This window comes from Clostridium sp. LXY-7, from assembly GCF_056172015.1.
On record NZ_JBLLJL010000001.1, the window covers coordinates 807400 to 865070 of the forward strand.

Annotated in this window: 53 protein-coding genes, 1 tRNA gene, 2 riboswitches and 2 other annotated features; of the genes, 38 read left to right on the forward strand and 16 right to left on the reverse strand. The window is 29.4% G+C overall.

Annotation, left to right across the window (positions count from 1 at the left end; genetic code table 11):
- Nucleotides 1-150: 150 nt before the first annotated feature.
- The 3 genes from ACI48Q_RS03845 (at nt 151) to ACI48Q_RS03855 (ending at nt 2063) form a co-directional block, all read left to right on the forward strand.
- Nucleotides 151-1287 carry an alanine/ornithine racemase family PLP-dependent enzyme gene (locus ACI48Q_RS03845; protein WP_474917722.1) on the forward strand — a complete coding sequence of 379 codons (1137 nt, stop codon included), beginning with the start codon at nt 151-153 and terminating at the stop codon, nt 1285-1287.
- Between the two features lie 85 nt (nt 1288-1372).
- A tRNA-Lys gene (locus ACI48Q_RS03850) sits at nt 1373-1448 on the forward strand.
- Between the two features lie 150 nt (nt 1449-1598).
- A complete protein-coding gene (locus ACI48Q_RS03855; RefSeq protein ID WP_474917723.1) occupies nt 1599-2063 on the forward strand; it encodes a pyridoxamine 5'-phosphate oxidase family protein in 465 nt (154 codons plus the stop codon).
- 99 nt (nt 2064-2162) lie between these two features.
- Here ACI48Q_RS03855 and ACI48Q_RS03860 read toward each other — a convergent pair whose 3' ends face one another.
- Entirely contained in the window at nt 2163-3929 is a 1767-nt protein-coding gene (locus ACI48Q_RS03860) for a M3 family oligoendopeptidase (protein ID WP_474917724.1), read from the reverse strand.
- Nucleotides 3930-4213: 284 nt separating this feature from the next.
- On the opposite strand from ACI48Q_RS03860, the gene ACI48Q_RS03865 reads away from it, so the two are divergent.
- The 3 genes from ACI48Q_RS03865 to ACI48Q_RS03875 all read left to right on the forward strand — a co-directional run bounded on the left by ACI48Q_RS03865 (nt 4214) and on the right by ACI48Q_RS03875 (nt 6722).
- Nucleotides 4214-4819 carry a histidine phosphatase family protein gene (locus tag ACI48Q_RS03865; protein ID WP_474917725.1) on the forward strand — a complete coding sequence of 202 codons (606 nt, stop codon included), beginning with the start codon at nt 4214-4216 and terminating at the stop codon, nt 4817-4819.
- 137 nt (nt 4820-4956) lie between these two features.
- A complete protein-coding gene (locus ACI48Q_RS03870; RefSeq protein WP_474917726.1) occupies nt 4957-5796 on the forward strand; it encodes a class I SAM-dependent methyltransferase in 840 nt (279 codons plus the stop codon).
- Between the two features lie 194 nt (nt 5797-5990).
- Entirely contained in the window at nt 5991-6722 is a 732-nt protein-coding gene (locus tag ACI48Q_RS03875; RefSeq protein ID WP_474917727.1) for a Bax inhibitor-1/YccA family protein, read from the forward strand.
- A gap of 179 nt (nt 6723-6901) precedes the next feature.
- On the opposite strand, the gene ACI48Q_RS03880 is transcribed toward ACI48Q_RS03875, so the two are convergent.
- Nucleotides 6902-8164 (reverse strand): methyl-accepting chemotaxis protein, encoded by a 1263-nt coding sequence (locus ACI48Q_RS03880; RefSeq protein ID WP_474917728.1) that lies wholly within the window; start codon nt 8162-8164, stop codon nt 6902-6904.
- 261 nt (nt 8165-8425) lie between these two features.
- On the opposite strand from ACI48Q_RS03880, the gene ACI48Q_RS03885 reads away from it, so the two are divergent.
- Nucleotides 8426-8770 carry a cupin domain-containing protein gene (locus ACI48Q_RS03885; RefSeq protein ID WP_474917729.1) on the forward strand — a complete coding sequence of 115 codons (345 nt, stop codon included), beginning with the start codon at nt 8426-8428 and terminating at the stop codon, nt 8768-8770.
- 149 nt (nt 8771-8919) lie between these two features.
- On the opposite strand, the gene ACI48Q_RS03890 is transcribed toward ACI48Q_RS03885, so the two are convergent.
- Nucleotides 8920-9819 (reverse strand): AraC family transcriptional regulator, encoded by a 900-nt coding sequence (locus tag ACI48Q_RS03890; protein WP_474917730.1) that lies wholly within the window; start codon nt 9817-9819, stop codon nt 8920-8922.
- 247 nt (nt 9820-10066) lie between these two features.
- A riboswitch (cobalamin riboswitch) is annotated at nt 10067-10230 on the forward strand.
- 179 nt (nt 10231-10409) lie between these two features.
- Here ACI48Q_RS03890 and cobT point away from each other — a divergent pair.
- The 7 genes from cobT (at nt 10410) to yjeM (ending at nt 18225) form a co-directional block, all read left to right on the forward strand.
- Nucleotides 10410-11486 (forward strand): nicotinate-nucleotide--dimethylbenzimidazole phosphoribosyltransferase, encoded by a 1077-nt coding sequence (gene cobT / locus ACI48Q_RS03895; RefSeq protein ID WP_474917731.1) that lies wholly within the window; start codon nt 10410-10412, stop codon nt 11484-11486.
- A gap of 3 nt (nt 11487-11489) precedes the next feature.
- The gene (gene cobC / locus ACI48Q_RS03900) at nt 11490-12083 is read left to right on the forward strand and encodes an alpha-ribazole phosphatase (RefSeq protein WP_474917732.1); all 594 of its coding nucleotides are present in this window, start codon (nt 11490-11492) and stop codon (nt 12081-12083) included.
- Between the two features lie 118 nt (nt 12084-12201).
- Nucleotides 12202-12753, forward strand: a complete 552-nt coding sequence (gene cobU, locus ACI48Q_RS03905) for a bifunctional adenosylcobinamide kinase/adenosylcobinamide-phosphate guanylyltransferase (protein WP_474917733.1) — start codon at nt 12202-12204, stop codon at nt 12751-12753.
- A gap of 7 nt (nt 12754-12760) precedes the next feature.
- Nucleotides 12761-13576 carry an adenosylcobinamide-GDP ribazoletransferase gene (cobS, locus tag ACI48Q_RS03910; protein ID WP_474917734.1) on the forward strand — a complete coding sequence of 272 codons (816 nt, stop codon included), beginning with the start codon at nt 12761-12763 and terminating at the stop codon, nt 13574-13576.
- A gap of 111 nt (nt 13577-13687) precedes the next feature.
- Nucleotides 13688-14551, forward strand: a complete 864-nt coding sequence (locus ACI48Q_RS03915) for a DegV family protein (protein ID WP_474917735.1) — start codon at nt 13688-13690, stop codon at nt 14549-14551.
- Nucleotides 14552-14785: 234 nt separating this feature from the next.
- A complete protein-coding gene (locus tag ACI48Q_RS03920; RefSeq protein WP_474917736.1) occupies nt 14786-16558 on the forward strand; it encodes an aminopeptidase P family protein in 1773 nt (590 codons plus the stop codon).
- A gap of 167 nt (nt 16559-16725) precedes the next feature.
- Nucleotides 16726-18225, forward strand: a complete 1500-nt coding sequence (gene yjeM / locus ACI48Q_RS03925; protein WP_474917737.1) for a glutamate/gamma-aminobutyrate family transporter YjeM — start codon at nt 16726-16728, stop codon at nt 18223-18225.
- A 75-nt stretch (nt 18226-18300) separates the two neighbouring features.
- On the opposite strand, the gene ACI48Q_RS03930 is transcribed toward yjeM, so the two are convergent.
- Nucleotides 18301-19242, reverse strand: coding sequence for a diacylglycerol/lipid kinase family protein (locus tag ACI48Q_RS03930; RefSeq protein ID WP_474917738.1), 942 nt, complete (start codon nt 19240-19242; stop codon nt 18301-18303).
- A 350-nt stretch (nt 19243-19592) separates the two neighbouring features.
- Here ACI48Q_RS03930 and ACI48Q_RS03935 point away from each other — a divergent pair, with 350 nt between their 5' ends.
- Together ACI48Q_RS03935 and proC are read left to right on the forward strand one after the other, a co-directional pair.
- On the forward strand, nt 19593-20165 hold the full coding sequence (locus ACI48Q_RS03935; RefSeq protein WP_474917739.1) for a helix-turn-helix domain-containing protein: 573 nt from the start codon (nt 19593-19595) through the stop codon (nt 20163-20165).
- Nucleotides 20166-20198: 33 nt separating this feature from the next.
- Nucleotides 20199-21005 carry a pyrroline-5-carboxylate reductase gene (gene proC / locus ACI48Q_RS03940; protein ID WP_474917740.1) on the forward strand — a complete coding sequence of 269 codons (807 nt, stop codon included), beginning with the start codon at nt 20199-20201 and terminating at the stop codon, nt 21003-21005.
- A 105-nt stretch (nt 21006-21110) separates the two neighbouring features.
- Here the strand turns inward: proC and epsC are convergent, their stop codons facing one another.
- Both epsC and cysK read right to left on the reverse strand, forming a co-directional pair.
- On the reverse strand, nt 21111-21659 hold the full coding sequence (gene epsC, locus ACI48Q_RS03945; protein ID WP_474917741.1) for a serine O-acetyltransferase EpsC: 549 nt from the start codon (nt 21657-21659) through the stop codon (nt 21111-21113).
- 2 nt (nt 21660-21661) lie between these two features.
- Nucleotides 21662-22585: a cysteine synthase A gene (gene cysK, locus ACI48Q_RS03950; RefSeq protein WP_474917742.1), complete on the reverse strand. Its 924-nt coding sequence runs from the start codon at nt 22583-22585 to the stop codon at nt 21662-21664.
- 57 nt (nt 22586-22642) lie between these two features.
- Nucleotides 22643-22888 (reverse strand) — a binding site (T-box leader).
- A 203-nt stretch (nt 22889-23091) separates the two neighbouring features.
- Here cysK and ACI48Q_RS03955 point away from each other — a divergent pair.
- On the forward strand, nt 23092-25986 hold the full coding sequence (locus ACI48Q_RS03955; RefSeq protein WP_474917743.1) for a hypothetical protein: 2895 nt from the start codon (nt 23092-23094) through the stop codon (nt 25984-25986).
- 36 nt (nt 25987-26022) lie between these two features.
- Here the strand turns inward: ACI48Q_RS03955 and ACI48Q_RS03960 are convergent, their stop codons facing one another.
- Complete coding sequence (locus tag ACI48Q_RS03960; protein ID WP_474917744.1) at nt 26023-27063, reverse strand: FAD:protein FMN transferase; 1041 nt, start codon at nt 27061-27063, stop codon at nt 26023-26025.
- Nucleotides 27064-27387: 324 nt separating this feature from the next.
- Between ACI48Q_RS03960 and ACI48Q_RS03965 the strand changes: the two genes are divergently transcribed.
- The 8 genes from ACI48Q_RS03965 to ACI48Q_RS04000 all read left to right on the forward strand — a co-directional run bounded on the left by ACI48Q_RS03965 (nt 27388) and on the right by ACI48Q_RS04000 (nt 35340).
- Complete coding sequence (locus ACI48Q_RS03965; protein ID WP_474917745.1) at nt 27388-27783, forward strand: NusG domain II-containing protein; 396 nt, start codon at nt 27388-27390, stop codon at nt 27781-27783.
- 8 nt (nt 27784-27791) lie between these two features.
- Nucleotides 27792-28319 (forward strand): Gx transporter family protein, encoded by a 528-nt coding sequence (locus tag ACI48Q_RS03970; RefSeq protein WP_474917746.1) that lies wholly within the window; start codon nt 27792-27794, stop codon nt 28317-28319.
- Between the two features lie 35 nt (nt 28320-28354).
- Entirely contained in the window at nt 28355-29713 is a 1359-nt protein-coding gene (locus tag ACI48Q_RS03975; protein WP_474917747.1) for a sigma-54 interaction domain-containing protein, read from the forward strand.
- Between the two features lie 378 nt (nt 29714-30091).
- Nucleotides 30092-31270, forward strand: coding sequence for an acetyl-CoA C-acetyltransferase (locus ACI48Q_RS03980; protein ID WP_474917748.1), 1179 nt, complete (start codon nt 30092-30094; stop codon nt 31268-31270).
- A gap of 243 nt (nt 31271-31513) precedes the next feature.
- Nucleotides 31514-31678 carry a hypothetical protein gene (locus ACI48Q_RS03985; RefSeq protein WP_474917749.1) on the forward strand — a complete coding sequence of 55 codons (165 nt, stop codon included), beginning with the start codon at nt 31514-31516 and terminating at the stop codon, nt 31676-31678.
- Nucleotides 31679-31955: 277 nt separating this feature from the next.
- Complete coding sequence (locus ACI48Q_RS03990; protein ID WP_474917750.1) at nt 31956-33476, forward strand: VanW family protein; 1521 nt, start codon at nt 31956-31958, stop codon at nt 33474-33476.
- A 238-nt stretch (nt 33477-33714) separates the two neighbouring features.
- Nucleotides 33715-34326: an HDIG domain-containing metalloprotein gene (locus tag ACI48Q_RS03995; RefSeq protein ID WP_474917751.1), complete on the forward strand. Its 612-nt coding sequence runs from the start codon at nt 33715-33717 to the stop codon at nt 34324-34326.
- 33 nt (nt 34327-34359) lie between these two features.
- Entirely contained in the window at nt 34360-35340 is a 981-nt protein-coding gene (locus ACI48Q_RS04000) for a biotin--[acetyl-CoA-carboxylase] ligase (RefSeq protein WP_474917752.1), read from the forward strand.
- Nucleotides 35341-35554: 214 nt separating this feature from the next.
- Here the strand turns inward: ACI48Q_RS04000 and ACI48Q_RS04005 are convergent, their stop codons facing one another.
- From ACI48Q_RS04005 to ACI48Q_RS04020, 4 genes are all read right to left on the reverse strand, one after another.
- Nucleotides 35555-36046, reverse strand: a complete 492-nt coding sequence (locus tag ACI48Q_RS04005) for a metallophosphoesterase family protein (protein WP_474917753.1) — start codon at nt 36044-36046, stop codon at nt 35555-35557.
- Nucleotides 36047-36097: 51 nt separating this feature from the next.
- Nucleotides 36098-36901 (reverse strand): ABC transporter ATP-binding protein, encoded by an 804-nt coding sequence (locus ACI48Q_RS04010; protein WP_474917754.1) that lies wholly within the window; start codon nt 36899-36901, stop codon nt 36098-36100.
- Nucleotides 36901-37929, reverse strand: a complete 1029-nt coding sequence (locus tag ACI48Q_RS04015; protein ID WP_474917755.1) for a FecCD family ABC transporter permease — start codon at nt 37927-37929, stop codon at nt 36901-36903. The genes ACI48Q_RS04010 and ACI48Q_RS04015 overlap by 1 nt, the downstream gene beginning before the upstream one ends.
- 83 nt (nt 37930-38012) lie before the next feature.
- On the reverse strand, nt 38013-38951 hold the full coding sequence (locus ACI48Q_RS04020) for an ABC transporter substrate-binding protein (RefSeq protein WP_474917756.1): 939 nt from the start codon (nt 38949-38951) through the stop codon (nt 38013-38015).
- A gap of 105 nt (nt 38952-39056) precedes the next feature.
- Nucleotides 39057-39226, reverse strand: a riboswitch (cobalamin riboswitch).
- A 277-nt stretch (nt 39227-39503) separates the two neighbouring features.
- Here ACI48Q_RS04020 and ACI48Q_RS04025 point away from each other — a divergent pair.
- Together ACI48Q_RS04025 and ACI48Q_RS04030 are read left to right on the forward strand one after the other, a co-directional pair.
- Nucleotides 39504-41003, forward strand: coding sequence for a YjjI family glycine radical enzyme (locus ACI48Q_RS04025; RefSeq protein ID WP_474917757.1), 1500 nt, complete (start codon nt 39504-39506; stop codon nt 41001-41003).
- The gene (locus ACI48Q_RS04030) at nt 40996-41835 is read left to right on the forward strand and encodes a YjjW family glycine radical enzyme activase (RefSeq protein ID WP_474917758.1); all 840 of its coding nucleotides are present in this window, start codon (nt 40996-40998) and stop codon (nt 41833-41835) included. Before ACI48Q_RS04025 ends, ACI48Q_RS04030 begins: the two co-directional genes overlap by 8 nt.
- Before the next feature lie 56 nt (nt 41836-41891).
- Here ACI48Q_RS04030 and ACI48Q_RS04035 read toward each other — a convergent pair whose 3' ends face one another.
- Complete coding sequence (locus ACI48Q_RS04035) at nt 41892-43517, reverse strand: Na/Pi cotransporter family protein (protein WP_474917759.1); 1626 nt, start codon at nt 43515-43517, stop codon at nt 41892-41894.
- A 530-nt stretch (nt 43518-44047) separates the two neighbouring features.
- On the opposite strand from ACI48Q_RS04035, the gene ACI48Q_RS04040 reads away from it, so the two are divergent.
- Both ACI48Q_RS04040 and asnS read left to right on the forward strand, forming a co-directional pair.
- Nucleotides 44048-44578 carry a QueT transporter family protein gene (locus ACI48Q_RS04040; protein WP_474917760.1) on the forward strand — a complete coding sequence of 177 codons (531 nt, stop codon included), beginning with the start codon at nt 44048-44050 and terminating at the stop codon, nt 44576-44578.
- Nucleotides 44579-44739: 161 nt separating this feature from the next.
- Nucleotides 44740-44984 (forward strand) — a binding site (T-box leader).
- Nucleotides 44985-45054: 70 nt separating this feature from the next.
- Nucleotides 45055-46446 carry an asparagine--tRNA ligase gene (asnS, locus tag ACI48Q_RS04045; protein WP_474917761.1) on the forward strand — a complete coding sequence of 464 codons (1392 nt, stop codon included), beginning with the start codon at nt 45055-45057 and terminating at the stop codon, nt 46444-46446.
- 140 nt (nt 46447-46586) lie between these two features.
- Here the strand turns inward: asnS and ACI48Q_RS04050 are convergent, their stop codons facing one another.
- Complete coding sequence (locus ACI48Q_RS04050) at nt 46587-46931, reverse strand: hypothetical protein (protein ID WP_474917762.1); 345 nt, start codon at nt 46929-46931, stop codon at nt 46587-46589.
- A 23-nt stretch (nt 46932-46954) separates the two neighbouring features.
- Nucleotides 46955-47947, reverse strand: coding sequence for a 3-oxoacyl-[acyl-carrier-protein] synthase III C-terminal domain-containing protein (locus ACI48Q_RS04055; protein ID WP_474917763.1), 993 nt, complete (start codon nt 47945-47947; stop codon nt 46955-46957).
- Between the two features lie 378 nt (nt 47948-48325).
- On the opposite strand from ACI48Q_RS04055, the gene ACI48Q_RS04060 reads away from it, so the two are divergent.
- Nucleotides 48326-49222: a potassium channel family protein gene (locus tag ACI48Q_RS04060; protein WP_474917764.1), complete on the forward strand. Its 897-nt coding sequence runs from the start codon at nt 48326-48328 to the stop codon at nt 49220-49222.
- 91 nt (nt 49223-49313) lie between these two features.
- Here ACI48Q_RS04060 and ACI48Q_RS04065 read toward each other — a convergent pair whose 3' ends face one another.
- Nucleotides 49314-50252, reverse strand: coding sequence for a hypothetical protein (locus tag ACI48Q_RS04065; protein ID WP_474917765.1), 939 nt, complete (start codon nt 50250-50252; stop codon nt 49314-49316).
- A gap of 392 nt (nt 50253-50644) precedes the next feature.
- Here ACI48Q_RS04065 and ACI48Q_RS04070 point away from each other — a divergent pair, with 392 nt between their 5' ends.
- The 3 genes from ACI48Q_RS04070 to ACI48Q_RS04080 all read left to right on the forward strand — a co-directional run bounded on the left by ACI48Q_RS04070 (nt 50645) and on the right by ACI48Q_RS04080 (nt 52397).
- Nucleotides 50645-50908 (forward strand): DUF1294 domain-containing protein, encoded by a 264-nt coding sequence (locus ACI48Q_RS04070; RefSeq protein ID WP_474917766.1) that lies wholly within the window; start codon nt 50645-50647, stop codon nt 50906-50908.
- Nucleotides 50909-51036: 128 nt separating this feature from the next.
- Nucleotides 51037-51345 carry a DUF1540 domain-containing protein gene (locus ACI48Q_RS04075; protein WP_474917767.1) on the forward strand — a complete coding sequence of 103 codons (309 nt, stop codon included), beginning with the start codon at nt 51037-51039 and terminating at the stop codon, nt 51343-51345.
- A gap of 203 nt (nt 51346-51548) precedes the next feature.
- Nucleotides 51549-52397, forward strand: coding sequence for a YitT family protein (locus ACI48Q_RS04080; RefSeq protein ID WP_474917768.1), 849 nt, complete (start codon nt 51549-51551; stop codon nt 52395-52397).
- 93 nt (nt 52398-52490) lie between these two features.
- Here the strand turns inward: ACI48Q_RS04080 and ACI48Q_RS04085 are convergent, their stop codons facing one another.
- Nucleotides 52491-52661, reverse strand: coding sequence for a DUF362 domain-containing protein (locus ACI48Q_RS04085; protein ID WP_474917769.1), 171 nt, complete (start codon nt 52659-52661; stop codon nt 52491-52493).
- Between the two features lie 254 nt (nt 52662-52915).
- On the opposite strand from ACI48Q_RS04085, the gene ymfI reads away from it, so the two are divergent.
- The 5 genes from ymfI to ACI48Q_RS04110 all read left to right on the forward strand — a co-directional run bounded on the left by ymfI (nt 52916) and on the right by ACI48Q_RS04110 (nt 57575).
- Nucleotides 52916-53656, forward strand: a complete 741-nt coding sequence (gene ymfI, locus ACI48Q_RS04090) for an elongation factor P 5-aminopentanone reductase (RefSeq protein WP_474917770.1) — start codon at nt 52916-52918, stop codon at nt 53654-53656.
- A gap of 22 nt (nt 53657-53678) precedes the next feature.
- Entirely contained in the window at nt 53679-54002 is a 324-nt protein-coding gene (locus tag ACI48Q_RS04095) for a hypothetical protein (protein ID WP_474917771.1), read from the forward strand.
- 72 nt (nt 54003-54074) lie between these two features.
- On the forward strand, nt 54075-54764 hold the full coding sequence (locus ACI48Q_RS04100) for a response regulator transcription factor (protein ID WP_474917772.1): 690 nt from the start codon (nt 54075-54077) through the stop codon (nt 54762-54764).
- Nucleotides 54764-56149 (forward strand): sensor histidine kinase, encoded by a 1386-nt coding sequence (locus tag ACI48Q_RS04105; protein ID WP_474917773.1) that lies wholly within the window; start codon nt 54764-54766, stop codon nt 56147-56149. Before ACI48Q_RS04100 ends, ACI48Q_RS04105 begins: the two co-directional genes overlap by 1 nt.
- Nucleotides 56150-56159: 10 nt before the next feature.
- Complete coding sequence (locus ACI48Q_RS04110) at nt 56160-57575, forward strand: hypothetical protein (RefSeq protein WP_474917774.1); 1416 nt, start codon at nt 56160-56162, stop codon at nt 57573-57575.
- The last annotated feature ends 96 nt before the right edge of the window (nt 57576-57671 follow it).

Below are 57671 nucleotides of genomic sequence, written 5' to 3' on the forward strand. Positions count from 1 at the left end.
TTTTATGGTTGCTTTATTTTATGGTTGGGTTCGTTTTATTTAATATGGATGATGAAATAGTGACTGAATTTTCTTATAATTTTATTCAACAAGGGAAATAAAATTACTTTTAAAAACTGTAAACCTTGTATTTAAAAGGGGGATTTTAAGATGCTGCAAGATACTAAATTAGATAATATTAGGAGTAAGGACATAGAAAAAGAAGCTAAATATCCACTGTTAGAAATAAATTTGAAAAAAATATATGAAAACACAAAATATATGGTTGAGTTATGTGATGGAGTGGGAATTAGTGTAGCAGGAGTAGTGAAGGGATTTAACGCATTACCAGAAGTAGTAGAACAAATGGTGAATGCAGGATGTAAATACATAGCAACATCAAGAATGAATCAAATTAAAGAATTAAGAGAACAAAAGGTAGATAAGCCTATTATGCTTGTACGTATACCTATGTGCAGCGAAATAGATGAGTTAGTAGAATATGTTGATATAAGTTTAAATTCAGAATTAGAAATTTTAGATAAAATTCAAAAACAATGTAGTATTGTAGATAAATCGCATAAGGTAATATTGATGATAGATCTGGGAGACTTAAGAGAAGGAGTTATGGATGAAAAAGAATTTATAAATTTAGCATTATACGTTGAGAATAATTTACCAAACGTCCAATTATATGGAATAGGAACAAATCTAGGATGTTATGGATCTATTAAGCCTAGTGAAGCAAATTTAGGTAGATTATGTGATATAGCAGAAAGAATTGAAGAACTTATAGGAAGAGATCTAGATGTGATTTCAGGAGGAGCAACTTCATCTATACCATTAATAATTGATGGAGTTATACCAAAGAAAATCAATAATTTAAGGTTAGGAGAAGGAATACTTTTAGCTAAAGATTTAGATGAGTTTTGGGGATATGATATGAGTCCGTTAAGTCAAGATGCTTTTCTTCTTAAAGCTGAAGTTGTAGAGATTAAAGATAAGCCTTCATATCCAATTGGAGAAATATTTATTGATGCCTTTGGAAATAAGCCAACTTATACAGATAGAGGAGTGCGTAAGAGGGCTATATTAGGAGTTGGAAAGCAAGATGTAGTATTTTATGATACCTTAATGCCTAGGGATAAAGATATAGAAATAATAGGAGCTAGTAGCGACCATTTAATTATAGATATAGAGGATTGTTCGAAAGATTATAATATTGGAGATGTTATAACATTTGAATTATATTATCCTCACATGCTTTACTTAAGTGGAGCAAGCTGGATTAATAAAGTATATCAATAAATATGAAGTTAACTATTGGGTTTTGTAATAACAATTTACAGATTGTCGAATTCGTACTATAATAATTTTTGTAGACAAAACCTATGTGTCATTAGCTCAGTTGGTAGAGCACCTGACTCTTAATCAGGGGGTCCAGGGTTCGAACCCCTGATGGCGCACCAAAAATCTTAATACTATTTAGAGTATTAAGATTTTTTTTGTGGAAATATGTAATAAAATAACTTATAATATAAATTAATACATGAATTATGCATAAAGATACATAATTCTATAGAAATATTTAAAATATTATTTTTAAAGGGAGTGATATAATGTTTAAGGAAATAAGACGACAGGATAGAAAAATAGATAGAAAAGAAGCTACAAAAATATTAGAGAAGGGTGAATATGGAGTATTATCCACAGTGAATCAGGATGGATATTCTTATGGAGTACCACTTAGTTATACATATTTAGAGAATTGTATCTATTTTCATTCTGCACTAGAAGGTCACAAGTTAAGTAATATAAAAAATAATAATAAAGTATCTTTTTGTGTAGTTGGTGATGTGAATACGCTACCTGATAAATTTAGCACAGATTATGAAAGTGTTATAGTGTTTGGAATAGCAGAAGAGATAGATGGAGAAGAAAAAACTAGAGCTTTAACAGCGATGGTTGATAAATATTCTAAGGATTATTTAAAAGAAGGAGAAGAGTATATAAATAGAGGCAGTAATAGGACAAAAGTAGTTAAAATATCTATTGAAAACATCACTGGAAAGAGTAGAAAATAGTAATATTATAAAAATATTCTATATAAAACCGTAGAGTTGCACATAAGGATGCTATTCTACGGTTTTTGGTATAAATAAATGATTAAATTAGATATTAAACTAGAGATTTAAAAAGACTTCAATATCATCTTCTATAGTTTTTAATGAATTTCTCCAGAAATCTATAGAAGTTATATCTATATTCATAATTTTAGTTACATCACTAATTTTATTTTTACCTGTAACTGAAAGAAGTTTTTTATAATCTTCTGCAAAACTATTTTCTCTTTTTAAATATTCAGCATATAATCCTTTAGCAAAGAGAAGTCCAAAGGCATATGGGAAATTATAAAAATTAGAATCAGCAGAGTAATAGTGAGGTTTACATGCCCACATATAGGGATGAAGATAATTAGGGTCTAATCCATCTCCATATGCATTTTTTTGAGCATTTACCATTATTTCTTTAAGTTCTTCTACACTTAAGGCACTTTCTTTTCTTTTCTCAAATAATTCACTTTCAAATAAAAATCTACTATATATATCCACAATAACTTGTGTGCTATCACTGATTTCACTTTCAAGTATAGAAAAAGCCTCTTCTTTCGTAGCATTTTTAATAGCAGCTTTCTTTACTATAGTTTCACAAAAAGTAGAAGCAGTTTCGGCAATAGGCATAGGATAGTCACTATTTAATATGCTCTCATGGTTAAGACAATATCCATGATATCCATGGCCTAATTCATGAGCTAAGGTCACTACATCACTAAAGGTTCCTCCATAGTTTAATAAAAATCTACTTTCTCCAATAAAGTGAAGATTAGCACAGAAGGCTCCTCCAACTTTCCCCTCTTTAGGCATTACATCTATCCAAGCTTTCTCCATGGCAGTCTTTGCGAAGGTAGCTAATTCACCACTAAAGGTTTTAAAGTTATCAATTACAAATTCACATCCATTTTCATAAGGAAAATTCATATCAGCATTTCCCATAGGAGCAAATAAATCATAAAAAGGTAATCCATCTTTATGACCTAAAAGTTCAGCTTTTTTTCTTAAGTATTTTCTGAAAGTAGGCATACTTTCTTTCATGGCCTCAAGCATAGCATTTAATGTCATATTATCCATTCTAGAATTTATAAGAGTTTCTTCTAGAGGAGAACTATAACCTCGTATTTCTGACACAGTAAGAACTTCACCTTTTATACCATTAAGACTTGCAGCTACACCATCTTCTATTTTCTTATAACTTTCAAGTTCAGCGTCGTAAGCAGCTTTTCTAAGTATACTATCCTTTTCATAAGCCATATTCCTAATCATAGAAAGAGGAAGCAATTTTTTCTCTCCATTAATCTCCATGTCCACCATTAGGCTGGAGGTCAATACATCTGTAAGCTTACTCCAAGCATTTGAACCAGTATTCTTCATTTTTGCCATTAATGCTTCTTCTTTGTCGCTTAACATATACTTAGCTTTTTCAGCTTTTTCTAAAAGAAAAAATTCATGGTGTTTTAAAGTTTCAGAGTCATTAATATAATTTGTCAAATTATCTAATTTGCCAATCCACTTAGTAGCTTTTGCATCACTTTCAGCTAGTTTACTGAATTTGATATCTAATATATCACTATATTTTAAAGCAACAGAGTTTTTAGTATCTACACTTAGTGTTAAATTGATCATGGCTCCTAGTTTGCTAAAATAGGTAAGTAAATCCTTCTGAAATTGGATGAATTTTTCTAATAACACCACAGAGTTTTCATGACTAAGCATTGTAGAGTTAGTCCAGTGAATATAATTTTCAATAGTGTCATCTAGAGCCTGCATATCACTTTTAAAAGCGCTGCATTGAAAGGATGGATACAACTCCTTAAGACTCCAATTAAGTTCCATAGTATCAACTCCATATCATATAAATTTTACTTTATAGTAGTAATTTGTTTTATTTAAATTATACCATATAATAGAATTATTTATTGTTGTAATCCAAATATTAGAATAACATTAAAGTATATGGTAGAATAAGTTATAAGTTTAATATCATGTAAAACAGCCTACTTTAATAGGGGAGATATTATGGATAAATTTATTTTAAAATAGGATATTTAGAGGTAAAGGAAAATAAATAATATAGAGAAAGCTTTAATTAATTATAAAGTACTAAGGAGAGAGAAATAATGAGACTATATATTGTAAGACATGGAGAGACACAATGGAATAAAGAAGGAAGAATGCAGGGATGGAAAAATTCAAACTTAAGTGAAAAGGGTATAGAAAATGCGAAAAAGTTAGGACTGAGACTTAAGGATGTTAACTTTGAACATGTGTATTGCAGCCCTTTAGGACGAGCAGTGGAAACAGTTAATTGCATTCTAGGAGAAAAAAACACTGAAATAATATTAAATGATAATTTAAGAGAAATGAGCTTTGGAATATGGGAAGGTATGAAGCATGACGAGGTAGAAGAATTATATCCAGAGCAGAAATATAATATTTGGAATAAACCAGAGTTATATAAACCTATGGAAGGAGAAGATTTTCATCAAGTTGTGGAGAGGGCTGAGAAATTTTTAAAGGATATTGTAAAAAATAAATCAGGAGAAAATATTCTAATAGTCTCTCACGCCATACTTATTAAAGCTATATATGCGGTGATTAAAAATTATGATATTAAGGAATTTTGGAATCCACCATTTATGCAAGATACATGTTTAAATGTAGTGGAGGTAGAAGGAGATAAATTCAACATTATTTTAGAGGGGGATACTTCGCATCTTAAATAAATTAATATGGAGTAAATAATAGTATATAGTGTTTATCAGGATTTATAGGTTTCATTAAGTTATTTGCAATAATGTCTTAATATGATTTTAAATTATCTTAGGAAGTAGCTAAATTAAAAATCAAGGGGTAGATTAATTTGAACAAAAATAATTCCAAACAAAAAGTTATAAATATATGGGACAAGGTAGCCCTTAATTTTGGGCAAGTAGGGCCTAAGTATTGGGAGTGCTTTGGAAATAAATTAGTTAAGTATTCAAATATTAAAGAGAAGGCTAGAGTATTAGATATTGGAATGGGAAGAGGAGCATCATTATTTCCAGCAGCCACTAAGTCTGGGGGATATGGACAAGTTATAGGCATTGATATATCAGAAAATATGGTTAGAGAAACTAAAAGGGAAATAACGAAAAAAAGTGTAACTAATGTTAAAGTTATGACCATGGATGCCGAAGAATTACAATTTGAAGATGAAGCTTTCGATAATATAATTTGTGGCTTTAGTATTGGATGTTTATTGTTTAGTGATAGTAAGTTAGGAGAAGTATCAAGAACACTTAAAGTGGGTGGCGAGTTCGGATGTAGCATATGGGGAGTGCAACCTGATCAAAAGTGGTTAGTAGAGCTCACAAATAAATATTTACCAACACCAGAAGTTAAAAAACCACAGCTTAAAAAATCGGAGGAGATTAAATTTAGCACAGGAGAAGATATAAAAAATATATTAAAGGGCTCGGGCTTTGTAAATATTAGAGTATATGAAGAGTCACCACAGGTTATATATAAGGATAAAAATGAATGGTGGGAAGAAATGTGGTGTAATGCAGTAAGAGGAACCTTTGAAGCAATAGAAAATTTAGGAGAAGATGTATTTAATAATTTTAAAGCAGAGGTTTTTAAGAGACTTGAAGATTATGCAGATTACAGAGGCATTTCTTTTACAATGCCAGTGATATACGCTTTTGGAGAAAAATATTAGAAAGAAGTTTTATTAATCAACTTAATAGTTAAATCGAAATCATAAAATAGATGTATATAATAATTAAATAGGTATATAATTACTAATAACTAATGAAAAATTATTAAATTTATATAAATAATTTAAGGACATGCTTAAAAACAATAGATAAAGTAATATAATTAATATAATTATTTTTAGAAAGGAGAAGACATATGGCTCAAAAAAACGGTTTTTTAAAAAAAGGATTTGAAAATATAGGAGACTATAGTAACAGTTCAGCTATGACGATAGTTGGAACATCAGTTAAAACAATATTCTTAGTAATTATAACAATTATATCTTCTGCATTGACTTGGAACCTATTACTAGTAGGAAATGATTATTGGGCTACAAAATTAGTTATTATAGGAGCTTTAGCTTCATTGGTTTTAGCTTTAGTTACAACTTTTGTACCTAGAATAGCTCTTATTACATCAATATTATATGCTATAACAGAAGGTTTAGTTGTTGGAAGCATATCCTATGTAGCAGACATGTGGTATCCAGGCGTGGTGCTACCTGCAATAATGCTTACTATGGCAACTGCAATTTCAGTGGCAATGATATATAGGTCTTTAGGTGGAGTAAGTATGAAGCTTAGAAGAATTATAATAGTAGCCACTGCAGCAGTAGGTATTGTTTATTTAATTACTTTTATACTTTCTTTATTTGGAGTGTTTGTACCATACATACATTCAGGTGGACCAATAGGTATTGGAGTATCACTTTTATTAGTATTTGTAGCATCCTCAAATCTGCTTTTAGATTTCGACTTTATAAAAAATGCTTCGAATTATGGTGCCCCAAAATATATGGAATGGTATGGAGCTTTTTCAACTTTAGTAACATTAATATGGATGTATCTTGAGATATTAAGATTACTGCAAAAGATTAGAGATAATTAATGTCTATAATGTAGATAAATGATTAAAAGATGTGACTATGTCTTAATACAGAGCTCATGATAAAACATATATTATTAATATAAAGTGGAAATGTAAATAAAAAAGATCTGATTTTAAATTTTGAATCAGATCTTTTTTATTATATAGAAAGAATATCTTAAATAGTATATTTTGCGTGTTTAAATTTTATACTTAGATAATAGGTTATCCAGCTTGTCTACTAATGAATTTAAAGTAGTAGTAGTATTTTTCATGTCTTCCATGGATGAGCGTTGAGTTTCAGTAGTGCTTGCTACTTCTTCAGTGCAAGCAGCAGTGGTTTCTGCTACTTCTGCTATATTTTGTATAACATTAAGTACAGCTTCTTTATCTTCATTAATTTTAACTATTGATTCATAGGCAAGATTAATTTTAACTAAGATAAAAGATATAGCAGAAGTAATGTCTTTAAAAGAACTATCAGTATTATCCACTGCATTAGTTTGTTCATCAGTAGCTTTATTCATGGCACTCATAGCAGATGATGCCTGTAATGATTCCGCTATTATAGTTTCCACTAATGTTTTTATTTCTTCTGTAGACTTTCTGCTTTCATCTGCTAATTTTCTAATTTCATCAGCAACTACGCCAAATCCTTTGCCAGCATCTCCAGCACGAGCAGCTTCTATAGCTGCATTAAGAGCAAGTAAATTAGTTTGATCAGCAATATTCTCTATAGAATCTACAAATACAGAAATATCTTTGATTTTATTTGTAAGATTATCTACAGCAATAGAAATTTGTTCAGTAGATTTAACTGTATCTTCAGTTTTATTACGAAGAAAATCTAAAGACGCACTTCCAGTTTTACTCAAATCATTTATTTTAGTAGTTTCAGCTACAATAACATTAGAGCTACTATGTAGAGTTTCTATTTCAGAAGATAGTGCTTCAATAAGCGACTCGCAAGCATTACTTTGAGAAGATTGGTCCATAGCACCTAAGGATATATCTTCAATAGTTTTAGAGATATGTTCCATCACTATTAAAGATTCATCAGCAGTTTTATGAACTTGTTTAGTTGAAGATATAATAGTTTTACCTATGGAAAAAGAATGTTCAATGAGTTCTTTAAAGTTAGAAAGTATTTCGCTGGTAGAGTCAATTAGCTTATCAAAGGTTTTATTAGATTTATGATCTTTTAATTTAATGAGTGATGTAAAATCTCCTTTTTTAATATCTTCAATTTCTGTAGTGAATTTTTGGGAAAGATTTTTTATAGGTAGCATAATTATTAGATTAGTAACTATTAGCAAGGCAGCAAAAATTAAAGTAATTATAAAACTAATACTCCAATTTTTAAGAACTAAATTCGTTAATAATAAAAATACTGCACATAATACAGAAAATAATAATATATAAGATTTCAACATCTTAATTAAAGTATGTTTAAAATTATCCATTTAATACAATCCTTTCTATGATTATAATAATTTTCATATTATTATAACATATAAATTCTGTAATATGGAGTGTATATCTTGAAAATCTTGTGATAAGGCCAGTGAAATTTTAATATGAGAACTATTGAGCAGCTTATAATAAATACAAATAATTTTAAGAGTGCTATAGATAATAAAGAAAAGTATAACATAGTATCCATTTAGTAAAGAAACAATAGTAAAGAGTATTTAAATACTTTTATATTAGAGGAGGAACTTACAATGGATAAAAATCAAAAACATCTATTAGATGGTAGCTTAGTACAATACAATGATACAGCAGTGCCAAAGATGCCTGTATTTGCAGGAAATGATATGACCTCAGAAGTTTACTATTTTAAACCAGGCCAAATATTAAAGATACATAGACATCCAAGTGGTGAACAAATTTTCTTTTTCTTAAAGGGGAATGGGAAAATGAAATCAGGAGAAGAAATTTCTGATGTAAATGTGGGAAGTACAGTTTTTGTGCCTACTGGAGAATGGCATGAAATTATAAATGGTGATAATGAGGAAATGGTAGCTGTTCAAGTGACAAAGATTGGAGCAGGAGCAGAATATAAATAAGTTACGAAGTAATTTATTTAGGTAAGGACAACCATAGGTTGCTCCTTACATGTCACAAAGTGACGCCTTACCACGAACGCAGTGAGTATTTACCTATGCCTACGGCGCCTTTACCTAAAATAAAATGCTTCACATTTCATTTATAAATTCTATTTTCTTAATTTTATAGGGATATATATTTCCATGGTAACTTTTTCGTATTCCCATGGATGGCAATGTTCATCGTAGTATTCAAAATCAAATTTATCATCATCAATTTCATATTGAGAATTAGGAAACCATTCTTCTAAAATATACTTCCAAGTACCTTGTATAGAGTCTACGAAATCTTTATCATCTACAGGTGGAGTGGTAAATACAGCATAGGTTGCAATTGGAACTTCTAATTTATACATATCTTCAGTAGCTAAATCGAAATTATCTACAGCCACAGATAATAAGCAAGAAAAATCATCTGTATCTACATTGGTATTAATACAAATACAATATTCACCATGCTTTGGCGGATTCAAAACAGTATAAAGCTTATCTTCCCAATTAGTATCAAGTCCTCTTTGAGACCAAAAGGCAGGGATATCTCTTGTGTGAAGTATATTTTTAAGATTATTTTTAATTTCATAGCCAACAACTTTAAAAGCGGGCTTCTCAATTATTTTAGGTTGCATTATAATACCTCCAGTTTTATTTATTTTAGATTTATATAAATTTATTTTTGGTGGTAAACCCTTTGGGGCATGTATCCTATAGATACTTGGTGGATAACCAAAAGAACGTTTAAAAGCTTTTGTGAAACCAGCATGGGTATCAAAGCCATAATTCATAGCAACATCAATTATTTTATATCCCTGATTAAGTTCCAATAAGGCAAATTGAAGTTTTCTCTGGGTTATATATTCCATTACTGATAAACCTATAAAACTACTAAATATTTTGTAGTAGTGATAGGTTGAGAAACCAGCAATTTTTGCCAAGGAACCTACAGTTATTTCTTCTTTTATATTTTCATCAATGTAATCTATGGTTTTTTGAATTAATTCTATATAATCCATATTGATACCCCCTTAATTTTATTTACCTAGGACAATAATATAATATCATACCATATACAAAAGTTATTTCTTATCCTATTTTGTTATGTTTATAGACCTATGTCATCTTAAAACATAAAAAATAAGCAACTTGAATATAATTCTATTGTAATATATAATTTACAAGGTAGATAATTAAATAAGAATTAGTTTTATGGTACTCTTTAGAGTATAAAGCCATATATAGTAAAATCTTTATGAAGATTGTGAAAAAGTTTTATTTTATGGTTGAATAGGGAAAGTGGTGAAAATCCACTACAGCCCCCGCTACTGTATACGGATGTAGAGCCTTAACCACTGATATATTTTTGTTGGGAAGGATAAGCTTTTAAGGCCGTTAGTCAGGAGACCTGCCTGAAGCTATGCTTATACCACGGAGGGATGGTAGATGGCAGAATGATTTAAATAAAGATTATATTTAGTGTATAAATTATTCTTGTAACACCCTTCCTTAGGAAGGGTGTTTTCAATTTATGGAAGCACCCCTGGGGTCATTCCATAAATTGGAACGACCCCAGGAGTAGATACAAATTTTGGATGGAGGAAATGATATGGGTTTATTAGAGCAGACATTAGAAAATATTTCAGTATTAGATAAAGAGGCTATGATTGAAGGAAAGCGAGTATTAAACAATCTTTGTAAGCCTATTGGTAGCCTTGGTACATTAGAAGATTTAGTTGTTAAGCTTTATGGTATAAGAGGTAATGAGGTTAAGTGTATAAATAAGAAAAACATAGTTATAATGTGTAGTGATAATGGTATCATTGAAGAGGGGATATCGTCTTGTCCTAAGGAAGTTACATCTACTGTTACAGAAAATTTTATCAAAGGAACCACGGGAGTTTGTAACTTAAGTAAGTTTTATAATACTGATCTCACAGTGGTGGATATTGGAGTAGATAAAGACTTTGACGTTGAAGGTATAATAAATAAAAAAATTAATTATGGAACTAAGAATATGGCAAAGGGACCAGCTATGTCAAGGGAAGAGGCTATAAAAGCAATAGAGGTTGGAATCGAAATTGTTAGTGAGCTAGTAAAGAAAGGTTATGACTTAATTGGAACTGGTGAGATGGGAGTTGGCAACACTACTACTTCTGCAACAGTTATATGTGCTTTAACAGATTTAGAAAGTGATTTAATAGTTGGAAAAGGTTCAGGATTGACAGAGGAAGCTCTAGAAAATAAAAGAAGAATAGTGAAAAAAGTTTTAGACATTAATTCTCCAAATAAGGATGATGTAATAGATGTAATCAGTAAGGTAGGTGGACTTGATATAGCTGGACTTTGTGGTGTGTTTTTAGGAGGAGCTGCACATAGAGTACCAATAGTTATAGATGGGTTAATTTCTTCTGCAGCAGCTCTTTGTGCTTTCAAATTATGTGAGAAAGCTAGAGATTTTATGATTGCTTCACACCTATCTAAGGAACCAGGGTCAGAATACGTACTGCAGAAGCTAGGACTAAAACCTATGCTTAATTTAGGAATGAGATTAGGCGAAGGAACAGGATGCCCTATAGCATTTAGTATAATAGAGAGTGCATTATTTACAGCACATAATATGGGGTCATTTGAAAGTTCAGGAGTAGTAAAGGATGATTATATAAATTTATGGGAAGAGGAGTAAATGATGAATATTTACTTAGTAAGACATGGAGAAACAGAAGAAAATATAAAAAGAACCTATTATGGAGCCATTGATTGCAAACTTACACATAAAGGAGAAGAACAGGGGAATTTACTAGGTAAAAAATTAGAGAGCATGAAATTTCAACGGGTCTTTTGTAGTGAAAAGCAAAGGGCAAAAGATACCTTAGAACATATATATAATGGAAGGGATTTATTCATAGATAAGAGATTAAATGAAAGAGATTTTGGAGATTTTGAAGGGAAAACTTTTAATGAACTACAGGAAGCATATAAAGAAGAGTATGAAATGTGGACTAGAGATTGGAAATTACATAATCCTCCTAAGGGAGAGAGTTTTATTGAATTTTATGAGAGAGTAGTAAGTTTTATGAAGGAGCTAGAAAATCAGGAAAAAGAATTGGAAAATATACTTATTGCCACCCATGGAGGGGTAATTAGAGCAATGTATTGCTACATTTTAGATGGAAACTTAGATAATTACTGGAGGTTTTCATCACGTAATGGTGATTTATCAATTATTAAATTAGAGCATGGATATTTTTATATTGATAGTATTATTCCATTAGAAATATAGAATGTGTTAAGTCATAAATTTAGTTTTACTACTAGAGAGATTGTATTTTATAAGAGTTGAAGGTATCCTTTAAAACAACTGTAAAAAATACAAGAATATAAAATAAGGAGGAGTTAATATGAGTAAGGTTACTTTGGTTACTGGTGGAAGTAGAAGTGGAAAAAGTACCTTTGGAGAAAGTCTTTATAAGGGAATTGATGATGTATTATATGTTGCTACAGCTATAGTTACAGATGAGGAAATGGCACATAGAATTCAAAAACATAAAGATAGTAGAAATCAAAATTGGAAGACTTTAGAGGGATATGAAAATTTACACGAAAAAATAAAAAACTATAAGGAAAAAAATATATTCTTAGATTGTGTAACTATAATGAGTACAAACTTAATGTTTGATAAATATTGGGACTATGATAAGGTTAGTGATGAAGAAGTGGATAGGGTTTGTACATATATAAAGGAACAATTTACTCTGCTTATAAATACATGTAGAAGTTTAAATAAGGAGCTGGTGCTCATAACTAATGAAGTAGGATGGGGATTGGTTCCAGAATCAAGACTTTCTAGAGTTTTTAGAGATATGCAAGGATTTATAAATCAACATGTAGGAAGCTTGAGCGATGAAGTGTATTTAGTGTGTTGCGGATGCCCTATGAAGATGAAAGGATAGATAGAAAATGAATATAGCAATAAATATAGGAATTATTGTAGGTATTATAGTAGCTGGAGCCATAGGAAGAGGAAAGATGTTATTTAATGATTTTTTACTGGTCTTTCAATTTATAACTAGACTCCCAGTGAATATATCACTTAAATGTGAGCAAGATAATTTTAAAAAGGGGACCTTATATTTTTCAGTGGTAGGAGCTATTATTGGAGCTTTAGAGTATTTAGTTTTTATGGGTAGCTATCAGATTCTGCCATTACCTATAGCTGCAGTGCTAACAGTATTAAGTGGAATATTTATTACGGGAGGGCTTCATATGGATGGACTTGGAGATACCTGTGATGGATTTTTTGCATTTAAAGGTAAAGATCGAATTATAGAAATAATGAAGGATAGTAGAGTAGGAACCTTTGGAGTTATTGCACTAATTATGGAAATAATATTTAAAATAGTAGGAATATATTATTTAGGAACTAAAGATTTAGCTTATATGATAATAGTTGTACCATGTATTAGTAGGCTATCATTAGTGTATTTAAGCCTAATAGGTAAGACTGCTAAAAAGAATGGCACAGGAAATCTTTTTATCGGAAATACTAATATTATATATTTCATTGGAGGTATTATATTAACAGTAGCCATAGGGAATTTGTTTTTTTCAATAGAAACCATACTGTTATTAATAGTAGCAGCAATGGTGATTTCGTCTATATTTAATATATACTGTGTAAGGAGAATCGGTGGACTATCAGGGGATACATTGGGAGCTAATAATGAAATTATAGAAATAGCATTATTTTTAATTTTATGTAGTACAATATTTTAATAAATGTAATTAACATAAAATTTATATAAATAAAATAGTATTTTAAAGTATAATAGTTGTTATAATTTGAATTATATGAAATATCTATAAAATAAATTTGGAGGTGTAAAAGTGGGTATTAAGATAATTACAGATAGTACCAGTTATATACCTGTGGAGATAAAAAGTCAATATGATATTACAGAAGTACCTTTAAGTGTTATATTAGAGAATAATAGTTATAAAGAAACAGAAATAGACAATAAGTTTTTTTATAGAAAAGTTGAAACGCTAGATAGTATTCCAACTTCTTCTCAGCCAAGTGTAGCAGATTTATATGAGGTTTTTGAAAATCAAATAAAAGAAGGCCATGATGTAATAGGAATTTTTATATCTTCAGATATGAGTGGAACTTATTCTAGTGCTAATACGGTTATAAAGGAAATGTTATTAGAAAAATATCCAAAGGCAAAGATAGAGATGATAGATTCTCAAACTAATTGTATGCAAATGGGATACTGTGTTATAGAAACAGCTAAGGCTGCACAAGAAGGTAATTCTTTTGAAGATGTGGTTCATATAGCTAATAATATGATAAAAAAAAGTAGATTTTTATTTATACCAAGCACTTTAGAGTATTTAAAAAAAGGTGGAAGAATAGGAAGTGCTGCCGCGTTATTAGGAAAAGTGCTTCAAATAGTACCAATACTAACTGTAGAGAATGGAAAAACTACTGTATATGAGAAGGTAAGAACAAAACAAAGAGCTATAAATAAAATGATAGATAAGACTTATGAGGATATAAAATTAAAAGGACTAGGACAAATAATAATACATCATATCAATTGTGAAGAAGAGGGAAGAGTTTTAGCTAATAAAGTTAAGGAACTCTTAAATGTGGAAATTTTAATACAAGATATAGGACCAGTAATAGGTGCTCATGTAGGTCCAGGAGCAATAGGGATAGCCTATTATACACAAGAAAATTTAAGATAATACTAATCATACAAATACAAAGCTTATAATTGTATACAATTACCTGTCATTATTATCAGTAATATTCTTTTAGATTCCAATATTTTAGGCTAAGCCTACTAGACTTATTTCGGGAAACCATAATGTGGAAATTACCTAAGTTTTGTTTGTACAGAACTTAGGTAATAAGGAGTGTATTTTAAAATATAAAATTCACATATTAAGATTATAATGCTGAACTAAAGGAGTGGTAATATGAACATTAATAAAAAATTACAAAACTTAAGAGAAATAATGGGAAATAAGGGAATAGATATATTTATTATCCCTAGTGCTGACAATCATGGAAGTGAATATGTAAGTGAATACTTTAGAGTAAGAGAATGGATTTCTGGCTTTACGGGTTCAGCAGGTACTGTAATTGTGACTTTAAAAGAAGCTCATCTTTGGACAGATGGAAGATATTTTTTACAGGCAGAACAGCAACTTAAAGGAACGGAATATATACTTGAAAAAATGGGTGAGCCAGGAGTTAAAAATCCAACTCAATGGATCTTAGACACTGTTAAAGATGGTGAAACTATAGCATTTAATGGAAAAGTATTTACAGTGTCAGAGTTAGCTAAATTAGAAGACACTTTAAAAAATAGGAGAGTTAATATAAAGTCAGAAGAAGATATTATTGATGAAATATGGAAAGATAGACCATCAATGCCTAAAGGAAATCTATTTATACATGAATTAAAATATACGGGTAAATCTGCATCAGAGAAAATTAAAGAAGTCAGATCAATAATGAAAAATGAGAAAATAGATAATTTCTTATTGGCATCCCTAGATGATATTGCATGGACTTTAAATCTGAGAGGGCAGGATGTGCCTTGTAATCCTGTATTTTTAAGCTATTTATTAATAGAGAAAGAAAATGTAACATTATATATTGATATGGATAAAATAACTTCATCTATAGAAGAGATATTGAAGGAAGCTAATGTTCAAGTCAAGAGCTATGATGAGGTGGTTTTAGATGTTGAGAAGTTAAATGAGAATATAACTTATGATGCTACTAAGACTAACGTTTGGCTTAAAAAAGCTATACCACAAGGTGTAAAAGTTGTTGAAAGAAGAAATATAACTACAGAGTTAAAGGCTAAAAAGAATAGAATTGAACTTGAAAATATTGAGAATTGCCAAGTTAAAGATGGAGTTGCTATGGTTAAATTCTTAAAATGGCTTAAGGAAGCTATAAAAACTGAAGAACTTACTGAAATAAGTGTATCAGATAAGTTAAGAGAGTTTAGAGAACTAGGAGAAGGCTTTATAGATATAAGCTTTGATAGTATTTCAGGTTATGGACCAAACGGAGCCATAGTACATTATAAAGCTTCAAAGGAAAATCAAGCGAAACTTCAAAATAGAGGATTATATCTAATAGACTCAGGTGCTCAATATCTAGATGGAACTACAGATATTACAAGAACTATAGTTGTTGGTGAATTAACAGAGGAAGAAAAGACCGATTATACTTTAGTATTGAAAGGAAACTTAAACTTATCTTCAGCAGTTTTCCTATATGGAACTCCAGGATGTAGTCTAGATATTTTAGCAAGAAGACCTCTTTGGAACAGAGGATTAGATTATAAACATGGAACAGGTCATGGAGTTGGATATTTATTAAATGTTCACGAAGGTCCGCATGGAATTAGAAGAGAATTAAATAATGTAATTTTAGAAGAAGGTATGATAATATCTAATGAACCTGGAATATACAGAGCGGGTAAACATGGTATAAGATTAGAGAATCTTGTGGCAGTTCAAGCCAAAGAAGAGAATGAATATGGTAAATTTATGGAGTTTAAGGTGTTAACTTATTGCCCATTTGATTTAGATGCTATAGATTTAAATTTTTTAAATGAAGAAGAAAAGCAGTGGCTAAATGATTATCATAAAACTGTATTTGAGAAACTACAAGGAAGTTTAAATGGAGAAGAAAAAGATTGGCTTAAAAATGCAACAAGAATGGTTTAAACAATAGATTTTGACTATGATTTAAATAAATATTTGAATCATAGTCATTTTTTATGATTTTACATATTTAAAAGGAATTCTTCACATAATACTATCAACTTAATTGTGCATAAGAAAATTCAAAGTCTATTAGGTTAGTAGGTTTGCTTCACAAAGGAGGAGAAAAAATGTCATCAAACAATCAGAAGAAGTTATCATTAACGGCACTTATTTTAATGATATTTACATCAGTTTATGGATTTAACAATATGCCAAGATCCTTTTTATTAATGGGTTATGGATCAATACCGTTCTTTATAGGTGCAGCTATATTATTTTTTATACCCTTTGCATTTATGATGGCTGAATATGGAGCAGCTTTTAAAGATGAAACTGGAGGTATTTACTCTTGGATGGAGAAATCTGTAAATGCGAAATATGCTTTTATAGGAACTTTCATGTGGTATACATCAGCAGTTATTTGGATGGTTAATATATCCTCAACTATATGGATACCTTTATCTAATGCTATTTTTGCAGAGGATAGAACTCAGACTTTTAAATTATTTGGTTTATCATCACCACAGACATTAGGAGTTTTAGGCGTACTTTTAATAATGCTTATAACTTTTGTATCCACTAAGGGATTAGAAAAAATTAAGAAAGTAACCTCTATTGGAGGTACTGCTGTAGCACTTTTAAACATTTTACTTATAGTAGGAGCTATTATTGTCCTTATAGGAAATGGAGGAAAATTGGCACAACCTATAGCTAATACAGCGGCTTTCTTTAATTCTCCAAATCCATCTTATCAAAGCTCAATATCAGTAATGTCCTTCTTAGTATTTGCCATATTCGCTTTTGGTGGTATAGAGGTTGTTGGCGGATTAGTTGATGAGACAGAAAATCCAGATAAAAATTTTCCAAAGGGAATTACCCTAGCAGCTATAATAATAGCAATAGGATATGCAGTAGGACTATTCTGTATAGGGATATTTACAAATTGGAATAGTGTTTTATCTGAAAATGGAATATTTGGGGTAGTTAATAAAGGTAATGTTGGATATATAATAATGAAAAATTTAGGATATCAAATAGGTACAGTATTTGGAACATCAGAATTCATGGCACTACAAATAGGATCATGGATTGCAAGAATAGTTGGACTTTCAATGTTACTCGCATTAATGGGAGCATTTTTTACTATGACCTACGCACCACTAAAACAATTAATAGCTGGATCTCCTAAAGGATTATTGCCAAATAAAATAGCAGAAATGAAGGATGGATTACCAGTAAATGCTATGATCGTTCAGGCAGCTACTGTTATAATCATAATATTAGCAGTATCCTTTGGTGGAGATGCAGTTTCTAAATTGGTGGATATTTTAGTATCAATGACAAACGTAGCAATGACTGTACCTTATATGTTTTTATCAGGAGCTTTCATTGCATTTAAGAGAAAAGAACATGTAAATAAACCATTTACAATGTTTAAGGGATCTGGAAGCACCATTCTATTCACTATTTTGGTAACAGCTACAGTAGGATTTGCAAATGTATTCTCAATCATAGAACCAGCAATAAATGGAGATATAGCGACTACTATTTGGAGTATAGCAGGACCTATATTTTTCTCAGCTGTAGCTTTAATATTATTTGCAAAGTATGAAAAGAAAACTCAATAGATAAATTTAAATATAAATCACAGTGAGATACAGAATATCTATATTTCACTGTGGCTTTGTAATTTGAGATTTAAATTATATGGTGGAATTAAAACTCATAGAAGGTTCATAGTTAATGTTGTAGTCTTCATAGAGTTCTTTCGGTATCATAACATTTAGTCCATTAGGTATTACTCTAAATTCAGCAATATTAGTTCTAAATAGCTCTCCATCAACATTTAACACGAAGGTATCATCACTAGAAACAGTTATTTTTTCACATTTATCATAGGATACTACTGGCACTTCGTGAAGAGTTCTATTAGCAACCTTAGGAATACAGGATATAATCTTAAGCAGTGAACAATTTTCAACATGACAAATATCAAGCTCTCCATCAGTAATTTTTGCCTTTGGTGTTATATATATACCTCCACCATAACATTGTCCATTAGCGCAAGCTAATAAAATACTCTCTTTTTCTACCATTTTACCATTAATATCAATTTTCAAATGCGTAGATTTAAATTTAAATAAGGTATATACAACAGAAATCATGTAAGATAAACTACTAGGAATAAATCTTACTTTTTTAAATCTTCTAGCATTCTCAACCACCTCACCATCAAAGCCTATGGATGCAATATTCATATAGTATCTGTTATTAACCATAGCTAAATCAATGTAGGTAGATTGTCCATTTATCAATGAGGTTAAATAATCATCAAAAGTATGATTGTTATATAAACTTCGTACAAAATCATTACCTGTACCACAAGGAATCACAGAGAGAGTACTTCCAGTTCCAACTAACCCATTAATTACTTCATTAATGGTACCATCACCTCCAATAGCAAAGACATGGTAGTCTTTCTTAGTGCAATAGGACTTAGCTATTTCTGTAGCATGATTTTCTCTATTTGTGATTTCTATTATGACTTCTTCATGTTTTTCACAAAAGTATTTTTTAATTTTATCTATATATACTAATGATTTTCCTCTTCCTGCAATAGGATTGACTATAAATAAGTAACGCATAAAAAACTCCTATCTATAAAAATATAAAAGATAATAAAATCTTAATATTATATATAATAATAGTTTACTACTAATTTATATTACTTTATAGGGAATTTTATAATATAAGTTAAAAAAGTTTAAGAAATTTAATTGTGATATTATAAATATTATGTCAAGATAAAACCTTATGAAAAGCGATGGAATGGAGATAAAATCCATATATTATATTAAAATTATGTAAATAATAACATATAATTCAGAAGTATAAAGTAAAATTCAGTTAGATGAGAAATTACTAGACAATTCTAAACTTTTAGGCAATAATTAGTACATAGAAAATATTTAATAAATTTAAGAGGTGGGTTCTTTTGAATAAGATTATAGGTAGCAAAATTAAGGAATTAAGAAATAATAAAAACATGACATTAAAGGAGTTAAGCAAGAAGACAGGATTATCCACAGGTTTTCTTTCTCAGTTAGAAAGGGGACTTACTAGCATTGCTACAGATTCACTTTTTAATATAGCAGATGCTTTGGAGGTAGATTTATCCTATTTCTTATGTGCTATAAAGAAGAAAGAAAAATATACACAGAAGAACCATATGAGGGAAATTTACAAAATAGATAATGGGTTGTTTATAAATTATATAGCTACTAATAATCCTGGAGATAAGATTATGTTTCCTAAAATAGTAGAAATTTTACCAAGCAATAATGAAGAAGTTTTAGCTCCTTATACTCATGAAGGAGAAGAGTTTATATATGTGTTAGAAGGTATTGTAACTTTGTTTGTTAATGATGAAAAGCATGATTTATATCCTGGAGACTCAGCACACTACAGTTCAACAGTAAGTCATAATTATGCTAATTACACCAATAAAATATGTAAAATTTTAACTGTTAGTATTCCTAATTATCTAAATGATAATTATAATAAATAGTTTTAAATTAATAATAAGTATGGAGGGGTGAAGGTGAACAAGATTATAGGATTTATAGGTTCAGGTAATATGGGAAAGGCCATCATGGGAGGAATTATAAAGTCAGGAATTACTGGAGCATCAAATATATACATATATGATTTAGATACAGTAAAATTGCAGCAAGTTAAAGATGAACTGGGAGTTAACATAGTAAGTGATTCTAATGAGTTAGCTAGAACTTGTGATATATTATTTGTTGCAGTAAAGCCTAATGTATTTTTATCTGTATTAAGAGGAATAAAATCAGCATTAAAAAAGGATATAATAATTGTTTCTATAGCAGCTGGAATAACTATAGAAGATATGGAAAGTGTGTTATCTCAAGAGATTAAGATAGTTAGAACTATGCCGAATACGCCTGCTCTGGTTAACGAGGGAATGAGTTGTATATGTGGAAACAATAAGGTTGGGAAAGAAGAACTAAACATGATAAAGGATATATTTGATAGCTTTGGGAAAACAGAAATATTACCAGAGTATCTAATTCACAGTGTGATAGGAGTAAGTGGATCTTCTCCTGCTTATATATTTATGCTTATTGAAGCTATGGCGGATGGTGCAGTAATTGGTGGAATGCCAAGAGATAAAGCATATAAATTTGCAGCTCAAGCAGTATTAGGTTCTGCTAAAATGGTACTAGAAACAGGAAAGCATCCAGGAGAGTTAAAGGATATGGTATGTTCTCCTGGAGGAACAACTATAGAAGCTGTTAGAAGGTTAGAAGAAAGTGGATTTAGATCAGCTATTATAGAAGCTATGGTAGATTGCATGAATAAGTCTAAGGAAATGACTAAATAAATTGTATATGAATTTATTTAAATAAGATAAAAACGAGCTGATTACTGATTATGTCAGTAATTAGCTCGTTTTTGTCAATTTCATCTAAAGTGATTTTAACTTAAATTAAATTACATAGCTTCCATAAAAATCAATAACATTACTCGGTTTATCTTTATTAGAATTTATTACCTTAGCCGGTATTCCAACAGCAGTAGAGTTAGCAGGAATTGATTTTAATACTACAGAGTTAGCGCCTATTTTGCTATTGTTACCAATATCGATTGCACCTAAAACTTTAGCTCCAGCACCTATAACTACATTGTTACCTATGGTAGGGTGACGTTTACTTTTAGAATATCCAACGCCACCAAGGGTAACTCCATGAAAGAGGGTTACATTATTACCAATTATAGCTGTTTCACCAATAACCACACCCATTCCATGATCTATAAAGAAATTATGACCTATGGTGGCTCCAGGATGAATTTCTATGCCAGTTAAAAGTCTACTAATTTGAGAAATTAATCTAGCTAGAAAATACATTTTAAATTTATATAAAGGATTAGCTATACGATGAAACATCATTGAATAGAGGCAAGGGTATAAGAAAACCTCAAGAGATGACTTTATCGCAGGGTCACTTTTCTTAATATTTCTTATATACTTGATCATAGTTACTCATCTCCTTTTAAAAAGAAATCTAGAGACAAGTATTTTTCTCCTCCATCTGGTGCTATAATTAGAACCTTTTTATTAGGACCAAGTTTTTTAGCAAGGGAGATTCCTGCATGGACGCTTGCACCAGAAGAAATTCCTAAGAACAACCCTTCCTTTTCACCCAATAAGGCCACAGTATCAAAAGCTTCTTGATTTTTTACTGTGGTAATAAAGTCAACTACAGTTTCATCATATATGGATGGTTTAAATCCTGCTCCAATTCCTTGAATTTTATGACTTCCACCAATTCCAGTAGATAAAAATGGAGAATCAGTAGGTTCAACAGCATTTATGATTATATCCTTATTAAGTTCTTTAAGTTTTTTCCCAATGCCAGTTATTGAACCACCAGTTCCAACGCCACTAACTACTGCATCTAAATCAGGGATATCTTTAATAATTTCTAAAGCTGTAGTGTTATAATGAGCGCTTACATTAGCCATATTATCAAATTGATTAGGCATAAAGTAGTTAGGGTTTAAGCTAAGAAGTTCTTCAGCTTTTTTTATAGCGCCTTTCATTCCTTCTTTTCCTGGAGTTAAAATAAGTTCTCCTCCATAGAATTTCACTAAATTTCTTCTTTCTACAGACATAGTATCTGGCATAACGATAATAACTTTATAACCCTTAAGTTTACCAATAAGGCATAGAGCTATACCGGTATTTCCGCTAGTTGGCTCAACTATCACACTATTTTTATTTAGAAGCCCTTGATTTTCAGCCTCTTCAATCATGCTTAAGGCTGCTCTGTCCTTTACACTTCCACCAGGATTATATTTTTCTAGCTTTATATAAAGTTCAGCCATATTGTCTTCTCTAAGATTAGTTAATTTTAATACTGGTGTGTTTCCTACCATGTCTAGTACGTTTTCATATATCATAATTATTCCTCCTTAAATTAAGTTTTATTTAAAATAAAAAAGCCTCGTCTCTTACTTAAAAGAGACGAAGCTATGTAAATACTCCGCGGTTCCACTCTAAATTAAACATCTATATAGATATTCCACTTTTTTTCAGGTACAAACATACCCTATAGCTATAACAGGCTAACTGGAGAACCATACTATAATTTCAGGTCTCTGCTCAGAAGTGCACTTCTCCATAAGTAATCAGTGGAAATATCTCACCATTATTTCCTCTCTGTAACCTATACCTAGGATACTTCTCTTCATCAATGCATTTTAATAATTTAATTTTATAATTCATTATACGAGGTTTATTTAATTTTGACAATAGAAAAATTATATTTATTATAAATTTTAATAGATAATAGATTTAATATAAAATTTATTTTACATTGTATCAGTATATGTTAATATAAATTTAGATGAAAAAACAATGCAAATATGACCATAAATTATTTTATGGCAATTTAGGAGTGAGAATTGTGATTTTAGATAATCAAATTAACTTTTTAAATCAATGTAAAAGCAACATAAAAAAGTACAATATATATCTTAATTTAACTGAACCTAAGATAAGTTGTGAACCTTCTTTAGCTTTAAAGATTTATTATAAATGGAGCTTAAAATATACTTTTAAAGCAAAAGTAGATGATAAAGAAGTAATAGAATATTTTAATAGAGTGATAGAAAAGCAAGACTATAAGATTATGAATAATATGGAATATGAAGATTTTAAAAGCCTGATTGTAGCTTACTATTCCTTAGGAGAAATTTATTTAAGTGAAAGTAAAATAGAACTTTCCAAGGAGTATTTTTCAAAAGTAATAGATGCATTACAAGAAAGTTTAAAGAATGGTAATAGATATGAACATGAAATACTTAAAAATAAAACAGATATAAGTTTTTTTGAATTGTTGATGTGGGCAAGAAAAAATATAGCGGACATAATACAAGGAGAAGAGGGTTTAGAAATTTATGAAAGTATAATAGGCGAAGGCGAATTTATTTACATACAAAAAAACTATAATATATATGTTTTATCAAAAGCTTTAGATAATCCTATTAAGGCAAATGAAGCAGCAAAAAATATATTAAAGATATTACCTGTTTATGAAAATGTGAATGTGGATGTGGTGGAGTATTTAACCAGTTGTAAAGAATATAGCAATGGGTTAGAAATAGCTATTAATGAATATAAGAGAACAAAGGATTCACATTGGATTAATGCTATTAAATATATGCTAGTATATGATGAAAAGTTTGATATCAGCTGTGTAAAAAAATCTATTCAATTTTTTGAAACAGTAATTAATGATTTAAAATTAGTTCAATGGAGTACTTTAGTATTTACACTATATACTTCTATAAAGCAATGGGATGAAGCATTACTTGAGGTTTTAAATTATTTAAGAGAGTGCTTTAAAAAGGTAGATTATGAAAGCTATGATTTTATAAGCTTTCCACAATGCATAAGTGTGCTAAATTCAATATATGAAGATATAAGATATGTAAAATATGAAAATAAACATGTTAGGGAATATGAATTTGATTTTGTATTTTACTTTATGAATGTAGCTATTCAAAATTCTAGATATGATAAGGCATATGAGGCGGCTACAAAGATAGCATCCATTATTGAAGTCAGCAATAAAAATAAAAATTTAAGTGAATATGTTCTGAATGTTAAAGAGAATGCATCAAAAAATATGCAAGCTGATTCTTATAACTTGAATAGTTATCCATGGTTATATCTATATGATAAAATAGACTATATTGGCAAACTATGTAGTATGAATGATATTATAAATATTAATAATAAAATAAAGAGCTATAACAATAATCTTATTGTAGGAATTAATGTTTTACAGAATAAGTTAATGGAACAAGAAATAAACGGAATAATTGGAGAAGAAATATTCTGTGAAGATAAAGATGTAGTTATAATAAGTGGACAAGAATTTGCAATTAAAGATAGTGTAGATAGGAAGAAAATTAAAGAGATATTAGTAGAAGGTACTTTGGTAAATGAATTAGATGTATCACTAGTAACATATAATAAGGCTAAATATGCAAGTTTAGTAGACGGAAATATAATTGTTCTAAATGGGAATAATGAAGTTAAAGAAATAGACATAACATATATAAAGCATATATTAAGTATAAATAAAGATAATGCTAAAATATTTATGTTAGTTGATAAGGATAGTAAAGATCATAATATAAGTACATTAAACTACAATACAACTTTAATATTAGAATCCTTAGAAGAAGATATAGATATTGAGGTTATTGATAGAAGTAAATTTAAGAATATTAAAGAAGTTATTAAAGAGATTTTAGAAAAAGCTACTTCATCATTAGTGGAGTATAGATTTAGAGATTTTTATAAACATATATCAAATGGGTTAGAAAAAATTGAAGATAAGATAGAGTTAGAAGATACAGCTAATAAGAAGGAAATTAATATAATTAAAGGTGCCTATGTAGAATACAAAAATATGGAAGAAGATAGTGATGGAATTTATAAATTATTAACCAATAAAATTAAAGAGGACAGTGAGTTCCTAAAAGATTATATAAATAATAAACTAAATATGATTATTCCTGATATTCTCGAGAAAAATTTACATTTAATTGATGAATTAAATAATATGGCATCTATAAAAGAAGATAGTGAAAAGGCTATTAATGAGATTGTAGTTAAATGGTGTGATAAAAACATATATGATTTAATACTTGAGCAATTCAATGTATATCTATCTAAATATGGAACATTGTATGAAGAGCAATTAGAAGTCTTAGAAGAGGTTGAAAAAAATAGAAATAGTGTAGTTCAAGTATATGATGGATTTAGTAGTGAAATGAATTCTATAGTAGCTAAATCATTAGAAGAATTTTCACAAGAGCTTTTAGAAAACTATGATAAGTTTTTAGATGATATTGATTATGAAGTTGATATTATGCCTAATGAAAAATTCTTTAATTCAGTAAGTACAAATGTAAAAAGTATGTTTATGAAGCCAGATGAGAAGTTAGAGAATCAAAAGGTTAAAATGAAAACACAAATTATAGATAACAAGGTGGCAATTGCATCAGCACTATGTCATAAGATTAATGGAAGTATAGATCAGTTACAGGGAAAAATACAAAGTGAAGTAGAAATTATATTTAAAGAAGTTTTAAGAAGTATTGAAATTCATAAATGTGCTATAGAAAAGATACAAGAGATATTGCGTGTAGAATATGAAGAATTAAATACTAACAATAAAGAGATATATAATTTGATAAATTTTGTAAATATTGAGTTATTAAAATATGAAACTCAGATTAACAGAGGATTAGTGTATTATAAAAATAAGTGTTATAGTATAAAATAAGAAAATATAAAAAATTAAGCTAGAAAAAATTCTAGCTTAATTTTTTATGGTAAATTCATTATTAGTTAATGTAAATATAGATTTTATACCACTGGAAACATATAAATCTTTATTTTTAGTTATAAATATAGCATCAACACCGTCCATAGAATTGATTAACTCTAATCCTTTATCAACTCCTAGGGCGAAAAGTGTTGTGGAAAGAGAATCACCGTCCACTGATTTATCAGTTATTATAGAAACGCCTAAAACCTCATTTTCATAAGGAAATCCAGTTTCAGGATTTAGGATATGATGATAGTGTTTATCGTTAGCTTCAAAATATCTCTCATATATACCTGAGGTTACTACAGATTTGTTGCTGACTTTTAAAAATCCGATACTATCATTTCTAGCTGCATCAGGATTTTGCACACCTATTTTCCAGTCTGACCCATCAATCTTTGAACCCATAGCAAAGATATTTCCCCCAAGATCTATAACTGCACTAGATACTTTGTTTTCAGTTAAGAGTTCAGCTATTTCATCGGCTGCATATCCTTTTGCTATAGAACCCAAGTCAATGATCATACCTTCTTTTTTCAAAAATATAGTTTTATTAGTTTTATCTAATTCTAATAAAGAATAATCTATCAGAGATTTTTTCTCATCAATTTCACTTTGTGAAGGCACTTTTGCATCGTCAGTACCAATCCCCCAGAGTTTAACTAAGGGACCTACAGTTATATCTAGCGCACCATTAGATAATTTAGAGTATTCAAGACCTTTAATAACTACATCTAAAGTCTCATCACTAACTTTAATAGGAGTTTTGCCAGCGGCTTGATTAACCTTTTGAAGTTCGGTATCTGTTTTATTGATACTTAAAATATCTTCAAGTTCTTTTAATCTATCAAAGCATTTATCTAAGATTTTCATATCTTGATTATCATAAATGCTAATAGTACATACAGTACCTATAACCAATTCAGTTTTACTTAATGGTTTAGAAATGTCAGTTTTCTTTCCACAAGATATTAGGAATGAGGTAAGAAAACATAAAGTTAAAATAAGTATTATGGATTTAAATTTTTTCATAGCTACCTCCTTAAGCTTTACATAAAAGAATCACAAAATTAATATATCATTCCTTAGTAGATTTTAATAGTATTTTATGTAAAAATATATTTATGAAGAATAAGACCTCAGTTATATTGCGGAAATTTTACTTAAACAATTAGATGATTTTGTAAATGATGAAAAATAAACTAGGCATAGATAATTTTCAAGATAAACTATATAATTAGAAATAGTGAAGTTGATTAAATGCTATATCTTAAGGTGGTTTTAAGATATAAGCATATTATTTTAAATTTCGATTTGTAAAAGTCATATCATAAAGTTAATATTGGGAGAATTAATATGAAAATTGTTAAGAAATGGGACATAATAATTATAATACTATTACTAGTACTATCTATAGTACCTTATTGGATATTTGCCAAACACCAAGAAAATTATAGTGGAGAAATTTATGCAATAGTCTATATTAATGGTAGTGAAAAACAGAGAATAAGACTTGATAATAATAGCGATGATAAAGAATTTAAAATAAAATTAGATAAGGGATATAATACGGTAGCGATAAAGGATAATTCTATTGCTATAATAGATGCAGATTGTAGTGATAAAGTTTGCACTGATTTTGGATTTGTTCACAAAGTTGGAGATAAGATAGTTTGTTTACCCCACAAAGTAGTTATTGAAATTCAGGGGAATAGAATAGAGGAAGGACAAGAGGATTTTATTTCTCGATAGGTATAATTATGAGAAGTACGAGAAAAATGATATATATTTCATTATTAATAGCAATGTCTTTAGTTTTACATATTATTGAAGGGATGCTTCCTGTACCATTTATTACTCCAGGAGCAAAATTAGGATTTGCCAATGTTATTACAATAATAGCACTATATACTTTGAATTATAAAGAAGCGTTTTTAGTTTTATCTCTTAGAATTTTGTTATCTGTTATGTTTGGAGGGAGTATTTCTAGACTTTTATATAGTTTAACAGGTGGTGTATTAAGTTATATATTTATGGTTATAACAAAAGCAATAGGAAGAGATAAGGTTGGGATTGTGGGAGTTAGTGCAGTTGGAGCTGTATTTCATAATATAGGTCAACTTATTGCAGCTTCATTGATTGTACAAACCTTTAGTATCATGTTATATCTACCGCTGATGAGCATAGCAGGCATAGGTACAGGGATATTTGTTGCACTAGTTGGGAATTTTGCAATTATGCATTTGAGAAAGATTAGTAGAAGTATAGGTTTTGATTTTATAAAGTAGAATTTATAAATTAAGATAACAGAGGTGATTAAGTAGTGGAATTAAATGGAGGAATTTTAAATTTTATATTTAATAGTTTGGAAGAATATATAGTTGTAGTAGATAAAGATGGTATAGTGACAATGATGAGTAATGGATATAAGGATTTTTTAGGATGTGAAAATCCAGAAGGAAAGCATGTTACTGAAATAATTCCAAATACAAAACTCCATATAATCGCAAAGACAGGCTTCAAAGAAGTTGGAGATATACAGGAGGTAAATGAGCATAGAATTATTTCCATGAGAGTTCCAATTGTAATAGATGGAGAAATTGAAGGGGCCATAGGAAAGGTGATGTTTAAGGATTTAGAGAATTTTAAAATACTAGGAAGTAAAATATCACATTTAGAAAAGGAACTTCAATATTATAAAAATGAGCTTACGGAGGAGAATAAAGCTAAACATAGCTTTGAAAATTTTATAGGAAACAGTAGCAGTTTTTTATCTGTGGTGAAATTTGCAAGTAAGGCAGCTAAAGGAGAATCTTCGATTCTAATTACTGGAGAGAGTGGAACAGGGAAGGAATTATTTGCACACTCCATACATAATGGAAGTAGAAGAGCTCATAAGCCTTTTATTAAAATTAATTGTGGAGCTATACCAGAAGAACTTTTTGAATCGGAAATGTTTGGATATGATGAAGGGGCCTTTACTGGAGCTAAAAGAAGTGGGTTAAAAGGAAAATTTGAAGTGGCTAATGGAGGAACCATACTTCTTGATGAGATTGGAGATATGCCTCTTAATATGCAGGTAAAGCTTTTAAGGGTATTACAAGAAAGAGAAATAGTGAGGGTTGGCAGTAATGATGTAAAGAATATTGATGTAAGAATTATTGCTGCTACTAATAAATCTCTACCTGAACTCATAGAACAAGGAAAGTTTAGAGAGGATTTATATTATAGGCTAAATGTAATGCAGATTAAGCTTCCACCATTAAGAGAGCGAAGAGAAGACATAGAGCACTTAGCAAACTCTCTAAGAATAAAATTGTGTAATAAATATGGTATTTATTCAGAGGGGATATCTAAAAGGGCTATTGAATACTTGAAAGGCTATGACTGGCCGGGAAATGTAAGAGAGTTGGAGAATGTAATAGAAAGAGCTATTAACTTATTAGATACAGAGCTGCTGATTACCCCTAAGCATTTACCTGATAAGATTATAAAAGGAAAACGAAGAAAATTTAACTTAGAAAATAAATCCTTAAAAGATATAGTTGATGATATAGAAAAGCACATAATATTAGAAACATTACAGAAGACTAATGGAAATAAAAATGAGGCATCTAAGTTATTGGGACTTAGCAGACAAGGATTATATAAGAAGTTGGCTAGATATAATATAGAATGTTAAAAAGACTGTCTACTAAAGTTTACATGTAAATTAAGTTTACACATGACTTATTTTTAAAATTTGATAATATTATAACAAGAAAAGTAGTATAAATTTATAAAAATATCAAATTTTATCTCTGTGACCCATTGAACTGTCTTAGGGTGATTTTTTTAACATGGTAGTTATAACATTAACAAAGAAAGCATTGTAAAAGCAATGTAAACAAAGTTTACATTGAATAAAAAGTATATTTGTCGAAAGCACTGAAAATAAGCCATTTTAGAAGTTGGCATGGTAATTGCTTATAAATATTAAGGTATGAAAAACAAATTAACTATATTATAGATTAATATATATCTGTATTTTGATGTAGTAATTGAATGGAGGAATAATAAAATGAGAGAAGTAGTTATCGTAAGTGCTGCTAGAACAGCATTAGGAAGTTTTGGTGGAAGTTTATCAAAGTTATCAGCAGTGGAGATAGGAGCAATAGCTGCAAAAGAAGCTATAAAGAGAGCAGGAATAGATGCAAACATAGTAGAGGAAGCTATTATAGGAAATGTTTTAAGTGCAGGTCTTGGACAAAACGTAGCTAGACAAGTAGCTCTAAATGCTGGATTAAGCAAAGAATCTTCAGCTCTTACTATAAACAAAGTATGTGGTTCAGGTTTAAGAGCAGTTAGTTTAGCAGCTCAAATCATACAATCAGATGATGCTGATATAATATTAGCGGGTGGTACTGAAAGCATGAGTAATGCACCATACACAATTCCAAGTAACAGATGGGGACAAAGAATGGGAGATACAGCTGTAGTTGATACAATGATAAAAGATGGTCTCTGGGATGCATTTAACAACTATCACATGGGAATAACTGCAGAAAACATAGCAGAACAATGGGGATTAACAAGAGAAATGCAAGATGAATTCGCATTACAAAGTCAGTTAAAGGCTGAAAGAGCTATAAAAGAGGGTAGATTTAAGGATGAAATAGTTCCAGTTGTAATACCGCAAAGAAAAGGTGAGCCAATAGTATTTGATACAGATGAGTTCCCAAAAGCTAATATGACTATAGAAAAATTATCAAAATTAAAACCAGCATTCAAAAAAGAGGGAACAGTTACAGCAGGTAATGCCTCTGGAATAAATGATGGAGCTGCTATGTTTATAGTAATGTCTAAAGAAAAAGCTGATCAATTAGGACTTAAACCATTAGCTAAAATTAAATCTTATGCATCAGCAGGATTAGATCCATCAATAATGGGATATGGACCAGTAGCTGCAACTAGAAAAGCCTTAGAAAAAGCAAACTTAAAAGTAGAAGAGTTAGATCTTATTGAAGCAAATGAAGCATTTGCTGCACAATCTTTAGCAGTAGCAAAAGACTTAAACTTTGATATGAGTAAGGTTAATGTTAATGGGGGAGCTATAGCAATAGGACATCCAGTAGGAGCTTCAGGAGCAAGAATATTAACTACTCTTATTCATGAGATGATAAAGAGAGATAGTAAAACAGGATTAGCTACATTATGTATAGGTGGCGGACAAGGTACAGCATTAGTAATAGAAAGATAATTACAGATTTAGAGCTCTTCACATGGTGAAGGGCTTTTATCTTGGAATTAAGTGAAATATATTTTATTCTATAATATCAATTAACATTTGCCCTTTTCTTAGAATGTGCTCTATTGATTATTCCTATTAAGGTATTTGAAGAAAATAAAATGTAAATTTTACTGAGCATAATTATAAAGGAGAATACAGAAGCTATTACGGTAAGTAGTAGAAATCATGAAAGTTAGTAAAGGGGTATTATACATGTCAAAGAAGAAATCAAAATCTAGTATTAAAATTATATTTATAGTAGCAATTATTGTATTTGTTTTGGTTTCGGCAATATCCTATTATGCATATCTTTATTATGCAGTAGATGAGTATGGATTTCCTGTATTTTCAAAAATGATAAAAATGTTACCTTATTAATCAGTTGGAAATATAAAGTAATTATTACTATAATAAGACATAAATTTATGATGAATACAAGAAGAAATATAATAAATTCGCAATATACGGTAAATATTAGGATTTTTATTGTGGAAATTTTATTTTGGGAAAATAAAATTTATATAGATATATTAATTTATATGTACACTTTTGTCATATTTTTTCGTAGTAATATAGGAGTGAAAATCCTATGTATTTATGATATACTAAATACGTTAAGTGGATTTTAGTAATGTTGCGTGAAAGGAATGTGATTATGGATACTAACTTAGAAAAAGAAGGAAATAAGGGTAGTACAGGATACCGCAAAAAATCAAGGAAAAAAAAGAATAAGGGAATAAATGTAATAATAGGTTCTTTTATTGCCATAATTGTATGTGTATTTATTGGAGCAACATCCTATGTTTATACTACGGTGAAGAAATATGATAACTTAATTTTCCCGGGCACCACAGTAGAAAATGCTGATATAGGTGGTATGACTAAAGAGAATGCTATAAAGCTTTTAAATGATAAATATAATAATCAGGTTGAAAGCAGACTAATCAATATTAAAGTTGAAAATGGAATTCATACATTAGGATTAAAGGATTTACAAGTAAGATATAACATAGAAGAAACAATAGATATGGCATTTAAAAATGGCAGAGATTTAGGTTATGTTGGTAAATACAACACTATAAAAAAAGGCACAGATAAAGAGTTCCCTATAAACTTTACATATGATCAACAAGTTGTTAATTTAACAGTTGAGAATATAGCAAAGGAAGTAAATAGTGATAAAAAGGATGCTGACATTAAAAAGACAGGAAATGGATTTAGTGTTACTGATGAGGTTGTTGGTAAAAAAATAGATGTACAAGCACTTATAAATGATATAAATAATAAAATAGCTACTACTAAAGAGGGTAATATAGATGTAGAAGCTAAGATGATTACAGAAACTCCTGTGAAAACAAAGGAAATATTGTCTAAAGTAGACTCTAAAATTTCAACTTTTACGACTACATATGGAACATCAGATGGAAGTAGAGGTACTAATATAGCAATAGGAACTAGAACTATAAATGGTATGTTGTTGATGCCTGGAGACAAATTTAGCTTTAACACTGTAATAGGCGATACAACCCCTGATAAAGGATACCAAAAAGGGGGAGTCATAGTTGGAGAAGAGATAGTAGATGGATATGGTGGAGGTATATGTCAAGTGTCGTCTACACTTCATAACGCTGTAATTAAAGCAGGAATATTACCAGATCAAAGAAGGAATCATAGTATGCCTGTAGGATATGTATCAAAAGGATTAGATGCAACTATTTCATATGGTGGTATAGATTATGTGTTTACAAATAGTACTGATTATCCAATATATATAGAAGGTGTAACATATAATGGTAAGATTACTTTTAGTTTATATTCTAATTCAGCTTTATTAACTGGTAAAACCTATGGGTTTACTTCTGAAACTTACGAGACGATACAACCTACTACAAAGTATGTGGATGACCCTACTTTAGAGGAAGGCAAAGAAGTAGTGGATAAGAGAGGTTCTCAAGGTTACAAAGTAAAAGCTTATAGAATTATTTATCAAGATGGTATAGAGATTTCTAGAGAACTTATGAACAGTGATGTATATAATCCATCACCAAAAGTTATAAAGAAGGGTACTAAAAAACCAGAAGTACAAGCACCAGATCCAACTACTCCACAACAACCTACTGATCCAGGGCAAACACCTGGACAAGAAGGTAATGGAGGAGAAAATCTTCAACAATAAAGACATATTTTAGTATAAAAGCTCCGAGTATTCGGAGCTTTTACGTTAAATAAAGGCTTTGTTTTAAATGGTTGTTGATTTTATAACTACACATTAAAACAATGACTAAATAAAAAACCTCATTTTTACATGAGGCAATATAGGGGGAACATAAAAAATAATTATATATTATTATTGTATTAATATATATATAATTTGTGACAATAATATAAGAATAAGAGTTAAGGAGTGAAATGTTATGAAAAATTATTTTGATGAATTTAATAAACATTTATTGGAAGATAATAAACCATCTTTATATTTTCAAGATTTGATTCAAAGTGACTCATTTCCTATGGAATATCCTTTTAACATGATAAGTAGATTGATAGAAATAGACCAAAACAGAGAACATCATCCAGAAGGAAATGTATGGAATCATACCATGTTAGTTATAGATGAAGCAGCAAAGAGAAGGGATGAATATGAAAATCCTAAAGTATTTATGTGGGCAGCATTTTTGCATGATATAGGTAAAGGACCTACAACTAGAATTAGAAAAGGAAAATTAGTATCTTATGACCATGATAAAGTTGGAGCTAGAATGGCTAAGGAATTTTTAGAACAATTTAACGTAGATGATGAATTTATTCAAGAAGTTCAGGCCTTAGTTAGATGGCATATGCAAATTTTATTTGTTGTTAAGGATATGTCCTTTGCTAATGTTAAAGCTATGGAAAAGGATATTTCGGCAGATAAGGTGGCGTTATTAGGGATTTGTGATAGACTGGGAAGAGGAAATGACACAGAAGAGGCTATAAAGATGGAAGAAGAAAATATTAAAATATTTTTAAGTAAAAGCAAGAAATAATTTTTAAAAATAGCATGAGGGGTTTATAAAATAATGAGAAATGAAATATTAGAGATTTTAAAAACTAATAAAAATGATTTTATATCTGGAGAGAAATTAAGTGAGAGGTTTGGAATAAGTAGAGCAGCTATATGGAAACATATAAAAGCTTTACGAGAAGATGGATATAAAATAGAATCAATATCTAAAAAGGGATATAAATTGAATAGCGAGCCGGATATATTAAGTTATGGAGAAATTAGTGAGTATTTAAATACTAAAGAATTAGGAAAAAATTATTTTTACTATGAAAGTATAGATTCTACCAATATAGAATGTAAGAGATTAGCTAATCGAGGAGAAGTACATGGAACGGTAGTAGTAGCTGAAGAGCAAACTAATGGAAAAGGTAGAATAGGTAGAAGTTGGAGTTCTCCTATTGGAAGTGGAATATGGATGTCTATATTACTTAGGCCTAATATACCACCTATCTATGCATCAAAACTAACCCTACTAGGAGCAGCGGCAGTTTATAAGTCATTAAAGGAAATGAAGATTGAGAGTTATATAAAATGGCCTAATGATATTGTGATTGATGGTAAAAAAATTTGTGGAATATTAACAGAGATGAATGCTGAAATTGAGAGAATTAATTATGTTATCATGGGTATTGGAATAAATGTTAATACAAAAGAATTTCCAGAAGACATAAAAGACAAAGCCACATCTATAGGAAATCATGTTGGACAGGAAGTAGACAGGAAGGCGATTATAGCTAATATAATTAATAATTTAGAACAGCTTTATAATAAGTTTATATACGAAGAAGATTTTTCGGAAATTATAAATATCAGTAGGGAGGCCTCTATACTTTTAGGAAAAGAAATTAGAATCATCAATGGGACAAAAGAAGAAATAGCTAAAGCCATTGATATTGACGATGATGGAGAATTAATAGTAGAGAATGAGGATGGAACAATAAAAAAGGTATTATCAGGAGAAGTATCTGTAAGAGGAATATATGGATATGTGTAACTAAATTATGAAATAATTTAGTTAGGGAAACACAACCAAAGGTCGTGGAGAAAGCTTTTTTAGTGGCAGGTAAATGTTCATTAGTAAACAAATATTTTGTGTTTAGGATTACCTATTACGAAATAACACTCTATTAAAGCTTTGCTATATGTCCCTTCACTTTAGCGAATTTCCCTATGGATAACACAATTCATAAATAAAATTACATAGTAACTTATTTAAAAAAGCGTAATGATGCAGAAATACCATCATCTAAGATTTCTAATATTACATAGGAAAACCAAGGCTCTTTTCTTTTACTTGTGGGAGAGCCAGGGTTTATCATAAGTATATTATCTTTAGTAAAAATAGTTGGTTTATGGCTATGTCCAAATACTATTATATCTATTTTATCTTTTTTAAATTCGTTTAAAACATTATCTAAAGTATTGCCTTTCTCTCCATGGCCATGATATATTCCGAGATTATATTTACCTACTTTAACTATTTCTTTAGATTTTAACTCATCTCGAATAGATGTTTTATCATTATTACCATAAACACCAACAAATTTAGTATTATCTTTTAGAAGTCTAATAATAGCCTCATTGGTATAATCACCAGCATGAATAATTAAATCTACATCTTTGAGTTTATGGTTAATAAAGTTTTCAAATTTAGAGCTATGTTTTCTTACATGAGTGTCTGAAATTATTCCTACTTTCAAATTATCTCCACCTAAACTTTATTTATCATATTTATAGTATTCAATAATGTATTAATGTTGTTTATTATATCTTTGAGGAATTACCATTATGTGTGGTTTATTAGTAAAGGGATTGTGATCTATATGAGCCCTAACATTATATACCTGTTGTATATTTTCTACAGTTAAAACCTCATAAGGAGATCCCATTGCTACTATTTCACCATCGCTGACTAAAATTAAAGTATCGCTATACTCAGAAGCCATATTCAAATCATGTAATACACAAACTGTGGTAATATCCATATTGGAATTTAATCCCTTCAAGGTATCCATAATTTCTAATTGATGATGTATATCAAGCATAGATATAGGCTCATCTAATAATAGAATGTTTGTTTGTTGTGCTAAAGCTCTAGCTATAAAAACCCTCTGTCTTTCACCACCACTGAGAAATTTGATGTTCTTATCTTTTAAATGATAGGTTTTAGTTTTAGTTAAACAACTTTTTACTATTTTTAAATCTTCGTCACTTTCCTGTTGGAACTTTCCAAGATAGGGGTATCTCCCCATCAATACTATATCCCATACAGAAAAATCAAAATCACAAGAATTTTCTTGTGGAACATAGGACAGATTCTGTGCTAAATCTTTAGAATTATAGGAAAGAATATCTTTATTTTCTATTAACACGGTATTTTTACTTACTTTTAATGAATTAGTGATATTTTTTAATAAAGTAGTTTTGCCAGAACCATTAGGTCCTATGATACTATAAAATTTTCCTTTATTAATTGATAGACATATATTCTTTAATATATTTTTATCATTAATGGAATAATTAAGATTATTTACTTTAATAGAGTTAATATCCATTACATCACCTTCTTTTTATTTTTATAAAGAAGATATATAAAATATGGTGCGCCAAAGAAAGAAGTTATGGCACCGATAGGAATTTCTGTTGGTGCTATTATAGTTCTTGCTAAGGTATCACATATTATCATAAATCCAATGCCATAGAAGCAAGACATGGGGAGTACTACCTTGTGATCCGAGCCATATAGGAGTCTTACGGTATGAGGAATTATTAGTCCTACAAATCCTATAATGCCTGTATAAGAAACGCTTATAGCGATGATTAAAGACGTTATTAAAAGCAATACTTTTTTTAATTTTTCGGTATTTATGCCTAAGTTTTTAGCAGTCTCTTCACCAGTAGACATTATGTTTAACTCCCTTGAATAGGACATTATAAATATAATCATAGGTAAGGAGATTACAAATACTACAATTAATTTGCTCCAGCTCCCAGTAGAAAGACTACCCATACTCCAAAACACGATTTTATCAAGTTGCTTAGTAAATAATACCATTATTATAGATAATAATGAAGAAAGAAAAAAACTTACAGCAACTCCAGATAATAATAGATTTATAGTAGGAGCTCTATTGCCAACGCGAGCAATACTATAAACTAAATATGTAGTAAGGATTGCTCCTATAAATGCAAGAATAGATGAATTGCTTAGTCCTAATACAAAACTAATAGCAGAACCTAGTGCAGCTCCAGAAGATATACCAAGTATATAAGGGTCAGCCATTGGGTTTTTAAATATACCTTGATAGGTAGCACCTACTACAGAAAGGTTCATTCCAATAAGCGCTCCTAATAAAATTCTAGGGAGTCTTACATTTAAAACTATAGTAAAGGAAGTGGCTGATATATTACTGATATCTATTATATTGCCCAACAGGGGTATTTTACTTACTAAAATTTTAAAAGTATCCAAAGATGTTATATTGGCAGCACCTACGCTTATGGAAACTATGGTTAAAACTATCAATATTAATATTATAATTATGTAATTTAAAATATTATTTTTTCTCTTTAGGTAAGCCAATTATATCACTCTCTTCATAAAATTATTTAAATTAAATCAATTTATAAATAATATGCTCTAGTTATAACTAGAGCATATTTTAACTATTTAAAAAGCTCAGGATGAATAAGTTTAGTCATTTCTTCTAACCCTTGAGTTAATCTAGGTCCTTGTCTTACTATTAGATTGTCATCAATTTCTAGAACTTTATTTTCCTTAACAGCACGTAGATCTTTATAATTATCCGCTTGTATCATTTTATCCTTAGCTCCATAATTACTACTGCATATTATAACATCAGGATTGTTCTCTACAATTTTTTCAAAGCTGTATTTCCATCCTTCTATATCTTTTGCTATATTTTCTCCACCAGCCATTTCAATTATATCATTAATAAAAGTGTCTCCACCAGCAGTAAAATCTCCATTTCCGCCAAAATCAACCATATAATATACTTTTGGCTTACTAGTTACTGAATCGGTTTTAGATTTTATTTCTTTTACTTTTGCTTTCATATTAGCTATAATTTCTGAGGATTTATCTTTAGAATCAATGGCTATTCCTATCTTTTCTATAAGAGAGTAGGCTCCATCAAAGTTTTCTTTTTCATACAATGCAAGTACAGGAATACCAAGTTCTTTAAGTTTTTTTACAGTTTCTTCTTTAGTGTGAGTAGAAGCTAACACCAAATCAGGCTGCAAGGACACAATTTTCTCCACATTAGGATCATATAAACTACCTATGGATTCGATCTTTGAAACCTCAGCAGGGTAATCACAAAAATCAGTTCTTCCTATCAATCTATCTATGGCACCCAATTCACTAACTATTTCAGTGGTATTAGGTCCTAGAGAAATTATTTTTTCAGGCTTTTCATTAATAGTTACTTCTTCACCATAGCTATCCACTAATTTCACAGGATAAGAATTATCTGCAGAATTACTTTCGTTTTTAGGTGTAGGGTTATTTCCGCAAGCAGTTAAAAACAAAGCACATAACAAAAACAGACAAATAGTAGAAGTAATTTTCTTCATAAATTTCATTTTATCAGCTCCTTAACTTATAAATTTTATGTTTTGTTCAAAATAAAAAATCCCTAGAGGGATTACGTAGAAGTAGTACACTTCATCTCCTTTCCCGCCGAAAGTGACTGTAAATATTTTTAGGCAGGTCTCCTGGCTTATGGTTCATCCTAAGCTAACCTTCCCGTGAAATACAGTGGTTTTTAGCTTCGTCGCCATATACAGTAGCGGGGGCTGCAGTGTTTTGCACTTTCCCAATTAAGCCTTAGTATATTAAAAACAACTATTTAGTGATAAGTTATTTTATATACTTAGTGGCACCTGAAAATTATCAACTTAACATATAAAATTGTATGGTTTACACATCAAAAAGTCAATATAAACTAAATAAGGTATAATGAATTATATAGAATTTATGTAATTATTTATAAAATATTCATAACAATTATTTAACAATAATAATTATTCACAATTTGTAGAAAAATTTTAGAAATAAGTATATAATATATATAAGTATATAATATACTTAATAAAAATATTCTTAAACTTTTAGATGATTTGGAGGAATATATAATGAAGGATAGAATTCTTAATATTATAAAAGATAAGACTTTAACTTATGAAATGAAAGTTTTAAATTTAGCTAGAGAGGCAGAGAATTCTCTAGAGGTATTAAATAAAAGTGAAAAAACTAAAGATTATCAAGACATAGGAATTATTTGTGATTTAAATGAAGGTGAAGCACCATATAGACCTAGATATATAGTTCCTGACTATGAAAAATTTATGAAACAGGGTAGTGAGTTTTTAAGATTAACTCCTCCAACAAATATTTGGGAGGCTGTTAATAATCTTTTAATATTATACAAGCATGTTCCATCAATAACATCTTTCCCAGTATATGTAGGAAATATTGATACATTATTAGAACCATTTGTAGCTGATGAAAAGGAAGCTTATATGGCTATAAAATTTTTCTTAATGCATATAGATAGAACTATAACAGATTCTTTCTGTCATGCTAATATAGGACCATTAGATACAAAAGCAGGAAGAATAATATTAGAAGTTGAAAGAGAACTTCAAAATGCTACTCCTAATATAACTTTAAAATATTCCAAAGAAACTAATGATGAATTTGCTATAGAAGCTATTAAAACGGCTCTTTCTTGTGCAAAGCCAAGTTTTGCAAACCATGAAATGTTCTCAAAAGAGTTAGGAGAAAAATATGCAATAGCTAGTTGTTACAATGGATTAAATATAGGTGGCGGAAGTTATACATTAGTAAGGATGATACTTTCAAAATTAGCTCCTAAGGCAAAGAATGTAGAAGATTTCTTAAATAATGTATTACCTGAAGCTATAGAAATTATGCTTGACTACATGGATAAAAGAGTAAGATTCATAGTAGAGGAGAGTAACTTTTTTGAGTCTAATTTCCTAGTAAGAGAAGGATTAATTTCAAGGGATAGATTCACTGCTATGTTTGGATTAGTAGGCCTTGCAGAGTGTGTAAATACATTGCTTAATGCTAGTGAAGAAAAGGATAGATTTGGACATAGTGCTAAAGCTAATGAATTAGGAGAAACTATTATCAAAACTATGTATGATATAGTAAATAAACATGAAAATAAATACTGTGAAGCAACAGATAACCACTATCTACTCCATGCTCAAGTTGGAATTGAAACAGATAATGGAACAAGTCCAGGTTGTAGAATTCCAATAGGAGAAGAACCAATTCTTCATGAACACTTAGTACAAAGTGCAGTATTTCATAAATACTTCCCATCAGGAATAGGTGATATATTTAAATTTGATACTATGGCTAAAAATAATCCGAAGTCTATATTAGATGTAATTAAGGGAGCTTTTGCCATAGATATGAGGTATTTTTCACTTTACTGTGATGATTGTGATGTAATAAGAATTACAGGATATCTAGTTAAACGTTCTGATATTGAAAAGCTAGATAGAGGAGAGCAAGTATTACAAGATACTGTAGCACTTGGTTATGGTGCAGTGAAAAACTCTAAAATACTAGAGAGAAAACTAAGAGAAAGTAATGAGTAGAGTTGGGTTAGTTAATAAAATAATTCCCTTTAGTAATGTAGACGGTGAAGGAAATAGAACAGCTATATTTTTACAAGGGTGCAACTATAATTGTCTCTATTGTCATAATCCTGAAACCATAAATAAATGTAATAATTGTGGAATATGTGTTTCTAAATGTGAGTACGGAGCTTTAGAGCAGATTGATGGTGTAGTTAAATACAATAGGGACAAATGTGTAAATTGTGATGCTTGCATAGCTAGTTGCAAAAGAAATAGTAGTCCTAAAATTGTTTCAATGACAACTCAAGACATTTTAAAGGAATTAGAAAAAACCAAGTATTTTATTTCGGGTATAACAGTATCTGGAGGAGAATGTACTCTACAAAGTGATTTTTTAATAGACCTTTTTAGAGAAGTCAAAAAAATGGGGTTAACCACATTTATAGATACAAATGGTTCTACACCAATATATAAAAATAAAGAACTATTAGAAGTTACAGACAAAGCTATGATTGATCTGAAGGCTTTTGATAGTAATGAAAATAAAATGCTTGTAGGACTTTCTAATGAAGAGGTAATAGAAAATATAAAACAGTTAGGCGCCATAGATAAAGTTTATGAAATTAGAACTGTAGTAGTTCCAGAGGTTTTAAATAATATCTATACTGTAGATATGGGAAGTAAGTTATTGGCGAGCATAAATCCTAATATTATATATAAATTAATTAAATATAGGCCATTAGGAGTTAGACAAGAATTGATTAAATCTTCTGTACCTACACAACAGTATATGGAAGAATTAAAAGAAATAGCTATAAATAATGGTTGTAGAAATGTTATAATAGTTTAAGACATCTAAATAAGGGAGCAAGTTTGACTTGCTCCCTTAAAATTTATAACTATAGTTTAATTTCTAGCAATTATTTCAGCTATATTAACAGCATGGTCTCCAACTCTTTCAAGGTTACTAATTATATCTACAAACATAGTACCTACAGTAGCACTACATATACCATTATTCAATCTTTTAATGTGAGATGTTCTGAGCGTTTTTTCTAAAGAGTCGATTTCTTCTTCTAAGCTTCTAATAGCACTAGCTTTTTCTTTATTATAATTAGCAAAGCATGCTAAACTATCATCAATAGCTTTTATACAAAGATTAGACATTTTAGTAAGCTCATCAATAGCTTCCTGGGAGAACTTAAGATTTTTAGAAGTCTTTTCACCAGCCCAGTCTGCAATATTTTCTGCATGATCGCCTATACGTTCTATATCATTAACTACGTGAAAATAAGCAGCTAAAATAGATTTTTGATCATTGCCTAAGTCTGAGTTAGAAAGCTGTACTAAGTATTTAGTAATATCGGTTTCTAAAATATTTATTAAATTTTCATTACTATAAACCTTTTTAATTAATTCTAGATCTTCTTTCATAAATCCTTCAAGAGCAGTTTCTAAGTTATTTTTAGCTATTTGACCCATTCTAATAATTTCATTAGTTGATTGACCAAAAGCTATAGTAGGAGTTTCTAACAGCCTATTATCTATGTATTTTGTACCAAGAATTTCTTTAGTATCATCTCCTGGAAGTATAATGTTTACTAATGATACTAATTGGTTAATGAATGGAAATAATAATACAGTGTTTACTATATTAAATACTGTATGAGCATTAGCTATTTGTCTGGATACGGCTATTCCATCTGTTCCAGGGCTTAAAGATGTAACTATGTTTATTAGTAGATTAGTAACTCCTGGAATTAAGAATATAAGTACACCTATTACATTAAATAATAAATGAATAAGAGCAGCCTTTTTTGCTGTTCTAGAGGTTCCAACACAAGATATTAATGCAGTTACACAGGTACCTATGTTAGTTCCATATATTATAGGTACTGCAACACCTATAGGAATACTACCACTTAAAGCTAAGGCTACAAGTATACCAGTAATTGCAGATGAACTTTGAATCACTGCAGTCATTAACAAGCCGAGTAGAACTCCTAATAAAATTCTTCCATCTAGCTTTAAGATTAATTCTGCAAAGAATGGAGAGTCCTTTAGAGGCTCCATAGCACTTGACATTAAACTTAAACCCAAGAATAATATACCAAAGCCTAGAGTTATCATTCCACTTTCTTTAGCTTTTCTATTTTTGGTAAACAACATTAAAGCAGCACCGATAGCTATAAATAGTGGTGCTATAGCATCAAAATCAAAACTAATAAGTTGAGCTGTTACAGTAGTACCTATATTAGCTCCCATAATTATTGCAGCAGCTTGAGATAAGTTCATAAGTCCAGCATTAACAAAACCAACTACCATAACTGTTACAGCACTGCTACTTTGAATAATAGCTGTAACTGCTGTACCAGTTATTATGCCTTTAACAGGATTAGATGATAATTTATCGAAGATACCTTTCAATTTTTCACCTGCAAGGTTCTCTAATCCATCTCCCATTAATTTCATACCATAGAGAAATATACCAACTCCACCAAGTAAGTTGATAATTAACAATAATGATTCCATAATAATATTACCCCCATTAATATATAAGAATTAAGATTAACATATTATTTACACAATAACCATATAATAAAACAGAGGCAATGTTAAGACTTCTATAAAAAATTTAACATTATGTAAACTAAACTTAACCTAAACTTAACATTACTTAAATTTTGAGTGAATATATTGATTTTCATTATCTTATCATATACAATAGTATAGAAAATAAAATAGAGACAGTTCGGAAGCCTCCTGTCTTAAAATAAAACTACGGCATTGAAATCTTTAAAAGCCCCCTTTTTATACTTATTTTAAGAAGGACTTTACTTATTTTTGAAGATTACAAGGCTGTCATGTATGTATATGACAGCTTTCTTTTGTGTTAATTTAATTTTTAAAATTAAGATATGGAACAAAGTATAAGGCTACAAAAAAATTTAAAAATGTAGTTCTTTTGGTGTTATATCATTAATTTTAAATTTATAATTAATAAAAAGTGATGCTAAGACTAAGTGAGGTAGAGAAACGAAGTATACTTAGGGAGGAAGAAAATGAATATTAATCCAAAAACCAATAAGCTGTTGAAAATGGCTTTAATTGTAGCAGTTTATGTAGTAGTTACCTTTGCACTTGCGCCAGTTTCTTTTACAGTTGTAGGAATACAATTTAGACTATCAGAAGTGTTAGTACTATTAGCATTGATTGATCCACTATATATGCCAGCCCTTACTCTAGGTTGCTTAATATCAAATTTTTTATTAAGTCCTATGGGTATAGTAGATGTTATTGTTGGAACTTCAGCTACTTTGATTGCACTAGTTTTAATGGTATGTACAAAGAAGCAATTAGAAAAGAAGCAAGGCATCAATTCAGGGAAGGTATTATTTATTAGTTCATTATGGGCAACAGTAATAAATGCACTTATGGTTGGTGCTGAACTTTATTATGTTTTAAATCTTCCATTTTGGTTATCAGTAGTGCAGGTAGCTATAGGAGAGTTTGTAGTAGTGTCAATAATAGGTGTTATTATATTTAAGAAATTAATGTTAAATAATAGTTTATATAATAAATTGAAATTATAAAGTGTGGGTGAATTGTAGCCTAATTTACAATTCACTGAACTTTTGTATAATTAATGTAATAATTGTTGACATTATATAGAGTTATTACTATAATAATATATAACAATTTTAAATAATTAGTATTTTAAATTTAGTTTTGGAAATAATGATAAACAACTATTATAAATGCTATGATGAGAAGAGTAGATATGAGAAGTAGTTTTAGCGAGTTGGAGAGGGTGAAAGTCCAGCACGAAGCTCTTATTGAAGAACACCTCGGAGTTTCTAACCGAAATCTTTGGAGAGTAGACTTAGACGGAATCCCACTGTTAGAAGGGAAGAGTATCGAGATGTTTTCTCTGTACTTGTAGAGTGATCAAATTGATAATTTGGGTGGTACCGCGGAATGTATCCTTTCGTCCCTTTGTGTAGGGGTGAAAGGTTTTTTTATTATTTGTATTAAATAATCTTCATATAAAGAAAAGGAGGACTAAAAAATGAAAGAAGTTTTAGTTAAGCAGCTTTACAGAGATGCAGAAAAATTTGGAGGACAGGACATTTCAATTTCAGGTTGGATTAGAACCTTAAGAAGTTCGAAGGCTTTTGGATTTATAGAGGTAAATGATGGTAGTTTCTTTAAGAATGTTCAAATAGTTTTTGAGGATTCTCTAGAAAATTTTAAAGAAATAGAGAAGTTAAGTATTAGCTCTTCTATAACTGTGGAAGGAGAGGTTATATTAACACTAGGTGCAAAACAACCCTTTGAAATTAAAGCAAAAAAAATAATAATTGAAGGGGAATCCTCAAGTGATTATCCACTTCAAAAGAAAAGACATACTTTTGAGTATTTAAGAACAATAGCACATTTAAGACCAAGAAGTAATGCTTTTTCAGCAGTATTTAGAGTACGTTCACTTACTGCCTATGCAATACACAAATTCTTTAATGAAAGAGGATTTGTATATACTCATACCCCTATAATTACAGGAAGCGACGCTGAAGGAGCAGGAGAAATGTTTAAAGTTAGTACTTTAGACATGGATAACATTCCAAGGACAGAGGAAGGAAAAATAGATTTCTCAAAGGATTTCTTTGGAAAAGAAACCAGTTTAACAGTTAGCGGACAGTTAGCAGGGGAATGTTATGCACTAGCATTTAGAAATATTTATACTTTTGGACCAACTTTCAGAGCAGAAAATTCAAACACTGGAAGACATGCTGCAGAGTTTTGGATGGTAGAGCCAGAGATATCTTTTGCAGACTTAGGAGATGACATGGAGCTTGCAGAAGATATGATTAAATATATAATCAACTATGTAATGGAAAATGCTCCAGAGGAGATGGAATTTTTCAATAGCTTTATAGATAAAGGATTAAAGGATAGATTAAATCATGTTGCAAACTCTGATTTTGGTAGAGTAACTTATACAGAAGCTATAGAAATACTACAAAAATCAGGTAAGAAATTCCAATATCCAGTTAGCTGGGGATGCGATTTACAAACGGAGCATGAGAGATACTTAACAGAGGAAGTGTTTAAGAGGCCTGTATTTGTAACTGATTATCCAAAGGATATCAAAGCCTTCTATATGAGAATGAATGAAGATAATAAAACTGTTGCCGCTATGGACTTGTTGGTTCCGGGCATAGGAGAAATTATCGGAGGAAGTCAAAGAGAAGAAAGACTTGAAATCTTAGAGAAGAGAATAGAAGAATTGGGCTTAAATAAAGAGGATTACTGGTGGTATTTAGAGCTTAGAAAATATGGTGGAACTAAACATGCTGGATTTGGATTGGGCTTTGAGAGAATGATTATGTATGTGACAGGAATGAGCAATATAAGAGATGTAATACCATTCCCAAGAACTACAGGAACTGCTGAGTTTTAATATATAATAGCCAAAATTTAGAAAAATATAAAGACTGTAGAAGGCTTAAATAAGAAATTCTACGGTCTTTATCACTTTAAATATAATTTTCAAGAAAATAAGCTGTTATAAAGATAATCATCTTAAATTAATATTTTCTATTACAGCTTGTCTATGTTGTCTACAAATTTAATTTTTGCACCAACTTCTTCAATAGCTTTTAATAATTGCATTTCTGCTGTCTTAGATGAAGGTGGTAGAGAAACAATAGATTTAAAACCAGAGCTTTTATAAAGAGATACACAATTCTTTAATACAGGTAACATATCTTGCTTTGAAGTCAATAAACCAGAACCATCAAGAACTAAAGTATAAGAAGCTGGAGTTATAGACTTTACATTAGTATTATAATCATCTAAGAATTTTTTTCCTTCATCCTCTCTAAAAAATCCGCCTATAGTTATTACGAATAGTTTTTTTTCTTTGTTTAATTCCATTTTAAACATAGTAAACCCTCCTAATTTATATATTATATATTATATATCATGACTCCCATAGTGTAGCCAGCACCAACTGAACAAAACACTACTTTGTCACCTTTACCTATTTTGTTATTTTTCAGCGCCTCATACATAGCAAAGAAGGGGCTGGTGTTACCGGTATAACCATACTTATCTGCAATAAAGGTATATTTATCCTTCCAATTATCTACACCAAGCTTTTGTAAAGTATCCTTTATATCTGCATGAGAAAACTGGGAAAAGAAAAAATGATCAATTTCTTTTAAATCAGTATTATTTTTGTTTAAAATTTTTAGTATAAGTCTATACCACTGGTCGCTGAAATAGGAAACATCGTGAGTAGTCCATTTGAATTTTTTATTTTCGATATCTATATTGGAATCCGTGATATTGGACAATCCGCATTCTGGAAACAACATAAAATCGCGATTTTTAGAATCTGTATGGTAGAGTGCATCAACTACTCCTGATGAATCATTATTTGAAGATTTTTTTAATAGCACAGATGCAGCACCATCGCCTACTGTAGTATTTACAATTGGACACCCTTTTTGTGCACTATTACTACCATAGGATGCTCCAATAATTAAAGCATTTTTATAGTTTCCTCTATGCTCCATATAAGAAGATACTTGGTCAATAGCCGTTATCATGCCTATACAAGAATCATTCATATCATAAACTAAACTACAATTATCAGCACCTAATAATCCTCTTAACATTAATGCATTTGTTGGTATTAAATATTCTGGAGTATCACTTACAAAAACAATAGTATCAAGTTCATTAGGAGAAATTTTAGCCTTTTCTAGGCATCTTTTACTTGCTTCAAGGCCCATGGTTAGGGTATTTTCTTTATTATTATCAACTACAAATCTCTCCGATCTGCCTAAATGGTTTAGTAGATTTAAAATATCATCTCCAAAAATATTGGTAGAATAATTATTATCTAATTTTTTAGTTGGATGATAAATTTCTAAGCTTTCAATTATAACTGCCATAATAATTCTCTCTTTCTAATATAATTAATTAAATCTAATGAATATTTGTTTATTTATATAAGAAGCTATGAAATTAATGTAACAATAATGTTATTATTAAGTTGCATATCAAATATTATAGCATGAAACTCTATTAATATAAATGAAAAAAATGTATATAAATAAAATTTTATGTAATTTATTATATAATAAAATTATATTTACAATATTGTAAAATATAATAAAAATAAAGTTTAAAAGAAATAAGTAATAAATAATATAAATTATGTATAAATTTGTATTGATCTTGTATTACATATTTAATATTAGTATAAAACTAAAATTTTATATCAATATTAAATAGTAATATTAAAAATGGTATGTAGGGAGAAATTTGAGATGATAAGGATTGGTATAATCATAATTTCCATAATACTTATTTTAAAAGCAATAACACCATTATTTTATAAAAAAAAGGTTATTTTAAATTTTATTCGAGCTATAAATAAGATTTACATAAGTTTTTTTAAGCAACAAAAAATATTAAATAAAATAATTATATTTAGTATTATGTCAATTAATTCATATATGATAGGTGCTACCTGTTACTATAAACTCCAAGAAAATTTAAATTTAACTGAGGTTCAAGCAATCATTGGAGCTATATTAGGCTTATTAAGCATATCAACAATAATATACTTTAGTGTTGGTACACCTATGCTTATATTAGGGAGAGTAACTAAGTTTATAGCTAATATTAGAGGGGAAGAAATTAGTTGGAAACTTATAATAAGTCATGGATTGTTAATTATGTATAGTTGTCTTCTAATAGTAGATAAAATTGAAGATAAAAATATGTACATATTAATTCTTGTTGGACTAATAGGCGCGTATTTTTTAAATTTACAGGTTTTATTTAGAATTACTATAAATCCAATGAGGTTTACTCTAAAATCAAGCAGAATAAAAGAAGATAAAAATTTATTATTAGGAAGTATTTGGATAGGAGCTTTTCTTTTAGTTTGTGTTATTGTTTTAAATTTGTTTTTAGGAGTTGTTACTATAAATAGCTCTTATCCAGGAGCCTATATAAATGAGAGAGGTGGAGTTATAACTAACTTTGATTTGTTTTATTATACTTTAATAACTTTTACAACCATTGGATATGGTGATATTTATCCTGTAGCTGTACAAGGGAAAGTAATGGCAATAATTATGGCCTTTACCAGTGTGGGTTGTTTAGTAGTAATGATGAGTTCTATATTATCGCTAAAAGATAAATTATTAGAAGATTAAAATGTAAATGCTTAAGGGCATTACGAAGGAGTTTCAGGGGAAACTCCTTCGTAATGCCCTTAAGCATTTTAAATATATTATAATGTGATAATTAAGCCTCTTCAATAAGAGTTTTTAAATTATTTTCAACGTTATGAAGTTTTTCATTCTCTATATTTAATCTATTATTTAACCTATTAAGTATAGTGCTAATTTCATTTTTGTTTTGTATTGTATGCTCTAAGGATTCAGAAATTTTGGGTTGCACTATATAATCAGAGATTATGCCATCAAAGAAAAAATCGGCAAAAGTTGTGAAAGAGCCAATTTGTATATCTTTAGCATATACATTACATACATCACTGAGCTCAGCATTAAATTTACGAAGAAGTCTTTTAGTAGTTTGAGCTTGGTGGTTTGCATCATCGATGTATCCATGCTTAGAGCCATCAGAAAGAAATACGCCTCCAAACCTATCCAGAGTTCCCAAATTTTCAGCATTTTCTAAGCTTTTAATGGTTGCATCTAAACTGTTATATACATTAGTTCCAGCAGATATGGCTTCTTTTAATTCCTTTATTATTGAAAAGATCTCACCTTCATCATCTATAAGAACTATTATTTTTTTAGCGTTAGGATTATTGGACTTAAGTATTAGATTCTTCTTTTCTTCTAACACATCTTCAAGGTCATTTTCGCAACCATGGTACTGAGAAAGTTCATCGTTGACTTTTAAAATATGTTCCTCAATTTCCTTTACGGTCCTTATAGATGAATCGTATCTAAATTGAGCAGCTAGTGCCTCTTGAGTTTCTTTATCAATTTTTTCTTCACGACGTCCTAGTAATGTATAGAATAATGAGGTTAAACTCATCTTTTTTAGATTTTCAACATCAAGATTTTCTTTTTTAAGTTGAGATTCTAGGTTATTGAGCTGTTCTTTTTCAGTAATTAAATTCTTTTTTAACTTGTCCAAAACTCCTCTAAGATATTTTTTTCTATTAATTTTTTCTTTAAGCTCATTAATCTCTAGATTTAAGTCGCTTATCATAGTTTGGTCACCTTCCTAATTTTGTTAACTAAATAAGAACATTATATATAAACTAATATAATTTGTACATGAAATAATAAAAGATTTAACTTAGATTTAATATTAAATAAATATAAAATTTTGAACTAAATTCAAAACTCATGGGAAGTTTTGAATCTTTTGGTTGAAGTTTCATGTCGTAGAGAAAGTCATTTTAAAATAGTAGAAACTTTATTTCAATATATATATAATTAAAGAATAATAGTTTATGCACAATGAATATTAAATTTACTAGGAATTTTACATTAATTATGTATATAAAATTAGGTAGATAATATATTTAATATTCTTCAGTCTGAAATTAAAAGTGCAGAAGGAATTATTGAGTTACTTGATTAGGAGAAAGGAATTTTATGAATATACTGATTAGTTATTTTTTACTTGCTAATTTAATTGGATTTGTTATGTGTGCTATGGATAAAAGATATGCCGTAAAAAAGAAGTGGAGAATTCCAGAAAAGAAGTTATTTATTATAGGAATTTTAGGGGGAGCTTTAGGGGTTTATATTTCTATGATCATATTTAGACATAAGACAAAGCATTGGTATTTTGTTTTAGGAATGCCGCTAATAGTTGTTATTCAAATAATAGTTTTTGTATTAATTAATTACAAGTAAATTTTATTATTTATTGAAGTAGAGACTTGTATAAGATTATGGTGATGATTCAAAATTATAATTGAAGTATAAAAATTAAAGATAAAAGTAATACTAATTTAAAATGATATTTGGGAAGTGACATTGTAATGACAAGCTTAAATTGTTGTGTAGAGAATTGTGCTTATAATAATCATAACTGTTGTTGTGTAGGAGCAATCAAAGTAGGAGGAAAGCAAGCGACATATCCAGCAAAGACATGTTGTGATAGCTTTGCAGAAAAAAATAGTGCACCTACAAGCTGTCATACACCTAATCCACAGATAGATATTAGTTGTAAGGCAACCAACTGTATGTACAACTACAATTATAGATGCTCTGCTAAACATGTGGATATATCTGGGCGTTTTGCTTGTATCTGTGGAGAAACTGAATGTTCCAGCTTTTGTTGTAAATGACATAAAAGTTAAGACAGGAGATAGATTAATCTATCTCCTGTTTTTAGATATATTCATGATAATTAAATTAAAATATAACATAGATAATTACAGTTTTAATATATAATATTGAAGAATTTAGAAATAAAATTTAATAAATGTCTTTATTAAACTATGTGTACATAAACAATAAAAGATAATGAATTTTAGGAGGAGAAGTTAAGTTGAAAAAAGTTATAACTGATTATATAGTAATAACATTAGGGTTAATACTAATATCAATTAGTATTCATTTTTTCTTGGTGCCAGATAATCTAGCAGCAGGAGGACTTTCTGGGTTAGCTATGGTACTAAATTATTATTTTTCTAAACTAGGAATTGGGATTATCATGTTTGTTGGTAATATAATATTTTTTATTATAGGATTTATATTTATAGGAAAGGATTTTGGAGTTAGAACTATTTATGCCAGCTTAATGCTTTCAGTAATTATTGGGGCTATGGAATTTGTGATTCCTATGAAAGCTCCATTAACTGGAGATATTTTTATTAATCTAATATTTGGAATTATTATAGGAGCCATAGGTATGGGTATTGTATTAAATAGAAATGCATCTACAGGGGGTACGGATATACCAGCTAAAATACTTAATAAATACTTCTATATAGATATAGGTAAAAGTTTATTAATAATTGATTGTATTGTAACACTTATAGCTATAATAGCGTTTGGGACAGAAACAGGAATGTATGCTATCTTAGGAGTAATTATAAATGGATTTGCCATAGACTATGTTATAGAGGGGTTAAACATAATCAAGAAGGTAGAAATAATAAGTAGTAAAGGAGAGGTTATTAAAAAATTTATAATTGAAGAGCTAAATAGAAGTGCTACAATATATGAAGGAAAAGGCGCTTATAATATGAAAGAAAAAGAGATTATAGTCACTGTTTTAAATAAAAAGGAGTTTTTAAAATTAAAAACTCATATAAAAGAGGTAGATTCAGAAGCTTTTGTAATAATCTATACTGTACATGAAGTTTTAGGTGATGGCTTTGGAAATATATTATAGTAAAAGATAAAATTTATATTTAATATTAAAATTAAAAGCAAAAAATAAATGCACTAGTTTTTGCTAGTACATTTATCTTGAGTTCAGTTCAAATTAATCTTGAACAGGAGCTCCTACTGGGCAAACGCTAGCACAAGCACCACATTCGATACAAGCGTCAGCATCTATAACGTATATTCCATCTCCAGCACTTATACAGCTAACTGGACACTCAGATTCGCAAGCTCCGCATGATATACATGCATCAGTAATTTTGTAAGACATAATTAAAACCTCCTTCTATTTTAAATCATCAATATCATAACATATTATGATATAATAATAAAGAGGGTATGACCCTCTAATTGATATATATATCGTCATTAATTTAGAATATTTCTATATTTTTAAATAAAATATGAAATATGCGTTAAAATTAATATCCTATTGTAAAATCAGTAGAAAAAAGTTAATTATTATTATAGAATTTAAATGTATTGAAGTTATGAGAAAAATCATATAGGATCTGAGGGAGAAAAATGAATTTAAGTGGTAAAGTAATTTTGATAACAGGGGGAACTAGGGGGATAGGACGAAGCATAGCTATTGAATTAGCTAAAGAAGGGGCAACTTTGCTTCTAAATTATCAAAATGATGATGAAAGTGCAAAATATACTATGGAATGTATAAATAATATGGGTGGATATGCTAAAATAATAAAAGGGGATGTAAGTGATTATAAATTTTGTCAGCATATGATACAAGATGCTATAAGCAAAATGGGCAAAATTGATATAGTTGTAAATAATGCAGCAATTTCTAGCATAGGGCTATTTATGGATGTTAATGAGGAAGAGTTTGATCGTATGATGGGAGTAAATTTTAAATCTGTATATAATGTTACCCATAATGTAATTCCTCACATGATAAGTCGTCAGCAAGGAAATATAATAAATGTATCTTCTATGTGGGGAAATCTAGGAGCAGCTTGTGAAGTTATTTATTCTGCATCAAAGGGTGCTATTAATGCCTTTACTAAGGCATTAGCAAAGGAGATGGCACTTAATAACATTAGAGTCAATGCAGTAGCACCAGGAGTTATAGCCACAGATATGAATAGATGGATGGCTATTGAGGATAAAGAGGCATTAGAAGAGGAGATTCCTATGGGCAGATTTGGAAGAGGAGAAGAAGTGGCTAAATTGATATGTTTTTTAGCAAAAGATGATAGTAGCTACATAACAGGACAAATTATTAATGTAGATGGTGGCTTACAATAACTTATGAAGGGAATGTATTTATATGAATGGTTTAGAGTTTAAGACATTATTAAAGGTAGCATTGGTATGTATAGTGCTAATAGCTGTATCTCCATTTGTATTAGGACTTTTTGGATTTCTTATAAAAGGAGTAATGTATGTCGGCTTATTTATTGTGTTAGCTATAGTACTAGCTATGATATATTTTAAGTTTAAAATACGTAAAATTGGTAAAGAACAGTTTAATGGGATGGAGCATAATGGTAGTTCAGATAAATCAAAAGAAGATTATAATAGAGGAGAAATTGACATAGATTATAGTGATTCAACAATAATAGATGTGAAAGATTATAAAGAAGAAAAATAATATAAAATTATAGCGCCAATAATATAATATTATTGGTGATTTTTATATGAAGTGAGATAAGGAGAAGGGTGTATGAATAAAATATTGCTTATTGAGGATGAGGAGTCTATAAGAAAATTTTTAAAGATAAGCTTCAAAAGAGAGAATTTTCAGGTTTTTGAAGCAGCTACAGGTGAAGAAGGTATACAAAAAGCAATAGAAGAGAATCCGGATATAGTAGTATTAGATATAATGTTACCAGGAATAGATGGATATAGGGTATGTGAGATATTAAAAAAGAATAATGAAAATACAGGAATAATAATGCTTACAGCTAGAGCACAGGATAGTGATAAAATTATGGGTCTAGAATATGGAGCTGACCATTATGTAGTAAAGCCTTTCAATCCATTAGAACTTATAGCCATAGTTAAATCATTATTTAGAAGAGTAGTAAAAATAAATAAAAATAATAGAGAATTTGCATGGTCAGGGCCTTTTAAAATAGATTTGTATAGTAAAAAGGTATACAAGGGCAATGATGAGATAGAACTTACTCCAAAGGAATATCTACTTATGAAAATATTTATAGAGAATCCAAATAAGGCTTTTAGTAGAGATGAGCTTTTAGATATGGTATGGGGATACAATTATATAGGTGAAAACAAAATCATAGATGTTAATATTAGAAGAATTAGAAGCAAAATTGAGAATGAACCACCTGAGCCAAAGTTCATTGAAACTGTATGGGGAACTGGATATAGATGGAGGGAGGATAATTAATGCTTTCTCTCAGGAAAAAAATAATTGGGAGTTATGTAATTATCATATTAATAACTGTAATTATAATTGAGATTATATTATATACCACTATAAGAGGATATTACTATGGAAATTTAAAGGACACCATATATAGTCAAATAAAAATTTCAGCTGAATTTTATAATAACTATTTATCATCTAATAGTGTATATGAAAATATATTTAATAACACAGATGTATCTTGGGGAAATACTCAAGCTAAGGTTCAGGTAATAGATGTAACGGGAAAAGTTCTCATGGACTCTACAGGGAATATACCTAAGGAATTAGTAACTACTAAAGAATTTCATAATGCACTTAATGGAAGTATAGATAGGAATAATAATGTGATTCAATTCACTAATAATAATGAGAATATTATTAGTGTGGCTTACCCATTGTATTATGATACAGAAATTAATGGAGTGCTAAGATTTATGTCCTCTACAAGAAATATTGATAGAAGTATAGATGGAGTCACTAATATACTTGTATTAATGGGACTATTAGTAATTATTATATCTACGACTGTTAGTCTATTTATATCTAATAGTATACTTAAGCCATTAAATGTAGTTAGTACTGGAGCAGAAAAAATGGCAGGTGGAAATTTTAAAGAGAAAATACCTAAATACTCTGAAGATGAAATTGGAAATTTAGTGGATACCTTAAACTATATGTCAGAAGAAATATTAAAAAATGAAAGTTTAAAAAATGAGTTTATTGCATCAATTTCTCATGAGTTAAGGACACCACTTACCTCAATTAAAGGTTGGGCTATAGTTTTAAACTCTTCAAGGTTAGATGATGTTGAAGAAATTAAGGATGGACTTAAGATAATTGAAGAAGAAGCAGAAAGATTAACTTTTCTAGTAGAAGAGTTATTGGATTTTTCTAAACTTATATCAGGGAAAATATCCCTTCATAAAGAATTGGTAAATTTCAGTGAAATTACAGTAAATACAGTAAAGCAATTAACCCATAAATTCTCCAATAAAGGTATAGATTTAAAATTAGATTTAGAAGAGGAATGCCAGATAGAAATTGATGAAAATAGGATGAGGCAAGTGCTAATTAATATATTAGATAATGCTATAAAATTTTCACCCTATAAAGGAGAGATTAGATTATCTCTAAAAAAGGAAGAATACACTTTAACTTTAATAATAGAGGATAATGGGCAAGGTATATCTAGAGAAGATTTGCCAAGAATTAAAGAAAAGTTCTTTAAAGGGAAAAATATTAATTCTAGCAATGGTATAGGATTATCTATTTGTGATGAAATAATTAATTTACATGGCGGTAATTTTGAAATACTTAGTGAAGTGCACCAAGGGACTAAGGTAATTATAACATTGCCGTTGTAGGAGATAGAATATGAAGAAATTTATTGTATCAATGTTAGTTATAATATTTTGTATTGTTATAACTGCATGTAATGGGATCGAATTATCTATGGCAAATAATATTGTTAGTCCTTTAGAAAAAAATCCACTGATAGGGCAATGGAGTATTGAAAGATATATCTCTAAAGGAGGAGAAGAGCTTAAAATAGACGAAACATTTAAAAATACATATATGATCTTTAGTGAAGATTTTGTGGAATTCCCAGATGTGTACTATGAGAACATCAATTATAAAGTAAAGATGATTTCAGCTTTACAATATATGCAGACTACTTATGGAATTACACCCTCCGTACTAGGGATAACCAGTGATACTATTGAAGTTATGACCATTAATTACATGGATATATATGTGAAGGATATAATAATAATGTCAGAGGATAAGGCTATTATGGATTATTATGGAGGAATAGTTTATCTTAGAAAGGTTAGAGGGTCCGAGGAAAATGTTACTAATATAGAGCCACAAAGTAAAGATGGAAATTATAAGGCATTAAATAGTGGTGTGTTGCTAGGTATTAGAAGAGATTATAAAGATAAAAATGAAAAATCCACATATAGAACTATTTGGGTTACTAATGATGGTGAAGTTAGCTATGTAAAGGATACAGATATTTTACTTCCAAGAAAAAGTGGTTTTTGGCAGGTAGATACGGATAGATCCTTAGATCCTAAAGGATATAAAGATAACATAGAAATATACCCAATAAATAAGTCAAATATACTTAGTAGAAATGTGCAGGATAAATATAATGGAGAAATAGTAAATAAAGCTATAACTTTTGTAGGAAATGATTATATTTGCATTGAGATTGAGGAAGTACTAAATGGCATACACTTAAATTATTTAAAGACCATGCCTATTGATGGTATATATAATAATGAAGAATATGATGTGAATTTACAAAGTATTATAAATAAGAAAGATATTAATGTATATGTAAAATTAAAAGGACAAGAAAATATAAATAGTATGAATATAAGCAATTTGAATAAATTTACCAATTTTGGAATAAGAAGAGTAAAGGGAATGTGGAGGTTCTATACAATATTTAAAAATGAAGGATATATTGATGTAGATATTCCTACAATGGTACCTAATACTTTATCAAGACACGATGAGTTATATACAAGCTGGAATTCAATTATAAATATAATTCCATCAGCTATTGATGCGATAGCATCTCCTAATGGAAATATGCTTATAATTCAAACTAAAAATAATCTCTATATATATAAAGTAAAGGATAATAATATTTCACATAGACCAATGGCAGTAGTTCCATTAGAGGATGATGAAAGTATAATTATGGCAGAATGGGCCCTGGGGGAATATGTAAATAATTGGAGTGACATGGTAAAAACTATAAATGGAAAAAATAAATAAAAATAGGGTATCTCAAAAGTACTTAATAAAGCAAAGAGGAATGCTCTTTGCTTTATTAACAAGATAAAACCGAAGGATTTCTGGATTAATTCCAGC

Bases quoted from the DNA above. Each gene is read 5' to 3' on its own strand.
- ACI48Q_RS04075 (WP_474917767.1), top strand. From the start codon at position 51,037: ATGACAAGCTTAAATTGTTGTGTAGAGAATTGTGCTTATAATAATCAT.
- ACI48Q_RS03875 (WP_474917727.1), top strand. From the start codon at position 5,991: ATGGCTCAAAAAAACGGTTTTTTAAAAAAAGGATTTGAAAATATAGGA.
- ACI48Q_RS03985 (WP_474917749.1), top strand. From the start codon at position 31,514: ATGTCAAAGAAGAAATCAAAATCTAGTATTAAAATTATATTTATAGTA.
- ACI48Q_RS03865 (WP_474917725.1), top strand. From the start codon at position 4,214: ATGAGACTATATATTGTAAGACATGGAGAGACACAATGGAATAAAGAA.
- ACI48Q_RS04095 (WP_474917771.1), top strand. From the start codon at position 53,679: ATGAATGGTTTAGAGTTTAAGACATTATTAAAGGTAGCATTGGTATGT.
- ACI48Q_RS04050 (WP_474917762.1), bottom strand. From the start codon at position 46,931: ATGTTTAAAATGGAATTAAACAAAGAAAAAAAACTATTCGTAATAACT.
- ACI48Q_RS04025 (WP_474917757.1), top strand. From the start codon at position 39,504: ATGAAGGATAGAATTCTTAATATTATAAAAGATAAGACTTTAACTTAT.
- ACI48Q_RS04030 (WP_474917758.1), top strand. From the start codon at position 40,996: ATGAGTAGAGTTGGGTTAGTTAATAAAATAATTCCCTTTAGTAATGTA.
- cobT (WP_474917731.1), top strand. From the start codon at position 10,410: ATGGGTTTATTAGAGCAGACATTAGAAAATATTTCAGTATTAGATAAA.
- ACI48Q_RS03920 (WP_474917736.1), top strand. From the start codon at position 14,786: ATGAACATTAATAAAAAATTACAAAACTTAAGAGAAATAATGGGAAAT.
- cobC (WP_474917732.1), top strand. From the start codon at position 11,490: ATGAATATTTACTTAGTAAGACATGGAGAAACAGAAGAAAATATAAAA.
- ACI48Q_RS03965 (WP_474917745.1), top strand. From the start codon at position 27,388: ATGAAAATTGTTAAGAAATGGGACATAATAATTATAATACTATTACTA.
- ACI48Q_RS04105 (WP_474917773.1), top strand. From the start codon at position 54,764: ATGCTTTCTCTCAGGAAAAAAATAATTGGGAGTTATGTAATTATCATA.
- ACI48Q_RS03960 (WP_474917744.1), bottom strand. From the start codon at position 27,063: ATGAAAAAATTTAAATCCATAATACTTATTTTAACTTTATGTTTTCTT.
- ACI48Q_RS04010 (WP_474917754.1), bottom strand. From the start codon at position 36,901: ATGGATATTAACTCTATTAAAGTAAATAATCTTAATTATTCCATTAAT.
- ACI48Q_RS04065 (WP_474917765.1), bottom strand. From the start codon at position 50,252: ATGATAAGCGACTTAAATCTAGAGATTAATGAGCTTAAAGAAAAAATT.
- ACI48Q_RS03970 (WP_474917746.1), top strand. From the start codon at position 27,792: ATGAGAAGTACGAGAAAAATGATATATATTTCATTATTAATAGCAATG.
- ACI48Q_RS04070 (WP_474917766.1), top strand. From the start codon at position 50,645: ATGAATATACTGATTAGTTATTTTTTACTTGCTAATTTAATTGGATTT.
- cobU (WP_474917733.1), top strand. From the start codon at position 12,202: ATGAGTAAGGTTACTTTGGTTACTGGTGGAAGTAGAAGTGGAAAAAGT.
- ACI48Q_RS04035 (WP_474917759.1), bottom strand. From the start codon at position 43,517: ATGGAATCATTATTGTTAATTATCAACTTACTTGGTGGAGTTGGTATA.
- ACI48Q_RS04100 (WP_474917772.1), top strand. From the start codon at position 54,075: ATGAATAAAATATTGCTTATTGAGGATGAGGAGTCTATAAGAAAATTT.
- ACI48Q_RS03995 (WP_474917751.1), top strand. From the start codon at position 33,715: ATGAAAAATTATTTTGATGAATTTAATAAACATTTATTGGAAGATAAT.
- ACI48Q_RS04055 (WP_474917763.1), bottom strand. From the start codon at position 47,947: ATGGCAGTTATAATTGAAAGCTTAGAAATTTATCATCCAACTAAAAAA.
- ACI48Q_RS03855 (WP_474917723.1), top strand. From the start codon at position 1,599: ATGTTTAAGGAAATAAGACGACAGGATAGAAAAATAGATAGAAAAGAA.
- ACI48Q_RS03860 (WP_474917724.1), bottom strand. From the start codon at position 3,929: ATGGAACTTAATTGGAGTCTTAAGGAGTTGTATCCATCCTTTCAATGC.
- ACI48Q_RS04000 (WP_474917752.1), top strand. From the start codon at position 34,360: ATGAGAAATGAAATATTAGAGATTTTAAAAACTAATAAAAATGATTTT.
- ACI48Q_RS03930 (WP_474917738.1), bottom strand. From the start codon at position 19,242: ATGCGTTACTTATTTATAGTCAATCCTATTGCAGGAAGAGGAAAATCA.
- ACI48Q_RS04040 (WP_474917760.1), top strand. From the start codon at position 44,048: ATGAATATTAATCCAAAAACCAATAAGCTGTTGAAAATGGCTTTAATT.
- ACI48Q_RS04020 (WP_474917756.1), bottom strand. From the start codon at position 38,951: ATGAAATTTATGAAGAAAATTACTTCTACTATTTGTCTGTTTTTGTTA.
- epsC (WP_474917741.1), bottom strand. From the start codon at position 21,659: ATGATCAAGTATATAAGAAATATTAAGAAAAGTGACCCTGCGATAAAG.
- ACI48Q_RS03885 (WP_474917729.1), top strand. From the start codon at position 8,426: ATGGATAAAAATCAAAAACATCTATTAGATGGTAGCTTAGTACAATAC.
- ymfI (WP_474917770.1), top strand. From the start codon at position 52,916: ATGAATTTAAGTGGTAAAGTAATTTTGATAACAGGGGGAACTAGGGGG.
- ACI48Q_RS03980 (WP_474917748.1), top strand. From the start codon at position 30,092: ATGAGAGAAGTAGTTATCGTAAGTGCTGCTAGAACAGCATTAGGAAGT.
- cysK (WP_474917742.1), bottom strand. From the start codon at position 22,585: ATGATATATGAAAACGTACTAGACATGGTAGGAAACACACCAGTATTA.
- asnS (WP_474917761.1), top strand. From the start codon at position 45,055: ATGAAAGAAGTTTTAGTTAAGCAGCTTTACAGAGATGCAGAAAAATTT.
- ACI48Q_RS04085 (WP_474917769.1), bottom strand. From the start codon at position 52,661: ATGTCTTACAAAATTACTGATGCATGTATATCATGCGGAGCTTGCGAA.
- ACI48Q_RS04060 (WP_474917764.1), top strand. From the start codon at position 48,326: ATGATAAGGATTGGTATAATCATAATTTCCATAATACTTATTTTAAAA.
- ACI48Q_RS03890 (WP_474917730.1), bottom strand. From the start codon at position 9,819: ATGGATTATATAGAATTAATTCAAAAAACCATAGATTACATTGATGAA.
- ACI48Q_RS03845 (WP_474917722.1), top strand. From the start codon at position 151: ATGCTGCAAGATACTAAATTAGATAATATTAGGAGTAAGGACATAGAA.
- cobS (WP_474917734.1), top strand. From the start codon at position 12,761: ATGAATATAGCAATAAATATAGGAATTATTGTAGGTATTATAGTAGCT.
- ACI48Q_RS03880 (WP_474917728.1), bottom strand. From the start codon at position 8,164: ATGGATAATTTTAAACATACTTTAATTAAGATGTTGAAATCTTATATA.
- ACI48Q_RS04110 (WP_474917774.1), top strand. From the start codon at position 56,160: ATGAAGAAATTTATTGTATCAATGTTAGTTATAATATTTTGTATTGTT.
- ACI48Q_RS03990 (WP_474917750.1), top strand. From the start codon at position 31,956: ATGGATACTAACTTAGAAAAAGAAGGAAATAAGGGTAGTACAGGATAC.
- yjeM (WP_474917737.1), top strand. From the start codon at position 16,726: ATGTCATCAAACAATCAGAAGAAGTTATCATTAACGGCACTTATTTTA.